This window comes from Streptomyces sp. NPDC005492 (assembly GCF_040605995.1).
Lineage (GTDB): Bacteria > Actinomycetota > Actinomycetes > Streptomycetales > Streptomycetaceae > Streptomyces.
Genome location: NZ_JBEXDX010000030.1, coordinates 1 through 57671 on the forward strand (window position 1 = coordinate 1; position 57671 = coordinate 57671).

The 57671-nt window shown below is 69.4% G+C and carries 49 protein-coding genes and 1 pseudogene; 26 read left to right on the forward strand and 24 right to left on the reverse strand.

Going from position 1 to position 57671, the window contains the following annotated elements; all coding sequences use genetic code 11:
• From treS to glgB, 3 genes are all read left to right on the forward strand, one after another.
• The coding region (gene treS, locus ABZT04_RS31365; RefSeq protein WP_356060352.1) for a maltose alpha-D-glucosyltransferase at positions 1 to 1272 on the forward strand (1272 nt) is incomplete at its 5' end.
• Between the two features lie 103 nt (positions 1273 to 1375).
• Positions 1376 to 2752 (forward strand): maltokinase, encoded by a 1377-nt coding sequence (locus ABZT04_RS31370; RefSeq protein ID WP_356060353.1) that lies wholly within the window; start codon positions 1376 to 1378, stop codon positions 2750 to 2752.
• Positions 2753 to 2778: 26 nt separating this feature from the next.
• Entirely contained in the window at positions 2779 to 5337 is a 2559-nt protein-coding gene (gene glgB, locus ABZT04_RS31375; protein WP_356060354.1) for a 1,4-alpha-glucan branching enzyme, read from the forward strand.
• Between the two features lie 441 nt (positions 5338 to 5778).
• On the opposite strand, the gene ABZT04_RS31380 is transcribed toward glgB, so the two are convergent.
• Positions 5779 to 6540 (reverse strand): class I SAM-dependent methyltransferase, encoded by a 762-nt coding sequence (locus tag ABZT04_RS31380; RefSeq protein WP_356060355.1) that lies wholly within the window; start codon positions 6538 to 6540, stop codon positions 5779 to 5781.
• Positions 6541 to 6826: 286 nt separating this feature from the next.
• Here ABZT04_RS31380 and ABZT04_RS31385 point away from each other — a divergent pair, with 286 nt between their 5' ends.
• The 4 genes from ABZT04_RS31385 to ABZT04_RS31400 all read left to right on the forward strand — a co-directional run bounded on the left by ABZT04_RS31385 (position 6827) and on the right by ABZT04_RS31400 (position 9852).
• Positions 6827 to 7861 (forward strand): hypothetical protein, encoded by a 1035-nt coding sequence (locus ABZT04_RS31385; protein WP_356060356.1) that lies wholly within the window; start codon positions 6827 to 6829, stop codon positions 7859 to 7861.
• A 66-nt stretch (positions 7862 to 7927) separates the two neighbouring features.
• On the forward strand, positions 7928 to 8467 hold the full coding sequence (locus ABZT04_RS31390; protein WP_356060357.1) for a winged helix-turn-helix domain-containing protein: 540 nt from the start codon (positions 7928 to 7930) through the stop codon (positions 8465 to 8467).
• Positions 8464 to 8991 carry a transposase gene (locus ABZT04_RS31395; RefSeq protein ID WP_356060430.1) on the forward strand — a complete coding sequence of 176 codons (528 nt, stop codon included), beginning with the start codon at positions 8464 to 8466 and terminating at the stop codon, positions 8989 to 8991. Before ABZT04_RS31390 ends, ABZT04_RS31395 begins: the two co-directional genes overlap by 4 nt.
• A gap of 120 nt (positions 8992 to 9111) precedes the next feature.
• Positions 9112 to 9852 carry an alpha/beta hydrolase gene (locus tag ABZT04_RS31400; RefSeq protein WP_356060358.1) on the forward strand — a complete coding sequence of 247 codons (741 nt, stop codon included), beginning with the start codon at positions 9112 to 9114 and terminating at the stop codon, positions 9850 to 9852.
• Positions 9853 to 10019: 167 nt separating this feature from the next.
• Here the strand turns inward: ABZT04_RS31400 and ABZT04_RS31405 are convergent, their stop codons facing one another.
• The 6 genes from ABZT04_RS31405 to ABZT04_RS31430 form a co-directional block, all read right to left on the reverse strand.
• The gene (locus tag ABZT04_RS31405; RefSeq protein ID WP_356060431.1) at positions 10020 to 12245 is read right to left on the reverse strand and encodes a UvrD-helicase domain-containing protein; all 2226 of its coding nucleotides are present in this window, start codon (positions 12243 to 12245) and stop codon (positions 10020 to 10022) included.
• Between the two features lie 167 nt (positions 12246 to 12412).
• Positions 12413 to 12727: a thioredoxin gene (trxA, locus tag ABZT04_RS31410; protein WP_356060359.1), complete on the reverse strand. Its 315-nt coding sequence runs from the start codon at positions 12725 to 12727 to the stop codon at positions 12413 to 12415.
• Entirely contained in the window at positions 12724 to 13110 is a 387-nt protein-coding gene (locus ABZT04_RS31415) for a MerR family transcriptional regulator (protein WP_356060360.1), read from the reverse strand. Before ABZT04_RS31415 ends, trxA begins: the two co-directional genes overlap by 4 nt.
• Before the next feature lie 64 nt (positions 13111 to 13174).
• Positions 13175 to 14647, reverse strand: coding sequence for an ATP-binding protein (locus ABZT04_RS31420; RefSeq protein WP_356060361.1), 1473 nt, complete (start codon positions 14645 to 14647; stop codon positions 13175 to 13177).
• 37 nt (positions 14648 to 14684) lie between these two features.
• Positions 14685 to 15449, reverse strand: a complete 765-nt coding sequence (locus ABZT04_RS31425; RefSeq protein WP_356060432.1) for a DUF2127 domain-containing protein — start codon at positions 15447 to 15449, stop codon at positions 14685 to 14687.
• A 208-nt stretch (positions 15450 to 15657) separates the two neighbouring features.
• Entirely contained in the window at positions 15658 to 17067 is a 1410-nt protein-coding gene (locus ABZT04_RS31430) for a cation:dicarboxylase symporter family transporter (RefSeq protein WP_356060362.1), read from the reverse strand.
• A 177-nt stretch (positions 17068 to 17244) separates the two neighbouring features.
• Here ABZT04_RS31430 and ABZT04_RS31435 point away from each other — a divergent pair, with 177 nt between their 5' ends.
• Complete coding sequence (locus ABZT04_RS31435) at positions 17245 to 18900, forward strand: sensor histidine kinase (RefSeq protein ID WP_356060363.1); 1656 nt, start codon at positions 17245 to 17247, stop codon at positions 18898 to 18900.
• The gene (locus tag ABZT04_RS31440; RefSeq protein WP_356060364.1) at positions 18897 to 19607 is read left to right on the forward strand and encodes a response regulator; all 711 of its coding nucleotides are present in this window, start codon (positions 18897 to 18899) and stop codon (positions 19605 to 19607) included. Before ABZT04_RS31435 ends, ABZT04_RS31440 begins: the two co-directional genes overlap by 4 nt.
• Here the strand turns inward: ABZT04_RS31440 and ABZT04_RS31445 are convergent.
• On the reverse strand, positions 19579 to 20139 hold the full coding sequence (locus ABZT04_RS31445) for a hypothetical protein (protein WP_356060365.1): 561 nt from the start codon (positions 20137 to 20139) through the stop codon (positions 19579 to 19581). The two genes, ABZT04_RS31440 and ABZT04_RS31445, sit on opposite strands and share 29 nt — an antisense overlap.
• Before the next feature lie 75 nt (positions 20140 to 20214).
• Between ABZT04_RS31445 and ABZT04_RS31450 the strand changes: the two genes are divergently transcribed.
• From ABZT04_RS31450 to ABZT04_RS31465, 4 genes are all read left to right on the forward strand, one after another.
• The gene (locus ABZT04_RS31450; protein ID WP_356060366.1) at positions 20215 to 21084 is read left to right on the forward strand and encodes a 5'-methylthioadenosine/S-adenosylhomocysteine nucleosidase; all 870 of its coding nucleotides are present in this window, start codon (positions 20215 to 20217) and stop codon (positions 21082 to 21084) included.
• 141 nt (positions 21085 to 21225) lie between these two features.
• Complete coding sequence (locus ABZT04_RS31455) at positions 21226 to 22596, forward strand: extracellular solute-binding protein (protein ID WP_356060367.1); 1371 nt, start codon at positions 21226 to 21228, stop codon at positions 22594 to 22596.
• A 32-nt stretch (positions 22597 to 22628) separates the two neighbouring features.
• On the forward strand, positions 22629 to 23552 hold the full coding sequence (locus ABZT04_RS31460) for a sugar ABC transporter permease (RefSeq protein ID WP_356060433.1): 924 nt from the start codon (positions 22629 to 22631) through the stop codon (positions 23550 to 23552).
• A 3-nt stretch (positions 23553 to 23555) separates the two neighbouring features.
• Positions 23556 to 24413 carry a carbohydrate ABC transporter permease gene (locus ABZT04_RS31465; RefSeq protein ID WP_356060368.1) on the forward strand — a complete coding sequence of 286 codons (858 nt, stop codon included), beginning with the start codon at positions 23556 to 23558 and terminating at the stop codon, positions 24411 to 24413.
• Here the strand turns inward: ABZT04_RS31465 and ABZT04_RS31470 are convergent.
• The gene (locus ABZT04_RS31470) at positions 24403 to 26514 is read right to left on the reverse strand and encodes a tetratricopeptide repeat protein (RefSeq protein WP_356060369.1); all 2112 of its coding nucleotides are present in this window, start codon (positions 26512 to 26514) and stop codon (positions 24403 to 24405) included. The genes ABZT04_RS31465 and ABZT04_RS31470 overlap by 11 nt on opposite strands.
• A 687-nt stretch (positions 26515 to 27201) precedes the next feature.
• On the opposite strand from ABZT04_RS31470, the gene ABZT04_RS31475 reads away from it, so the two are divergent.
• A complete protein-coding gene (locus ABZT04_RS31475; RefSeq protein ID WP_356060434.1) occupies positions 27202 to 27831 on the forward strand; it encodes an XRE family transcriptional regulator in 630 nt (209 codons plus the stop codon).
• An 18-nt stretch (positions 27832 to 27849) separates the two neighbouring features.
• On the opposite strand, the gene ABZT04_RS31480 is transcribed toward ABZT04_RS31475, so the two are convergent.
• Entirely contained in the window at positions 27850 to 28875 is a 1026-nt protein-coding gene (locus ABZT04_RS31480; RefSeq protein WP_355912212.1) for an ATP-dependent 6-phosphofructokinase, read from the reverse strand.
• A gap of 222 nt (positions 28876 to 29097) precedes the next feature.
• Here ABZT04_RS31480 and pta point away from each other — a divergent pair, with 222 nt between their 5' ends.
• From pta to pyk, 3 genes are all read left to right on the forward strand, one after another.
• Positions 29098 to 31188, forward strand: coding sequence for a phosphate acetyltransferase (pta, locus tag ABZT04_RS31485; protein WP_356060370.1), 2091 nt, complete (start codon positions 29098 to 29100; stop codon positions 31186 to 31188).
• Positions 31185 to 32396, forward strand: a complete 1212-nt coding sequence (locus tag ABZT04_RS31490) for an acetate kinase (protein ID WP_356060371.1) — start codon at positions 31185 to 31187, stop codon at positions 32394 to 32396. Before pta ends, ABZT04_RS31490 begins: the two co-directional genes overlap by 4 nt.
• A gap of 73 nt (positions 32397 to 32469) precedes the next feature.
• Positions 32470 to 33900, forward strand: coding sequence for a pyruvate kinase (gene pyk, locus ABZT04_RS31495; protein ID WP_356060372.1), 1431 nt, complete (start codon positions 32470 to 32472; stop codon positions 33898 to 33900).
• Positions 33901 to 33998: 98 nt separating this feature from the next.
• Here pyk and ABZT04_RS31500 read toward each other — a convergent pair whose 3' ends face one another.
• The 4 genes from ABZT04_RS31500 to ABZT04_RS31515 form a co-directional block, all read right to left on the reverse strand.
• The gene (locus ABZT04_RS31500; RefSeq protein WP_356060373.1) at positions 33999 to 35339 is read right to left on the reverse strand and encodes a hypothetical protein; all 1341 of its coding nucleotides are present in this window, start codon (positions 35337 to 35339) and stop codon (positions 33999 to 34001) included.
• Positions 35329 to 35955: a DUF6114 domain-containing protein gene (locus tag ABZT04_RS31505; protein WP_356060374.1), complete on the reverse strand. Its 627-nt coding sequence runs from the start codon at positions 35953 to 35955 to the stop codon at positions 35329 to 35331. The genes ABZT04_RS31500 and ABZT04_RS31505 overlap by 11 nt, the downstream gene beginning before the upstream one ends.
• A gap of 117 nt (positions 35956 to 36072) precedes the next feature.
• Positions 36073 to 36708, reverse strand: a complete 636-nt coding sequence (locus ABZT04_RS31510) for a DUF6230 family protein (RefSeq protein ID WP_356060375.1) — start codon at positions 36706 to 36708, stop codon at positions 36073 to 36075.
• Between the two features lie 646 nt (positions 36709 to 37354).
• Positions 37355 to 38332 carry a tetratricopeptide repeat protein gene (locus ABZT04_RS31515; RefSeq protein WP_356060376.1) on the reverse strand — a complete coding sequence of 326 codons (978 nt, stop codon included), beginning with the start codon at positions 38330 to 38332 and terminating at the stop codon, positions 37355 to 37357.
• A 201-nt stretch (positions 38333 to 38533) separates the two neighbouring features.
• Here ABZT04_RS31515 and ABZT04_RS31520 point away from each other — a divergent pair, with 201 nt between their 5' ends.
• Positions 38534 to 39160: a TetR/AcrR family transcriptional regulator gene (locus ABZT04_RS31520; RefSeq protein WP_356060377.1), complete on the forward strand. Its 627-nt coding sequence runs from the start codon at positions 38534 to 38536 to the stop codon at positions 39158 to 39160.
• Here ABZT04_RS31520 and ABZT04_RS31525 read toward each other — a convergent pair whose 3' ends face one another.
• The 4 genes from ABZT04_RS31525 to ABZT04_RS31540 all read right to left on the reverse strand — a co-directional run bounded on the left by ABZT04_RS31525 (position 39161) and on the right by ABZT04_RS31540 (position 42834).
• Positions 39161 to 40861 (reverse strand): methylmalonyl-CoA mutase family protein, encoded by a 1701-nt coding sequence (locus ABZT04_RS31525; protein WP_356060378.1) that lies wholly within the window; start codon positions 40859 to 40861, stop codon positions 39161 to 39163.
• Positions 40862 to 40936: 75 nt separating this feature from the next.
• The gene (locus tag ABZT04_RS31530) at positions 40937 to 41275 is read right to left on the reverse strand and encodes a DUF3817 domain-containing protein (RefSeq protein WP_355912179.1); all 339 of its coding nucleotides are present in this window, start codon (positions 41273 to 41275) and stop codon (positions 40937 to 40939) included.
• Positions 41276 to 41318: 43 nt separating this feature from the next.
• The gene (locus ABZT04_RS31535) at positions 41319 to 41828 is read right to left on the reverse strand and encodes a MarR family transcriptional regulator (RefSeq protein ID WP_356060379.1); all 510 of its coding nucleotides are present in this window, start codon (positions 41826 to 41828) and stop codon (positions 41319 to 41321) included.
• 388 nt (positions 41829 to 42216) lie between these two features.
• Positions 42217 to 42834: a TetR/AcrR family transcriptional regulator gene (locus tag ABZT04_RS31540; protein ID WP_356060380.1), complete on the reverse strand. Its 618-nt coding sequence runs from the start codon at positions 42832 to 42834 to the stop codon at positions 42217 to 42219.
• Positions 42835 to 42897: 63 nt separating this feature from the next.
• Here ABZT04_RS31540 and ABZT04_RS31545 point away from each other — a divergent pair, with 63 nt between their 5' ends.
• Complete coding sequence (locus ABZT04_RS31545; protein WP_356060381.1) at positions 42898 to 44142, forward strand: NADH:flavin oxidoreductase/NADH oxidase family protein; 1245 nt, start codon at positions 42898 to 42900, stop codon at positions 44140 to 44142.
• Positions 44143 to 44450: 308 nt separating this feature from the next.
• Positions 44451 to 45434 (forward strand): phosphotransferase, encoded by a 984-nt coding sequence (locus ABZT04_RS31550; protein WP_356060382.1) that lies wholly within the window; start codon positions 44451 to 44453, stop codon positions 45432 to 45434.
• Between the two features lie 60 nt (positions 45435 to 45494).
• Here ABZT04_RS31550 and ABZT04_RS31555 read toward each other — a convergent pair whose 3' ends face one another.
• Both ABZT04_RS31555 and ABZT04_RS31560 read right to left on the reverse strand, forming a co-directional pair.
• Entirely contained in the window at positions 45495 to 45791 is a 297-nt protein-coding gene (locus ABZT04_RS31555; RefSeq protein WP_356060383.1) for an MTH1187 family thiamine-binding protein, read from the reverse strand.
• Positions 45788 to 46132 carry a DUF3817 domain-containing protein gene (locus ABZT04_RS31560; protein ID WP_355912155.1) on the reverse strand — a complete coding sequence of 115 codons (345 nt, stop codon included), beginning with the start codon at positions 46130 to 46132 and terminating at the stop codon, positions 45788 to 45790. The genes ABZT04_RS31555 and ABZT04_RS31560 overlap by 4 nt, the downstream gene beginning before the upstream one ends.
• Positions 46133 to 46318: 186 nt before the next feature.
• On the opposite strand from ABZT04_RS31560, the gene ABZT04_RS31565 reads away from it, so the two are divergent.
• From ABZT04_RS31565 to ABZT04_RS31580, 4 genes are all read left to right on the forward strand, one after another.
• Entirely contained in the window at positions 46319 to 46951 is a 633-nt protein-coding gene (locus ABZT04_RS31565) for an AIM24 family protein (protein ID WP_200679870.1), read from the forward strand.
• Between the two features lies 1 nt (position 46952).
• Positions 46953 to 47603, forward strand: a complete 651-nt coding sequence (locus ABZT04_RS31570; RefSeq protein WP_356060384.1) for an AIM24 family protein — start codon at positions 46953 to 46955, stop codon at positions 47601 to 47603.
• A complete protein-coding gene (locus ABZT04_RS31575; RefSeq protein WP_356060385.1) occupies positions 47600 to 48397 on the forward strand; it encodes an AIM24 family protein in 798 nt (265 codons plus the stop codon). Before ABZT04_RS31570 ends, ABZT04_RS31575 begins: the two co-directional genes overlap by 4 nt.
• Positions 48398 to 48489: 92 nt before the next feature.
• Entirely contained in the window at positions 48490 to 48966 is a 477-nt protein-coding gene (locus ABZT04_RS31580; protein ID WP_356060386.1) for a MarR family transcriptional regulator, read from the forward strand.
• Positions 48967 to 49025: 59 nt separating this feature from the next.
• Here ABZT04_RS31580 and ABZT04_RS31585 read toward each other — a convergent pair whose 3' ends face one another.
• From ABZT04_RS31585 to ABZT04_RS31600, 4 genes and pseudogenes are all read right to left on the reverse strand, one after another.
• Positions 49026 to 50225 carry an MFS transporter gene (locus ABZT04_RS31585; protein ID WP_356060387.1) on the reverse strand — a complete coding sequence of 400 codons (1200 nt, stop codon included), beginning with the start codon at positions 50223 to 50225 and terminating at the stop codon, positions 49026 to 49028.
• A 121-nt stretch (positions 50226 to 50346) separates the two neighbouring features.
• A pseudogene (locus ABZT04_RS31590) lies at positions 50347 to 50529 on the reverse strand (methylmalonyl Co-A mutase-associated GTPase MeaB); the annotation flags it as partial.
• Between the two features lie 153 nt (positions 50530 to 50682).
• Complete coding sequence (meaB, locus tag ABZT04_RS31595) at positions 50683 to 51639, reverse strand: methylmalonyl Co-A mutase-associated GTPase MeaB (protein WP_356060388.1); 957 nt, start codon at positions 51637 to 51639, stop codon at positions 50683 to 50685.
• 49 nt (positions 51640 to 51688) lie between these two features.
• Positions 51689 to 52891: an acetyl-CoA C-acetyltransferase gene (locus ABZT04_RS31600; protein ID WP_356060389.1), complete on the reverse strand. Its 1203-nt coding sequence runs from the start codon at positions 52889 to 52891 to the stop codon at positions 51689 to 51691.
• Between the two features lie 147 nt (positions 52892 to 53038).
• Here ABZT04_RS31600 and mce point away from each other — a divergent pair, with 147 nt between their 5' ends.
• Together mce and scy are read left to right on the forward strand one after the other, a co-directional pair.
• Positions 53039 to 53479, forward strand: coding sequence for a methylmalonyl-CoA epimerase (gene mce / locus ABZT04_RS31605; RefSeq protein ID WP_355912134.1), 441 nt, complete (start codon positions 53039 to 53041; stop codon positions 53477 to 53479).
• A gap of 209 nt (positions 53480 to 53688) precedes the next feature.
• Positions 53689 to 57537, forward strand: coding sequence for a polarized growth protein Scy (gene scy, locus ABZT04_RS31610; protein ID WP_356060390.1), 3849 nt, complete (start codon positions 53689 to 53691; stop codon positions 57535 to 57537).
• Positions 57538 to 57671: the final 134 nt, after the last annotated feature.

The window sequence follows — 57671 nt, forward strand, 5'->3', positions numbered from 1 at the left end:
TACATGTGGGCGGACGACGACAAGCAGTACCCCGACGCCCGCATCATCTTCGTCGACACCGAAGCCTCCAACTGGACCTTCGACCCCGTCCGCAAGCAGTACTTCTGGCACCGCTTCTTCTCCCACCAACCGGACCTCAACTACGAGAACCCGGCCGTCCAGGAGGAGATCCTCTCGGCGCTGAAGTTCTGGCTGGACCTGGGCATCGACGGCTTCCGCCTGGATGCGGTCCCGTACCTCTTCGCGGCCGAGGGCACCAACTGCGAAAACCTTCCGGCAACGCATGAGTTCCTCCGCCGGGTGCGCAAGGAGATCGACGCCCAGTATCCGGACACGGTGGTGCTGGCGGAGGCGAACCAGTGGCCCGAGGACGTCGTCGACTACTTCGGCGACTTCCAGAGCGGCGGCGACGAATGCCATATGGCATTCCACTTCCCGGTCATGCCCCGGATCTTCATGGCCGTCCGCCGTGAATCCCGCTATCCGGTGTCGGAAATCCTGGCCAAGACCCCGGCGATTCCGTCCGGCTGCCAGTGGGGCATCTTCCTGCGCAACCACGACGAGCTGACCCTGGAAATGGTCACCGACGAGGAACGCGACTACATGTGGGCCGAATACGCGAAGGACCCGCGTATGCGCGCCAACATCGGCATCCGGCGCAGGCTGGCCCCCCTCCTGGACAACGACCGCAACCAGATCGAGCTGTTCACCGCCCTGCTGCTGTCGCTGCCCGGCTCGCCGATCCTGTACTACGGCGACGAGATCGGCATGGGCGACAACATCTGGCTCGGCGACCGCGACGCCGTGCGCACGCCGATGCAGTGGACACCTGATCGCAACGCAGGTTTTTCGTCCTGTGACCCCGGCCGGCTGTCACTGCCGACCATCATGGACCCCGTCTACGGCTACCAGGTCACCAACGTCGAGGCGTCGATGTCGTCGCCCTCCTCGCTGCTGCACTGGACCCGCCGCATGATCGAGATCCGTAAGCAGAACCTGGCGTTCGGCCTCGGCTCGTACCGGGAGTTGCCGTCGTCGAACCCGGCGGTGATCGCGTTCCTGCGCGAGTACGAGGACGACCTCGTCCTGTGCGTGAACAACTTCTCGCGGTTCGCGCAGCCGACGGAACTCGACCTGTCGGCGTTCAATGGGAGGCATCCGGTCGAGCTGTTCGGCGGGGTGCGCTTTCCGGCCGTAGGAGAGCTGCCGTACTTGCTGACGCTGGCGGGGCACGGCTTCTACTGGTTCCGGCTCCGGAAGGACGCCGCCTAGAGGTCCGGCCCTGCGGGGCGGGGCGGTTTCGGTTTCCCCCGCCCCGCCCGGGGCACGCAACAGTGACACCCCGACCACTCCCCGGGGAAAGGAACGTGACGTTATGGCCGAAACTGTCACACTTTCCGGCCGGACCAGTCCCGGTCCCGGCCTCCTCGCCTCGCTCGACCCGCTCCTGCGGGACTGGCTGCCGAGACAGCGGTGGTTCGCGGGCAAGGGCCGTCCCGTCACCGGTTTCTCACTGGTGGCGGCCACCGAACTCCTTCCGGCGGACGGCCCGCTGGGCCTCTACCACCTCCTGGTCCGCGCCCACCAGTCACCCGCGCCGGGCGACTGCTACCAACTGCTCATAGGCGTGCGCGAGGCGTTGCCACCCCGGCTCGCGCCCGCGCTGATCGGACATGTGGAGGAGGGCCCGCTCGCCGGTCGCACGGTGTACGAGGCCCTGTACGACACCCGGCCCGCCGAGGTGCTCCTGGAGGCGCTGCGCACCCAGGCCCGCATCGGCGGGCTGCGCTTCGAACGGGCCCCGGGCGGCCCGGAGATCCGGCCCGGTCTGGTGCCGCGCCTGATGACCGCCGAGCAGTCCAACTCGTCCGTCGTCTACGGCGATACGTTCATCCTGAAGCTGCTGCGCCGGATCGTCCCCGGCACCAACCCCGACCTGGAACTCCCGCTGGCCCTCGCCCTGGAAGGCTGCCCCCGGGTGCCCGCGCCGACGGCGTGGCTGCGGGCGGAGTCCGCCGAGGAGCCGTATGTCCTCGGGGTGCTCCAGCCCTTCGTGCAGGGCGCGGCCGACGGCTGGGAACTGGCGCTGCGCGAGCTGGCCAAGGGCGAGGACTTCGGCGCGGAGGCGCGGGCGCTGGGCCGCGCGACGGCCGAGGTGCATGTGGCGCTGGCTCGGGCGCTGCCCACGGTGACCCTGGGCCATGCCCAACTCCAGCTCCTGGTCACCGGCATGAGCGAACGCCTCGACGCGGCGGCGCAGGCCGTCCCCGCGCTACGGCCGTACGCCCCCGGCCTGCACTCGGCGTTCTCGGCGCTGGCCGACCTGGCGGCCGAAGGGCACACCTGGACCGCGCAGCGCATCCACGGCGATCTGCATCTGGGCCAGTGCCTGTACTCGCCCTCCGGGGAATGGTCGCTGATCGACTTCGAGGGCGAGCCGTCCCGGCCCCTGGCGGAGCGCCGTATGCCCCAGCCTCCGGTGCGGGACATCGCGGGGATGCTCCGTTCCTTCGACTACGCGGCCCACTCGGAGACCCCGCCTGCACGGGACTGGGCGGGGACGTGCAGGGCGGCGTACTGCTCCGGGTACGCGGAGATCACCGGCGTGGACCCCCGCACCGATCCCGTCCTGCTCCGGGCCTACGAGACCGACAAGGCGATCTACGAGGTCCTCTACGAAGCCCGGCACCGCCCCGACTGGCTCCCGGTCCCCCTGTCGGCAGTGCGCCGCCTCGCCGGCCCCACCACCTGACCCACCTCGTCCAGGAGGCTCCCCCCGTGACCCCGCGCCCCCCGTCCAACGGTCCGGATCCCAAGAAGCCGGCCGAGGAGCAGAGCACCACCGAGCAGTCGCCGACGCCCCTCAAGAAGAAGCACGGCGGCAGCGCGAAGAAGAAGGCCGCGGCGGAGCGGGCCAGGACCACCGGAGCGACGACGAAGAAGGCCTTGGCGAAGAAGGCCGGGGCGAAGAAGAGCGCGGGGAAGCAGGGCGTGGGGAAGAAGAGCGGCGCGGAGAAGAAGGCCTCGGCCAAGAGCATGGCGAAGAACGCGGCCAAGAACGCGGCCGGGAAGACGACGACGTCCGTGACCGAGAAGAAGGGCACGCGGAAGACGATGACCGCCGACACCCCCACCCCTCCCCCCGTCCCCGTCTCCCCGGAGATCGCCGTGTCACCCGCGCTCGACGCCATCGACCGCGAGCGTCTGCTCCACGGAACCCACCACGCCCCGCACTCCGTGCTGGGCGGCCACCCGGTCCCCGGCGGGGTCGCGTTCCGGGTGTTCCGGCCGTTCGCGCTGGGCGTGAGTGTCGTGACCGGGGAGTCGACGGCCGAGTTGCACGACGACGGGAACGGGTTCTTCTCGGGGCTGCTCCCCCTGCTGGGCGTGCCGGAGTACCGGCTTCTCGTGACGTACGAGGGGAGTGCGCAGGAGGTCGAGGACGCCTACCGTTTCCTGCCCGCGCTCGGTGATCTGGACCTGCATCTGATCGGCGAGGGCCGACACGAGGAGCTGTGGCAGGCGCTCGGGGCGCGGCCGATGACACACCAGGGCGTCACCGGCACCCGCTTCACCGTGTGGGCGCCGGACGCCCGGGGCGTACGGCTGGCCGGCACCTTCAACTTCTGGGACGGGACCGGCGCCCCGATGCGCTCGCTCGGCGGCACCGGTGTCTGGGAGCTGTTCGTGCCGGGCATCGGCGAGGGCGAGCTGTACAAGTTCGAGATCACCCGGCCCGACGGTTCCAAGACCCTGCGCGCCGACCCGATGGCCCGCCGCACCGAGGTCCCGCCGAACACGTCCTCGATCGTGGACGCCTCGCACTACGAGTGGGGCGACGAGGAGTGGCTCGCCGCACGCGCCGAACTCCCCACCCACCAGGCGCCCCTTTCCGTCTACGAGATCCATCTCGCCTCCTGGCGCCCCGGTCTGACGTATCGCCAGATAGCCGAGCAACTCCCCGCCTACGTAAGGGACTTGGGCTTCACCCACGTCGAGCTGATGCCGGTCGCCGAGCACCCCTTCGGCGGTTCCTGGGGCTACCAGGTCACCGGTTTCTACGCGCCGACCGCACGCCTGGGCACCCCGGACGACTTCAAGTTCCTGGTCGACGCGCTGCATCAGGCCGGCATCGGCGTCATCATGGACTGGGTGCCCGCCCATTTCCCGCGCGACGACTGGGCGTTGGCCGAGTTCGACGGACGCCCGCTGTACGAGCACGAGGACCCGCTCCGGGCCGCGCACCCCGACTGGGGCACCCTGGAGTTCGACTTCGGCCGCCGTGAGGTGCGCAACTTCCTGGTGGCGAACGCCGTCTACTGGTGCGAGGAGTTCCACATCGACGGCCTGCGCGTGGACGCGGTCGCCTCGATGCTCTACCTCGACTACTCCCGCGAGCCGGGCCAGTGGACCCCGAACGAGCACGGCGGCCGGGAGAACCTCGACGCGGTCGCCTTCCTCCAGGAGATGAACGCGACGGTGTACCGCAGGGTGCCCGGCGTGGTCACGATCGCCGAGGAATCCACCGCGTGGGACGGCGTGACCCGGCCCACCGACACCGGAGGTCTCGGCTTCGGCCTGAAGTGGAACATGGGCTGGATGCACGACTCGCTCGACTACATGTCGCACGAGCCGTTCCACCGCAAGCACCACCACGGCGAGATGACGTTCTCGATGGTGTACGCGTACAGCGAGAACTACGTCCTGCCGATCTCGCACGACGAAGTGGTCCACGGCAAACGCTCGTTGGTCTCGAAGATGCCCGGCGACTGGTGGCAACAACGCGCCAACCTCAGGGCCTACCTCGCCTTCATGTGGGCCCACCCGGGCAAGCAACTCCTCTTCATGGGCCAGGAGTTCGCCCAGGGCGCCGAGTGGTCCGAGACCCACGGCCCCGACTGGTGGCTCCTCGACCCGGCCTACGGCGCCGAAGCCGACCACCGGGGCGTACGCGACCTGGTCCGCGACCTCAACACGGTGTACCGCCACACCCCGGCCCTGTGGCAGCTCGACACAGACCCCGCAGGCTTCCAATGGATCACCGGCGACGCGGCCGAGGACAACGTCTTCGCATTCCTTCGGTACGACGCCGACGGCTCCCCCCTCCTCGCCGTCAGCAACCTCTCCCCCGTCGTCCGCCACGACTACCGCCTCGGCATCCCCGACGACATCCCGGCCTGGCACGAAGCCCTCAACACCGACACCGCCGCCTACGGCGGCAGCGACGTCACCAACCCGGCCCCCGTCAAGCCAGAACCAACGGCATGGCACGGCCGCCCGGCCAGCATCCGACTGACCTTGCCGCCGCTGGCTACGGTCTGGCTGCGGCCGGCCTGACAGGACAGCGCGGCCAAGTGGCGCTGAGACTTGCCTTTCGGATCAGCCTGGCTCGGCAGAGTCGCCCCTCACCGAGGTAGAGATCGTCGAGGCGGAACAGAAACTCGGCGGGTCTTTTGCCGAGGAGTACCGGTCCTGTCTCTGCGAGGTGAGCGCGGGAGAGGCGCCCTCCCGTCTTGAGCGGAGCGGGCGCGGCTGGTGGTGGGACGGGAACGATGAGGAGCGGCGTGCGCTGCTGCCCATTTCCTAGTTCCTGCGACCGGATCGCCCCGCTCCTCTTGGACCACTTCGGCGGCGCCCCACCCATCCGATTCAGGGAATGGCTGGACCGCTGTTCATGGGCCCTGTTGCCGCCGGACTGGAGGCCACCCCTTCCACGGTCTCCTGTCGTTCACCGCTAGGCGGAGTGAGTTCGTAGCACCGCCCTCGCCGCCACTCCTTTCAGTGTCGGATGCTGTTTAGCCCGGATCGGGAACTCTCGGAGCGTCGAGCGAGGAAGACGAACTCTCTGCCTGTTCGGTCAGGCGCATCGCGCACGTCCTGCACGACATAGCCGTGCGTGAGCAGGTCCGCCTCGGTCTCCTCACGTTCCCGGAAACGCAGCGTCGAATCTGAGGTCAGCACCTGTCCGTCCGCTGCGAAGACGTACGTCCCTCGGAAGGTCACCAGGGGCAGGTCCACCTCGATCAACTGGACCCAGCTCTCGACTGGGCCGACGCCCGGGATCTCCGTCACGCGGTAGGAGTTCTCTTGCGTCCACTCTTCCCAGGCACGACTGGCCGGATCACGGGTCTCGAAGACCAGCAGGCCGCCGGGCCGGAGCGCCTCGTAGGCTCCACGCAGCGTCTTCTGCCAGGTGTCCTGGTCAACGATGGCCTGGGCGACATTCGCCGTCATCGCCACGAGGTCGACCCGTAGTGGCGGGAGAACTGTCGCGTCGCCGCTGATCCAGCGCACCCGCTCAGCGCCCGGTTTAGCCCGGGCGATGTCGATGGACGCCTGAGCGGGATCGACGCCGACCACATCGACACCACGGTCGGCCAGCAGGAGCGCGAACACCCCTGTGCCGCAGCCGATGTCCAGAACCCGGCACACCCCGAACTCGTCCACTATGCGGAGATAGGGGTCGAGATCGTTGCGGTCGGTGTCGAGTGGATCGTAGATCGCAGCGAGTCGCGGATGCCCGAAGCAGTCATCAACCATGCAGCCGAACGTACCCAGGGCCGCCCCCGATGGGGAATCCGGACATCCTGGTTGTCGAGGACGTAGTGCCGAGTCTCCGGGGGCCATGTGAGCCTTTCTGGTGATCACCCTTCTGTGGCACAGAACACTCACCACCGCAGCCCCAAGGGGGTTAATAGAACAAGTTCAGATACTGCACATTTTCCACACTGTCAGTATCGAGCAATTATCGACTAACTCCGAAATAACGGAGATCCACCACTCAGCTCAACCCCATGCTCTGCTTACCCATCCCGAGGGATCAAGTATGGGAGCACTGATCGTGGCTGACGCTTTCGATTACGTCATGCAATATGTTTCACGCGCCTGCGGTGAAGAACCGATTTGCGTTCACGCGGGCGACTCAAAGCGCTGCGAAATCACACGCCACCCCAAGTATGGCGCTTTTCGCGCCAGCGCTACCATGATAAAAGGACAGCCCAAACCGTCTCGCCTATGGGAATCGATGGTAGCGATGGGACGACTCCATGACATGCGCGGCAATGACAAGTGGCGCATGATTGTTTTGGATTGCGTCATGGCCTCACTCCATGGACGCTCCGTCCGAATCTCTCGGGATCTTTACGTAGACCTGTCGGACGTACGCTCCGACATGTTCGAGGCAGGCCTCACCATCTGGACAGAAACAGTTCAAGGTGTACCTCCTCGTGACGTACCCGTACTCATGCGAAAGGCAGCGATCCGAGCCGCCTACCAGCGGGCCACGGATCAGACCCGCGAGACCGTCATCGAACGTCCGGAGGACTTCCTCGAAACCGCTGACACTCCGGAACTGCCGGGTCTCAAACCGTCTTCGATCATTCATAACACCGACCCGCGAGATCCGGCTGTTGCCGAACAGATTCGAGGTGAGCGGAACGGTGCACTATTTCACAAGCACAACTGTATGGACGCCGCCACCCGCTTTCACGACGACCTGCGCGCCGGCCGTCGGCCGGACGTGATATCACGGGCCTCGAACGCACCCATGCTGGCCCGCAGCAGCCTGCTCGGATCAAGCCACTACTACTACATCTCCGACTTCTTTCCATCGTTCATCGGGATCTCCGCCGCAGCAGAAGCATTGGGAATCACTGAATCTGCTGCCTACCAGATGGTCAGGAAGGGTACTTTTCCCTGTCCGCACACTCGTATGGGCCGAAGTCTCAAGGTTCACGTGCCTCCCTTGATGCACTACATGAACATTCCGGATGCAATAGTTCATCCTGACGACGTGGAGAACGGTGCAGCCCACGCCAGCGGACTGACGAAGCAGTGGCGCGTTCCTCGACCGCTGTACTGAACTTGATTGGGTGATGTCGGAGCCGTTCGCCTGACGGCGGCCGGTCCGCTCCGGTAGCCGTGGACCGTGAGATACGCACAGGGCGGCGGGTTGACCGACGCCGGGAGAGCCGCGCGGGAGTGCGTCCGGCTTCAGGCCGTGGAACGATTCGAAGACGGGCGGAAGAACAGGGAGATCGCTGCCGCGTTGCGGGTCAGCGAGCGGTCCGTGGAGCGGTGGCGCCGCCAGTGGCGCGAGCGCGGCGAAGCGGGGGTCCTGTCGAAGGGATCGCCTGGGCGACCGAGGCTCAACGAGAAACAGATCGTCAGGCTGGAACGGGAGTTGGGACGCGGGCCGTTGGTCCACGGCTGGGCCGACCAGCGGTGGACACTGGTGCGGATCAAGACGCTGATCGGCCGGCTGTTCCACGTGAGCTTCACGGTGGAGGGCACCTGGCTGCTGCTGAAGCGGCACGGCTGGTCCTGGCAGCAGCCGGCCCGCCGGGCGATCGAGCGCGACGACCAGGCGGTCGAGGTGTGGAAGAAGGAGATCTGGCCGCTGGTAAGAGCACCGCGGCGGCGTGCAACGGCTGGATCGTCTTCGAGGACGAAGCCGGGCAGTCGATGACGCCGCCGCGTGCGAAGAGCTGGGGGCGCAGAGGCTGCACGCCGGTGGTCCGGGTCCGCGGCCGGGGTTCGGGACGGGTGTCCATGGCCGGGCTGACCTGCTACAAGCCGGGGAAGCGCTCCCGGATGTTCTACTCGGTCCGGGAGTACCGAGGCCGCAAGGGCGAGCCGAAGGGCATCGGCTGGCGTGACCTGCGCGACCTGCTGGTCAGGGCCCACATTCAGCTCGGCGGCCCGATCGTGCTCGTGTGGGACAACTTGCGTATGCACCTGGTCGAACCGATGCGCGAGTTCATCGTCGATCACGCGGACTGGCTCACTGTCTTCCAGCTGCCGAGTTACTCGCCGGACCTCAACCCGCAAGAGGGCATCTGGTCGCTGGTCAAGCGCGACATCGGCAACCTCGCCGCAGCCAACCTCGGCCAGATCACCCGCGCCGTCAAGCACAAGCTCAAGCAGATCCAGTACCGCCCGGACCTGGTCGGCGGCTGCCTGGCCGGCACCGGCCTGATCATGGACGGCTGACCGGCATCACGCATACGCCGTTGGGACGAAGTCTCAAGCCGGCGGGATTCCGGCCCGGCCCGGAGAGGGAGACCCAACGTTGTGACAGGTCATGCAGCTGGACACGTAATTCCGTACGAGGTGCAGGGCAGCGGTCCGGAGCGGGTCCTCGCACTCCACCACTGGCTCAGCGACAGATCGAGTTTCGCCGATCTGCGGCGGTACCTGGACGGGAGCGCGTTCAGTTATGCGTTCGTGGACTGCCGTGGGTACGGCGAAGCGATGGACACCACCGGCACGTACACGATGGAGGAGATCGCGGCGGACGCCCTCGCCGTGGCCGACGACCTCGGCTGGAACACCTTCTCGGTCATCGGTCACTCCATGGGCGGCAAGGCGGCCCAGCTGATGTTGCTGGACGCCCCCTCGCGGGTCCGCTCGATCGTCGGCATCTCGCCGGTACCAGCGTCCGGGTTCCCACTTGAAGGGGAGATGTGGGACCTGTTCGTCGGGGCCGTGGAGGATTCCGGCAACCGCAGGACGATCTTCGACGTCACCACCGGCAGCCAGCACGACGATGCATGGCTGGATGCCAGAGTGAGCGGCTCTGAACGCTCCTCGTCGGCGGCCCTGCGCTCGTACCTCGAATCCTGGACTCGTGGCTCCGACATCCACGAGCGGGTCGAGGGAAATCCAACCCCGGTGCTTGTCGTAGCCGGTGCGAACGACCCGGCGATGGGCCCCGAGACCATGCGGTCCACCTGGCTGCAGTGGTATCCGAACGCCGAGCTCGAGGTCTTCGACGACGTCGGCCACTTCGCCCCGGATGAGAGCCCGGAGGCCCTGGCGACAGTGGTCGAAGGATTCCTCGGCCGCTACTGAGTGAATGCGTGATGTCGGCCTGATCATGGACAGCTGATCCCGAACAGGCCGACATCACGCATTCAACTTCAGTAGCGTCCGGCTTGGATCGTCAGTTCCGTCTTCGTTGCCCGCGATGCCGCGGCCGGGACAGCGAAGACGGCCGGCCCACGCAGCCCGACGCCTGCTCAGAGTTCCGTCAGCGCCTTTGGTAGCGCCCCGGTGTGAAGTACCCCAAGCCGCTGGGTCGCCCGAGTCAGCGCCACATACAGGTCGCTCGTGCCGTACCGCCCCGGCTCGACCACGAGTACGGAGTCGAACTCCAACCCCTTGGCCTGTCGTGGGTCGAGCAGGACGACGGTCTGGGTCAGGTCCGGTTCGGTGCCTGCGGTGACGCCGTCCAGGTGCGCGGCCAGCCTGCGGTGCAGGTCGCGTGGGGCGATGACGGCGAGGCGGCCCTCGGTGGGGGTGAGTTCGGCGACCGCCTTGGCGACGGCGCCGGGGAGGTCGTCGGTGGCGCGGACCCAGGGTCGTACACCTGTGGACCGTACCGAACTCGGCGGTTCGAAGGCCGGGTTCTCGGCGCGGACGACGGCCGCCGCGAGGTCCATGATCTCGGCGGGGGTGCGGTAGTTGACGCCGAGGCGGGTGTGGCTGAAGCGGTCCTCGACGTAGGGGGCGAGGATCTCCGACCAGGAGCCGACACCGGCCGGCTCGGCGGTCTGGGCCGGGTCGCCGACCAGGGTCATCGAGCGGGTGGGGCTGCGGCGCATCAGCAACCGCCAGGCCATCGGGGAGAGTTCCTGTGCCTCGTCGACGATGATGTGGCCGAAGGCCCAGGTACGGTCGGCCGCCGCGCGCTCGGCGGCGCTGCGGTGGTCCTCCTCCTCGTGCCGCTCGGCGAAGCGCTCGGCGTCGATGATGTCGTGCGCGGAGAGCACCTCGGAGCCCTCCGGGTCGTCCTCCTCCTTGTCCTCGAACTCGTAGGTCCGGGAGGCGAAGGACACGTCCAACACACCCTGTGCGAAGGACACTTGGTTCTCGCGTTCGCGTTCGGCGCGGGCCCGGGCCACCCGGTCGTCGCGGCCGAGGAGTTCGGCGGCCTCGTCGAGCAGCGGTACGTCCGCCACGGTCCACTCGCGGGTCACCGGGCGGCGGATGGCGTCCGCGTCGTCGTCGGAGACATAACCGACGGGGTCGGCGAGGAAGTCCGCGACGAGGTACTGCGGGGTCAGGCGCGGCCACAACTGGTCGATGGCGGCCCAGACTTCGGGGTTCTCGGCGAGTTCGTCGCGGATCTGCGTGATGTCGCTCGGGTCGAGCAGGTTGCCCCCGTCGAAGGGGTCGGTGCCGATGCGTTCGGCGACCATCTCGGTGAGGGTGTTGAGGATGTGGCCCTCGAAGTGCTCGCGGGCCGCGTTGTGCGGGAGCCGGGCCTCGCGGGTGCGGTCGCGGGCCATCCGGACCAGGCCGTCGTCGAGCATGAGGATCTCGCGGTCGTGCTCGATCGCGATCACCGGGTCGGGCAGCGACTGCCAGTCGCGTACGACGGCGGCGAGCACGTCCGCCATGTCGGCACGGCCCTTCACCGCGGCGGCCGCCCGGCTGTCGGTGGCCGTGGCCTTCACGCCGGGGAAGAGTTCGCCGACCGTCGCGAGGAGGACGCCGGTCTCGCCGAGGGAGGGCAGCACCTCGCCGATGTAGCCGAGGAAGGCGGGGTTCGGGCCGACGATGAGGACGGCCCGTTTCGCCAGCAACTCCCGGTGTTCGTAGAGGAGATACGCGGCCCGGTGCAGCGCGACGGCGGTCTTGCCGGTGCCGGGACCGCCCTCGACGACGAGCACCCCGCGGTGCGGGGCCCGAATGATCTCGTCCTGTTCGGCCTGGATGGTCTGCACGATGTCGCTCATCCGGCCGGTGCGCGCGGAGTTGAGCGCGGCGAGCAGCACGGCGTCGCCGGTCGGGTCCTCGTGGCCGGTGCGGGTGGCGTCGCCGAGGTCGAGGATCTCGTCGTGCAGGGCGGTGACGCGGCGGCCGTCGGTGGTGAGGTGCCGGCGGCGGCGCAGGCCCATCGGGGTGTGGCCGGTGGCGAGGTAGAAGGGGCGGGCGACATCGGCCCGCCAGTCGATCAGGATCGGTGTGAGATCGGAGTTGGCGGCACGGATGCCGATCCGGCCGATGTGGTGCCGGACCCCGGAGGTCAGGTCGATCCGGCCGAAGCAGAGCGAGCCGTCCACGGCGTTCAGCGCGGCGAGCAGCCCCGAGCGCTCGGCGACCAGGATGTCCCGCTCCAGCCGGGCCTGCATGGGCGTGTTGCCCTGCCCGAGCGCGTCCGTGACGGAGTCCTCGGTGGCGCCGCGCAGCGCGTCCACGCGTGCGTACAGACCGTCGATGAATTCCTGCTCACCGTGAATTTCATCGCTGTTTGACAATTCCACTCCCGGACATATATACTGTGCTCACTGAACCTCTTCGCGACTCAATTCCCGCGAAGTCGCGAACCATTGAATATACGCAAAGAAATCCCCCGAGCGCAATTGCTCAGGGGATTTTCTCGTTCCAGGACTCTCGCGTCAGCGGCTCAGATCACGTCGTCCAGTTCCGCCAGCAGTCGGCGCTTGGGCCGCGCTCCCACCATGGACTTCACCGGCTCACCACCCCGGAAGACCATGAACGTGGGCATCGAGAGAACCTTGTAGGCGTTGGTGATCTCCGGATTCTGGTCCACGTTCAACTGCACCACCTTCAGCCGGTCCGCCTCCTCGGCGGCGAGGGCCCGCAGTACCGGCCCCATCTGCCGGCACGGCGGACACCAGTCCGCCGTGAACTCCACCAGCACCGGCAGCTCCGCCCCGATCACCTCGGCCGCGAAATTCTCGTCCGTCACATCGATCACAGGTCCCGCCCTCCCAGTTCGCACAACGGTGATGGCTCCTCGACCGACGCCAGCCGCACCCCGATCTCCGCCCGCACCGCCTGCAACTCCCCGATCAGGGAATCCAGTTCGGCCAGCTTCCGCCGGTAGACCGCGAGCGACGCCGGGCACGAGTCCCCTTCCGGATGCCCGGCCCGCAGACACTCCACGAAGGGCCGCGTCTCCTCCAGGTCGAACCCGAAGTCCTGCAAGGTCCTGATCTGCCGCAGCAGCTTCAGATCCCCCTCGTCGTACGTCCGATACCCGTTCCCCCCGCGCCGCGCGGGCAGCAACCCCCGCGACTCGTAGTACCGCAACGCCCGCGTGGTGGTCCCGGCCCGCGCGGCCAGCTCGCCGATTCGCATGCCTACGACGGTAATCCTTGACGCGGGCGTCAAGGCAACGCCGGGAAACGGGACATGGGGCCGGCTAGGACTCCTCGGAAGGTGGACGTACCCCGAGCAACCGCCGCGTCAACTGGTCCCGGTCGGACAGGAGTTCGTCGAGGGCCGCGCGGACGTCGGCCGGTTCGGTGCGCGGCGACTCGCGTTCCGCCGCGATCAGCACGGACCGGCGTACCAGTTCCTTCGTGAAGGACGCCGTCGTGCCCTCCGTGCGGGAGACGACCTCCTCGGTCACCTCTTCGCCGAGGTCGAGGCCGGTGCCGTAGAGGTCGAGGAGGCGGGCGCGGCCCGGGGCGTCCGGGAGGGGGATCTCGACGGCCAGGTCGACTCGGCCGGGGCGTTGGATCAGAGCCGGTTCGAGGAGGTCGGCGCGGTTGGTGGTGAGGAGGAAGGCCACGTCGGCGTCGTCGCTCAGGCCGTCCATCTCGTTCAACACCTGGAAGAGCAGGGGCTGTTCGCCGCCATGGTCGCGGGCCTCGGCGATCAGGTCGCAGTCCTCCAGGACGACGAGCGCGGGCTGGAGCATCCGGGCCAGCGCACAGGCGGGACCGATGGCATCGATGCTCGTACCGGAGAGGACGACGACCGTGAACTGCGGGAGGTGGGAGAGGAGATAGCGGATCGTGTGGGTCTTGCCGGTGCCGGGCGGGCCGTAGAGGAGGAGACCTCGGCGCAAGTGCTGGCCGGCCGCGCGGAGTTGGGCGCGGCGGCGGGCCACGCCGACGACCTGGCGTTCGACACGCTCCAGGAGTCCCTCGGGGAGGACGATGTCGTCCCGGGTCAGCGCGGGGCGGCGGTGGAAGCGGAACGGGCCGAGGCCCTGGCCGAATTCGGAGCCCTCGAAGGACAGCACCTGGCCGCGGAAGATGTTGTGCTCAAGCACCAGTGCGTCGATCTCGGCGAGCAGTCGGTCCGCGAACTCCTTGTCCCGCGCGAGGACTTCGATCTCGACCTTGTCGCGCCCGTATTCGTCGGCCGGTCCGCGCAGCAGTACCGCGAACCGGTCGTCGCCGTCCGCGCCGAGGTAGAACCCGCAGGAGACACAGGCGAGTTCGGCGTCGGGCGAGACCGGCAGCTGCGCGTAGTCGACGGCGCCGATCGTGAACCGGTCGTGCCGGTCGGCGGCTTCGAGGATGTCGCCGAGCGTGAGATCACCGCGGTTCTGCGCGCCCCGCATGCCGACCAGTTCGTAGGAACGGCCGTCCGCGGCGAACCAGTTCTCCAGCGCGAGATGCACGTTGGGGAGGTCGTAGGGCGGATACGCGGCCTTGACGACGGGCCGGTCGGCGGGCGCGGTGCCGAGGTGGTCGCACAGACGCTTGGTGAGGTTGCGGGCGTGGTCGTCGTCCGTGCGTTTCGGGCGGGCCACGGCGGCGAGGAACTCGTGGAACAGGACGCCGATCTGCTCCATCGACAGCGGTGAGGGCTCGCGTCCGGCCCCGTACCGGCGCTCGTACTCCGCCGCGCTGACGATCTCCACTCCGCCCGGTTCGCCCATGTCCGCCTCCATAGTTCCGATGTGTCGGACCAGGGTGTCAGACCATGACCCCCGCGGACGTCTCCACCTCCAGCAAGGACGCGCTCTCGCGCTCCTCGTCGAAGGCCTTGCGGCCGCCGCGCAGGCCGAACAGCCGCTTGGCGAGGGCGATGTAGAGGACGGCGAGGACGTTGAGGACGAGGGTGGCGATCTTCAACCAGCTGATGTGTTCGGTGAGTTCGTAGATCTCCAGCGGCAGGAACGCGGCGGTGGCGACCACCGTCAGATACTCCGCCCAGCGCTTGGCGTACCAGAGGCCGCCGGCCTCGACGAGTTCGATCAGCGCGTACGCCAGCAGCAGTACGGCGACCAGGACCAGCGTGGAGTGCTTGTAGCCGAAGGTCTTCTGGATGGAGCCGACGACGGGCGAGTGGTCGAGGTCGTAGTGGAAGTGCTTGAAGACCGGGCGGAAGACGTCCAGGTAGTCGTCGAAGAGCTTGCGCACCGAGTCCTGGCTGTTGCTGAACTTCCACACCGCGGCGGCCACCAGCACGATGAACACTCCGCGCACGGCCCGCTCGATCGCCAGGAACCGCAGGATGAACAGATCCCGCAGCACCTTCCCGCGCGGCACCAGCGGGGCGTGCTCGGCGGGCCCCGACCCGTGCGGGTCGCCGAGCACGAAGTCGCCGCAGCGCAGACACCGCCACGCCGTCCCGAGCCCGGTCTCGGCCCGCAGCCGCTCCCGTAGCGCCGTCTCGTCGGGCGCGTACGTCACGTGCCCGTGCCGTGCGCAGTGCCGCCGGTCCCAGTCGATCTTCATGCCCATGGCCCCCGTGACTCCCACCGAAACGCGTCGTGCCGTGCCGCGCCGAAGGTTTCCGGCACGGCACGGCACGCTAGTGCATCCGCTTGAACGAGGGGGAGGTGGACCGGGCGGCTGAGCGACGGGGGGACACCCAGCCGCCCGGAATCCCTGAGGCGTCCGGACCGAGTTCAGGTGGGTCCGGGCGCCCCGCCGGTGGGGCCGGTCAGGCCTTGGCGAGTTCCTTCTCGCCACCGTGCTCGATACCGCCCTGCTCGGGCACCACGTCGAGGTGCTCCTCGCCCTCCTTCTCGTCGAGCAACGTCGTCTCGTCGAAGGGCAGTTCACCCGCGAGGACCCGGTTCACCCGCTCCTTGTCGACCTGGCCGGTCCAGGTGCCGATGAGCAGCGTGGCGACGGCGTTGCCCGCGAAGTTGGTGACGGCGCGGGCCTCGCTCATGAAGCGGTCGATGCCGATGATCAGGCCGACACCGTCGACCAGGGCCGGCTTGTGCGACTGCAGACCACTGGCCAGTACGGCGATACCGGAGCCGGAGACGCCGGCCGCGCCCTTGGAGGCGACCATCATGAAGAGCAGCAGGCCGATCTGCTGGCCGATGTTCATCGGCTGGTCCATGGCGTCGGCGATGAACAGCGAGGCCATGGTCAGGTAGATCATCGTGCCGTCGAGGTTGAAGGAGTAGCCGGTCGGCACGGTGATACCGACGACCGGGCGGCCGACACCCAGGTGCTCCATCTTCGCGATGAGCCGCGGCAGCGCGGACTCGGAGGAGGAGGTGGAGACGATCAGCAGGAACTCGCGGCCGAGGTACTTCAGCAGCTGGAAGAGGTTGACCTTGGCGACCAGCTTGGTCAGCGTGCCGAGCACGATCACGACGAACAGGAAACAGGTGATGTAGAAGCCGGCCATGATCGTGCCCAGTGCCTTGAGCGCGTCCATGCCGGTCTCGCCGATCACCGCGGCCATCGCGCCGAAGGCACCGACGGGCGCGGCCCACATGATCATGCCGAGGATGCGGAAGACCAGCTTCTGGATGTACTCGACCCCACGCAGCACCGGCTCGCCGGTCCGGCCCATGGCCTGCAGCGCGAAGCCCGCGAGGAGCGCGATCAGCAGCGTCTGGAGGACCTCGCCCTCGGTGAACGCCGACACGAAGGTGGTCGGGATGATCCCGAGCAGGAAGTCGACCGGGCCCTCGGCGGCGGCCTGGGCCTGCGTGTGTCCGACACCCTTGACGGCCGCGGTGATGTGCATGCCGCTGCCCGGGTGGATGATGTTGCCGACCACCAGGCCGATGGCCAGCGCCACGAACGACATCGCGATGAAGTAGCCGAGCGCGAGCCCGCCGACCTTGCCGACCTGCGCGGCCTTCCGTACGGAGCCGACGCCGAGCACGATCGTGCAGAAGATGATCGGAGCGATCATCATCTTGATCAGCGCGACGAAGCCGGTACCGAGCGGCTTCAGCTCCTTGGCGAAGTCCGGCGCGGCGAACCCGACGATGATGCCGAGAGCGACGGCGACGAGCACCGCGAGGTAGAGGTAGTGGGTACGGTCCCGCTTCGCGCGGGGTGCTGCGGGTGCGGCAGGTGCGGGTGCGGGGGTGCTGGCCACGGCTGCCCTCCTTGACGACGTCGTCGGCATCATCCGGCGTGCGGCTCACGACCGGCGGAACCCGGGGTGCGAGTGCGGCTCACGTCCGGGGGTTGCGGTGACTATCTCCCGGCTTGTGAGGGCGGTCACCCTTGCGTTCATTTAGTTCATCCTTAACCGGAGGGGCACACTGACGACATGCGCATCCCGCACGTCCCCCGTCCCCGCAGCCTCGCCGGCCAGCTCTTCGGCATGCAGGCCGTGCTGATAGCGGTCGTCGTCGCCGGGTACGCGCTGTTCACCTACGTCAGCGACCGCAGCCAGGCCGAGGACGCGGCCGGCCGGCAGGCCATCGCGGTGGCGCGCTCGGTCGCCGACACACCGACGGTGGCGGCGGCCATCGGTACGTCCGACCCGACCGCCCACCTGGAGACGTACTCCGTGAAGGTCCAGCGGGACACCGGGGTCGACTTCATCACGATCATGAACCCGCGGGGCATCCGCTGGACGCACCCGGACAAGAAGCAGATCGGGAAGAAGTTCCTCGGTCACATCGGGCCCGCCGTCAACGGCCGCACCTTCACCGAGACCTACACCGGTACGCTCGGCGCGTCCGTCCGCGCGGTGACCCCGGTCTGGAACGGCGCCCACACCCAAGTCATCGGTCTGGTCAGCGCCGGCATCCGCGTCGAGGCGATCACCCAGCGCGTGCAGGACCAGGTCACGGCCCTGATCGGGGTCGCGGCCGGCGCCCTGGCACTGGGTGCCGTAGGAACGTACGTCGTGAACGCGCGCCTGCGCCGCCACACCCACGGCATGAACGCGGCCGAGCTGAGCCATATGCACGACTACCACCAGGCCGCGCTGCACGCGGTGCGGGAAGGGCTGCTGATGCTCGACGGGCAGTACCGGGTGGCGCTCATGAACGACGGCGGACGGGAGCTGCTGGGCGTGGGCCCGGACGCGGAGGTGGTGGGCCGCTCGGTGGCGAGCCTGGGTCTGCCCGCGCCGCTGACGGGGGCGCTGCTGTCCTCGGAGCCCCGGGTGGACGAGGTGCATCTGACGGCGTCACGGGTACTGGTCGTCAACACCTCGCCGGTGTCGGGCGGGGAGCGGCGGGGAACAGTGGTGACTCTCCGCGATGTCACCGAACTCCAGTCCCTCATGGGCGAGTTGGACTCCGAGCGCGGCTTCACGCAGGCGCTGCGCTCCCAGGCGCACGAGGCGGCGAACCGGCTGCACACGGTCGTCTCGCTGATCGAGCTGGGGCGCGCGGAGGAAGCGGTCGACTTCGCCACGGCTGAACTGGAACTCGCCCAGACCCTCACCGATCAGGTGGTCGCGGCGGTCAACGAGCCTGTGCTGGCTGCCCTGTTGCTGGGCAAGACGGCTCAAGCCAACGAGCGGGGCGTCGAGTTGGTCGTATCGGAGGACAGTTGTCTCGACGACGGCATGCTCCCCGGGTCCCTCTCCGCCCGGGACCTGGTGACGATCCTCGGGAACCTCATCGACAACGCGGTGGACGCGGCCCAGGGCAGTCTGCGGGCGCGGGTCACGGTGACGGCGTACACGGTGGACACCCTCGCGCTGGTACTGCGGGTCGCGGACACGGGTTCGGGGGTGGATCCGGCCCACGCGGAGGCGGTCTTCCAGCGCGGCTTCTCGACGAAGCCGGCGGGGCCAGGGGGTCGCGGGCTGGGGCTGGCGTTGGTACGGCAGGCGGTGAACCGGCACGAGGGGACGCTGACGGTGGCGGAGGCGGAGGGCGGCGGGGCGGTGTTCGAGGTGCGGTTGCCGTTGCGGGACGGGGCCAGGGCCTCCGAGGGCGCGCTTTCCGGAGGTGGCGAGGCATGACGAACGGCGAGCCTGTGGAGCCCATCCGCGTCCTGGTCGTGGAGGACGATCCCGTCGCGGCCGACGCGCATGTGATGTACGTCGGCCGGGTGCCCGGTTTCGTCGCGGTCGGGAAGGCGCACACGGGTGCGGAGGCGCGCCGCGTCCTGGAGCGGACGAAGGTCGACCTGCTCCTCCTGGACCTGCACCTCCCGGACGTGCACGGCCTGCAACTGGCCCGCTCCCTGCGGGCGGCCGGCTATCACGCGGACGTGATAGCGGTGACGTCGGCGCGGGACCTGGCGGTGGTGCGGGAGGGCGTGTCGCTGGGGGTGGTGCAGTACGTGCTCAAGCCGTTCACGTTCGCGACGCTGCGGGACCGGCTCGTCCGCTACGCAGAGTTCCACGCGGCGGCGGGCGAGGCGAGCGGCCAGGACGAGGTCGACCGCGCGCTGGCCGCGTTGCGGGCCCCATCACCCGCGGCCCTGCCCAAAGGGCTGAGCGCGCCGACGCTGGAGCGGGTAACGGTCGCTCTGCGGGACTGCGGGGAGGGCCTCACCGCTGCCGGGGTGGCTGAGGCGGTGGGGATCTCGCGGATCACTGCCCGCCGCTACCTGGAGCATCTGGTGGAGGCGGGGCGGGCCGCGCGGAGTCCGCAGTACGGGACTGTGGGGCGGCCGGAGTTGCAGTATCGGTGGGTCAAGGGGCAGCAGGGCGGGGCGAGTTGAAGGGCCGCGCGTAGCTCAGCACCTGATGCCCCAGTCCTACGACGATGAGCGCCTCGACGGCGGACAGGGCGAGCAGCCCGGAGGACGTTTCGCCCGCCCCCGCGGCCCAGTAGACGACGAGCCCGGCGAACGGCACCACGCAGAACGCCAGCAGGTCGACGGCACACTGGATGACCTTGCGGGAGCGGCGGCGGCGGTCGGAGCGGTGGGCGGTCTCCCAGGCGAAGACCGTGTCGGCGTGGGCGAGTTCGGCGAGACGGGGGCCCAGGTCGTCGCGGATGTACGTCCCGATCGCGGAGATCTTCTCGTCGTTGACGAGGTAGGTCCAGCCGAGGACGACACACACCGGCGGCAGCGCGAGCAGCATCTCGGACTGCCTCGCCTGCGCGGCGGCGGCGATGACGGCGGCGACGACCGTGAGGGTGACATAGAGGAGGTTGTCGCGGAAGCCGATACGGGACTTCTGCTCGTCCTTGATGCTTGTGTACTCGGCGAGGAGCAACTGGCCCGCGGTGACATCTCGTTCAGGCACCGACGTCCTCTCTTCTCGTCTCTTCCTGGTCCCGACACGCCCTCTGCGCAGGTGAGTTGAAAGTACCTTAGGGGGGTGACTCAACCCATTGTGGCGGTGCTGACCGCATTGCCGTTGGAGTACAGCGCCGTGCGGGGTCATCTGACGGACGTACGGAAGCGGGAGCATCCGCGCGGGACGAGGGCCGTGGTGGGCCAACTGCCCGGTACCGACTGGTCCGTTGCCCTGGTGGAGATGGGCGAGGGCAATCTGACGGCGGCGGCGCTCACCGAGCGGGTGATGTCGTGGCTGGAGCCGGAGGCGGTGTTCTTCGTCGGGGTCGCCGGCAGCCTCAAGGCCGACATCGGACTCGGCGACGTCGTGGTGGCCACGAAGGTGTACGGCATCCATGGTGGCAAGGAGACGGACGAGGAGTTCCTGGTCCGTCCGGAGGCGTGGCGGGCTTCGCACCGGCTGGAGCAGGCGGCACGGGACGCGTTGCGGGATGACCCGCACGCACACCTGAAACCGATCGCCGCGGGGGACGTGGTGCTGGCGTCGTCCACCTCGGCACTGGCCGAGCATCTGCGGACGCGCTACGGCGACGCGGCGGCCATCGAGATGGAGGGCGCTGGGGTCGCCGGCGCGGTACACCTGGCCGGTGGGGACGCACTGGTGGTACGCGGGATCAGCGATCGGGCGGACAGCGACAAGTCGCTTGCGGATGCCGGGGGTTCACAGCCGAGGGCGGCGGAGCGCGCGGCCGCCGCGGTGATGGCGGTACTGCGTGAACTGACGCCGTTCCCGGGGCGATCGGGGCGTTCGGCCAACGCCGACAACTCCGCGGAAGGACCTCGTCGCGGGTCCACCTACGGCGGTGACCACCTCGACTTCCGAGGCAGCACCTTCAACGGTCCCTTCGTCGCCAAACGGGTGGGCCGGGAGGCTGGAGAGGGGGAGCGGTAGCGGAAGCGTCCACGAACTGACGCAACCCTCCACAACCTGGCCCGCGCACACTCATTGACCTGACTAGACCAATCCACTTACCGTCACCGGGCAGCCATCCGGCCAGGCCACAACGATGTGAGCCCATAGGAGGTCGTGCCCGTGCGCCCCACCGCCGTCGCCCTCGCAGCCATCTCAGCCCTCGCGCTCGCCGCAACAACCCTCACCGCCTGCGGCAGCGGATCCGGAAGTGACCCGGACACCGTCAAGATCTCCTTCAAGCAGTCCACGGACAACTCCATCAAGGTGATGGACACATATCTCGCGGACATCAAGAAGCAGTTCGAGGCGAAGTACCCCGGCAAGAAGGTCGAACTCGTCCCCATCAAAGCCCCGGACTCGGAGTACTACACCAAGCTCCAGCAGATGCTCCGCTCCCCGAAGACCGCCCCCGACCTGGTCTACGAGGACACGTTCCTCATCAACTCCGACATCACCAGCGGGTACTTGAAGCCGCTCGACTCCTACCTCGCCAAGTGGCCGGACTGGAACCAGTTCATCGACACGGCCAAGACGGCGGCCAAGGCCGAGGACGGGAAGACGTACGGCGTGCCGGACGGCACGGACACCCGGGGCCTGTGGTTCAACAAGGCCATCTTCAAGAAGGCGGGGCTGCCGAGCAATTGGCAGCCGAAGACCTGGGACGACGTCCTCAGCGCGGCCCGCACCATCAAGGCGAAGGTCCCCGGAGTCACCCCGCTCAACGTCTACACGGGCAAGCCCGCCGGTGAGGCCGCCACCATGCAGGGCTTCGAGATGCTGCTCTACGGCACGGGCGACGGGACGGCCGACCCCCTCTACGACAAGAGCACCAAGAAGTGGATCGAGGCCGGCCAGAGCTTCAAGGACGCCCTCTCCTTCGTACACACCGTGTACAAGGACAAGTTGGGCCCGGATGTGTCCGACGCCCTGGACCCCAACATCCAGACGACCGTCGCCGGGGAGCTGCTGCCCCAGGGCAAGTTGGCCATCAACCTGGACGGATCCTGGCTGCCGCAGGCGTGGTTGGCGGGCAGTGGGCACGAATGGCCCACGTGGTCCAAGGAGTTGGGGCTCGCCTACATGCCGACCCAGCACGGTCAGGCGCCCGGCAAGGTGAGCATGTCCGGCGGCTGGACCTGGGCGATCCCCTCCAAGGCCGGCAACCCCGACCTGGCCTTCGACTTCGTCAAGACGATGCAGACGAAGGCGAACGCGGAGAAGTGGTACATCGCCAACTCCGGTATCTCGGTGCGGAAGGACGTCGCCGCCGACCCGGCCTACGCGACCGCCCAGCCCGGCATCAAGTTCTTCACGGACCTGGTGGCGAGCACGCACTACCGGCCCGCCTACCCGGCGTACCCGAAGGTCTCCACCGCCATCCAGGAGGCGATGGAGGGTGTGACGACGGGTGACATGTCGGTGGACAAGGCGGCGAGTTCGTACGACGACGAGCTCAAGTCGGCCACCGACAACCAGGTGATCAAGAAGTGACCACCGCACCCCAGCACGCGCCGGGCCCGGACCTGACGGATGTCCCGCCGGGCCCGGCGGCACCGCACAAGCCCACGCACCCTACGCGCCCGCACCCCGTCGCCCGTTCCCTGGCCCGGCTCCTCCCCCTCTCCCCCGCCCTGATCATCCTGCTCCTCTTCCTGGCCGGTCCGATCGGGTACTGCGTCTACCTCGCCTTCACCGACCTCCAACTCACCGGCCAGGCCCACTCGTCGTTCGTCGGCTTCGCAAATTTCCGGGCGGCCTTCAAGGACACGGAGTTCCTCAACGCGGTCTGGCTGACGCTGGTGTTCACGGTGCTGTCGTCCCTGGTCGGCCAGAACACGCTGGGTCTGGCCCTGGCCTCCCTCATGCAGCGCGCGTCGAAGCCGGTCCGCACGCTGACGGGCGCGATCGTGATCACGGCGTGGGTACTGCCGGAGGTCGTGGCCGGCTTCCTGCTCTACGCCTTCTTCCGCCGCGAGGGAACGCTCGACGCCATCCTGGAATGGCTCCATCTCCCGTCCCAGAACTGGCTGTACACCCTGCCGATCCTCGCGGTGTCGTTCGCGAACGTGTGGCGGGGCACCGCCTTCTCGATGCTGGTCTACTCGGCGGCCCTGAACGAGATCCCCAAGGAGATCACCGAGGCGGCGGAGGTCGACGGCGCGGGCGGCTGGCGCCGTATGTGGCACATCACGCTCCCGATGATCCGCCGCTCGATCGGCACGAACCTCATGCTCAACACCCTCCAGACCCTGTCCGTGTTCGGCCTGATCTGGGTGATGACACGAGGCGGCCCGGGCAACAGAAGCCAGACCCTCCCCCTCTTCATGTACGAACAGGCCTTCCAGAACAGCATGATCGGCTACGGCACGGCGGTAGCCCTGCTGCTGCTCCTGGTCGGCGCGCTCTTCTCCCTCGTGTACGTACGGCTGTTGCGGACGGAGGTCTGACCCATGGCACTCGCACCCACCTCCCGTTCCCCGCTCGTCTCCCGCCGAACGAGCCGACGCCTGGCCGCGGATGCCGGACTCCTCGTGGTCGCCGCCGCGTTCGCGCTGCCGCTGGCCTGGGTCGTCCTGTCCTCCCTCGACCCGCACGCGGGCCTGCGGGTGAAGGCCCCCGACGGCCTCACCCTCGACAACTTCGACGCGATCCTGAAGCCGGACATCACCTTCACGCCTCTGCTCAACAGCCTGATCCTGTGCGGCGGCGGCACGCTCCTGACGGTCGTCTGCGCGGCCCTCGCCGCCTACCCCCTGTCCCGCTTCCGCTCACGCCTGAACCGCCCCTTTCTCCTGACGATCCTCTTCACCACGAGCCTCCCGATCACGGCGATCATGGTGCCGGTGTACGCCCTGTTCGTGCAGGTGAACCTCATCGACACCATGCAGGGCACCATCCTGTTCTTCGCCGCCTCCCAACTCCCCTTCGCCATCTGGCTGATGAAGAACTTCATGGACGGCGTACCGAAGGAACTGGAGGAGGCGGCCTGGACGGACGGGGCGTCGTCGTTCCAGTCCCTGCTCCGGATCGTGCTCCCGCTCATGGGTCCGGGCGTCGCCGTCGTGACGATCTTCTCGTTCGTGATGATGTGGGGGAACTTCTTCGTCCCGTTCATGCTGCTGCTCACCCCGGACCAGATGCCGGCGAGCGTGAGCATCAACGAGTTCTTCGGGAACCGGGGGATGGTGGCGTACGGGCAGTTGGCGGCGTTTTCGGTTGTTTATTCGACGCCGGTGATTCTTTTGTATGTGCTGGTGGCGAGGCGGTTGGGTGGGGGGTTTGCTTTGGGCGGGGCGGTCAAGGGGTGATCTTTTCGGCCAAGGCCCGGCATCGAGCGGCAGCAGCGGGGGCGTTGCCCCGGGCGTAAGCGTCGGCGGCCCGGAGCCAACAGGTACGGGCCTCGGCGGAGTGATCAGCGGCCCCGTGGGCACGGCCCAGGCTGCCGAGGATCTGGCCTGCCCGGTACCAGTCCTCGAACTCCTGGTAGATCTCCAGGGCCTTGCCGCATACTTCGATCGCCTCCGCCACCCGCCCCGTCTCCCGCAGGGCGATGCCGAGGCTGTGCCACGCCATGGCCTCGCCGTGCCGGTCCCCCGTGGCGTGGTGCATGTCGCGGGCCTGGGTCAGGGCGTCGATCGCCTCCTCCGCCCGATCTGCTGTCTGCAGGGCGTTGCCGAGGTTGTGCCACGCCGTGGCCTCGCGGTAGCGGTCCCCGGCAGCCTGAAACAGGTCGCGAGCACGGGTGTGCGCACCGACCGCCTCCTCCGCCCGGCCCGTCTCCCGCAGGGCGACACCGAGGTCGTTCCACGCCGTGGCCTCGCGGACGCGGTTCCCCGCGGCCTGAAACAGGTCGCGGGCACAGGTGTGGGCACCGACCGCCTCCTCCGCCCGACCCGTCTCCCGCAGGGCGACACCGAGGTTGTTCCACGCCATGGCCTCTCCGGGCTTGTCCCCGGCCCGGCGTGCGGCCTCCAGTGCGGTACGGCTGACCGTGATGAGGTCGTCGAGGTAGCGCCGCCACTCCAGATACATCCCCAGGCACAGGGACATCAGTACCGCGGTACGCGCGAACCGCTCCTCCCTGGCCCACCCCACCGCGGCCACCAGTCCAGCCCGCTCCCCGTCGAACCACGCCAACGCCTGTCCCCGGTCCCCGAACCGCTCCGACTCCGGCAACCCCGGAATCCACCGCAATCGGTCATCCGCCTCGTCCGACCACCGGTGGTAGAACTCCAACACCCGCTCCCGCGCCGCCTCCCCCTCTTGCCGCAACCCCGCATCCCCGGCCACCACACTCACCCCGAACGCCCGCACCAAGTCATGCAACCGCCACCGCCCACGCCCACTCCCCCGCTCGACGAGATGGGCCCGTGACAGCGCGTTGAGGACACCGACCGGCGCAGCCTCCGCCCCGGTCAGAGCGGCAACGACTTCAGCGGACACCTCGGGCCCGGGGGCGAGAGCCAGCAGACGTAGCAGACGTGCCTGATCGGCCGGGAGCCGACAGTAGGACAGGTCAAAGGCGGCACGGACACTGCGCTCACCGTCATCAAGGTGCACGAGACGATCGCTGGACTCGCCCAGTTCCGCCGCGAGTTCAGCCACGGACTTGTCCCGGTCGAGCACCAGCAGCGCCGCCGCGATCTGAAGAGCCAGCGGCAAGTACCCACAGCAGGAGGCCAGTTCCGCCGACGCCTCGACCTCGTCCGTGACACGGGCGTCGGATGGATCGGCGATCCTCAGGGCGCGATCAAGGAGTTCGTACGCCTCCTCCTCACTCAACTCGTCCAACGACATGAGCCGCGCCCCCAGTTGAGGCAGCTTGCTGCGAGAAGTGACGAGCAACCGGTGCCGCGTCCCCCCGGGAAGCAGCGGCCGCACCTGCTCCGCCGAGGACCCGTTGTCCGCCAGCACCAGCACCGCACCCCGCTCCCGCCCACGTTCCGCGAGCGCCGACCGATACAGCGCGGCTCGCGCGTCCACCCCGGTCGGAATGTGTTCCGGCTCGACGCCCAGGGCCCTCAGCAGAGCCTCCACCGCCTGCTCGGCCGTCACGAGATCGTCGTCGTAGCCATGGAGGTTGACGAAGAGCACCCCGCCCGGAAACCACCCCTTCTCGCAGGCAGTGTGCGCCGCCTCCACCGCGAGCGCGGTCTTACCGATGCCGCCGAGCCCGGACACGGCCGCGACCACCACGGCTTCCGGCGCATCTGCCACGGCGGGGTCGAACGCGTCGAGCAGTTGGGCCAGTTCACGTCCCCGGCCGGTGAATCCCGCCGCCCTCGCCGGCAGCGCATCCAGCGCGGTAGGCGCCGCACCGCGCTGGTGATACTCCGCCTTCGCGGTGAAGGGCCCGTTGAACTCCGCCCGACCGAAGTCGAGATGGTCCCCGCCGTACCCGGTCGTCATCGCACCGTCTCCCGCGCCCCGTCGAACCCCACCGACATCACGGTACGCCGCCCCGACCCGTCCAGCCCTCCCTCCACCCCCACACCCCGGCCCCACCCGGCGGGTTCCACAGCCGAGTGGCAGATCTGTCCCGCCTGCTACCCCACCTCAGCCCCACCCCGGAGGCCGCGAAGCCCTCCGCACCCTCATCCCCTCCGCGGCATCAAGGCAGGCAAGGCCGACGACCTTCTGTAGCCCCCCGGCCCACGGCCCGAGGCACCCCACCGTCGAAATCCCGCCACCCCCCACTTCCCCGCACACCCGACGACCGCTCCCACCCCAACCGCACTCCCCTTCGACCCCCGCCCACACACCCGACGCCGCCCGAACAACCCCCGCACTCCACCACCCCGGCGAATGGCAAGGTAGAGCGGCATATTCACCGCCCCGCAGCCCCCGCCCGGCACCCGCGACCGCCACGCACCGTCACCACACACCCCCACCCCACCCCCAACCGATCTCCACCGCCCGACCGGATCCGTACGTTCCCACAATCCGTAATCCTGGCCGAACAGACCGTAGTCACCGCACTCAGGCGCCCCTAGCTTGTGGCGCGTGCGCCGACTCCCTGCTCAGTCCAGCCCGTCCACGCCGCCCACCCCGCCGTTCAACGCCCCTGCCGCCCGCCGCCTCCGTGCCGCTCTCAACATGGGGCCCGAGCATGTCGCGTACGGCATGCGCGCCTCCTACGGGCTGCCGTATGTCACGCCTGACCTGGTCATCGCCTGGGAGCGGGGGCTCACCGCGCCCTCCGGTCCCGAACTCAGCGCGCTCGCGGGCGTGTTGTGGTGTTCCGCGGGTGAACTCATCGGCAAGCCACGCACGCTGCGTGAGCACCGCCTCTCGCACGGCCTCGCGCCGGAGGACGTCGCGCGGACCGTCGGGCTCGAACTCCTCGCGTATCTGCGGATGGAGGAGCACGACCAGTGGCGCGGCACCGAGCGGCAGTCCGCCGCGCTCGCCGAGCTTCTCGACCTCTCACTGCCCGACTTCGTCAGTGTCACCGGACGCGACGCCAAGCTCGCGGAGTTGCTGCGCAGCGCCATGACCACGCGCTGGCAGGGGTACGTACGCCCGATCGCCAAGATGGTGCCGCTGGACCGGCGTCTCCTGGAGGACGCCCTCCAGGAGTTGCACGAGGACTACCAGGCGCAGATGGTCGCCACGCTCACTTGGGGCGGCGGCAACGCGGCCGTCGACGCGGGCGAGGCCGGCCGGGACTTCCTCGACCAGATCATCAGCCGGTTCTGGTCCATGGTGGAGAGGAGCACGTACTGACCAGGGGCCGAGGACCGGCTAGAAGACCGACTCCGCCTCGTCCATCCGGTCCTTCGGTACCGTCTTCAACTCGGTGACCGCCTCCGCCAGCGGGACCATCACCACGTCCGTCCCGCGCAGCGCGGTCATCCGCCCGAACTCGCCCCGGTGCGCCGCCTCCACCGCGTGCCAGCCGAACCGGGTCGCCAGCACCCTGTCGTACGCGGTCGGTACGCCACCGCGCTGGATGTGGCCGAGGATGACCGGCTTGGCCTCCTTGCCGAGGCGGCGTTCGAGTTCGTAGGCGAGTGCCGTGCCGATGCCCTGGAAGCGCTCGTGGCCGAACTGGTCGATCTCGCCCTTGCCGTAGTCCATGGAGCCCTCGGCGGGGTGCGCGCCCTCGGCGACGCAGACGACGGCGAACTTCTTGCCGCGGGCGAAGCGCTCCTCGACCATCTTGACCAGGTCGGCGGGGTCGAAGGGGCGCTCCGGGAGGCAGATGCCGTGGGCGCCCGCCGCCATGCCGGACTCCAGCGCGATCCAGCCCGCGTGGCGGCCCATGACCTCGACGACCATCACCCGCTGGTGCGACTCGGCGGTCGTCTTGAGGCGGTCCATCGCCTCCGTCGCGACCCCGACCGCCGTGTCGAAGCCGAACGTACGGTCCGTGGACGAGATGTCGTTGTCGATCGTCTTCGGGACGCCGACGACCGGGAGGCCCGCGTCCGACAGCATCCGCGCCGCCGTCAGCGTGCCCTCGCCGCCGATCGGGATCAGCGCGTCGATGCCGAAGTCGCGCGCGATGTCCAGCGCGTTCTCGCAGGCCTCGCGCAGGCGGTCGCGCTCCAGTCGGGAGGAGCCGAGGATCGTGCCACCGCGGGCGAGGATGCCGCTGACCGCGTCGAGGTCGAGGGTGCGGTAGCGGCCGTCGAGCAGTCCGGCGTAGCCGTCCTCGAAGCCGATGACCTCGTCGCCGTAATTGTCGACCGCTCGGTGCACGACCGATCGGATCACTGCGTTCAGGCCGGGGCAGTCGCCGCCTGCGGTGAGAACTCCGATGCGCATCGTGCTGTGTCTCCTGCTCGCTGTTGATACCGGTGAGCCGGATCCAATTGTTTCACGTCCCTCAGGGCGGTGCCGCTTCCACCGGACCGGCAGGCGCCTTATCCACCCCCGGAGGTATTGTCAAGATGGTCCTGCTCACCTCGGTGGGCGATTTTTATGACCGTCGAGGACCGACAGGGGAAGAGCGCCGAAGGCCACCGCAGAAGTAAGGGGAGAACACGCGTGACGCGCAGCGTGTACGTGACCGGGATCGACCGCGGTGACGGCCGTCAGGTCGTCGAGCTGGGGGTCATGGAACTCCTGACCCGGCAGGTCGACCGGGTGGGAGTGTTCCGGCCCCTCGTCCACGACGGCCCCGACCGCCTGTTCGAGCTGCTGCGTGCGCGCTACCGGCTGTCCCAGGACCCGGCGACCGTCTACGGCATGGACTACCACGAGGCGTCCGCCCTCCAGGCCGAGCAGGGGACGGACGAGCTGGTGTCGACGCTCGTCGACCGGTTCCATCTCGTGGCCCGCGACTACGACGTCGTCCTCGTCCTCGGGACCGACTACGCGGACACCCAGTTCCCGGACGAGCTGTCCCTCAACGCCCGCCTCGCGAACGAGTTCGGCGCGTCGGTGATCCCCGTCGTGGGGGGACGGGGGCAGACCGCCGAGTCCGTGCTCGCGGAGACCCGGAACGCGTACCGGGCCTACGACGGGCTCGGGTGCGACGTGCTCGCCATGGTCGCCAACCGGGTCGCCCGCGAGGACCGGGACGCGATCGCCGGCCGGCTCGACGCCCGGCTGCCGGTGCCCTGCTATGTCGTACCGGACGAGCCCGCGCTCTCCGCGCCGACCGTCGCGCAGATCACCCACGCGCTCGGCGGCAGGGTGGTCCTCGGGGACGACTCGGGGCTCGCCCGCGACGCGCTGGACTTCGTCTTCGGCGGGGCGATGCTGCCCAACTTCCTCAAGGCGCTGACGCCCGGCTGCCTCGTCGTCACGCCCGGCGACCGCGCCGACCTCGTCATCGGCGCGCTCGCCGCGCACAGCGCCGGCACCCCGCCGATAGCCGGCGTCCTGCTCACCCTGAACGAGGTGCCTAGCGACGGCATCCTCACCCTCGCCGCCCGCCTCGCCCCGGGCACCCCGGTGGTCTCGGTGCCCGGCACCTCCTTCCCCACCGCCGCCGAACTCTTCTCCCTGGAGGGGAAGTTGAACGCGGCCACCCCACGCAAGGCGGAGACCGCGCTCGGCCTCTTCGAGCGGCACGTCGACACGAGCGACCTGCTCAAGCGGGTCTCCGCGCCCAGCAGCAACCGCCTCACGCCCATGATGTTCGAGCACACGCTGCTGGAGCGGGCCCGCTCCGACAAGCGGCGGATCGTGCTCCCCGAGGGCACCGAGCCCCGCGTCCTGCACGCCGCCGAGGTGCTGCTGCGCCGGGGCGTCTGCGAGCTGACCCTGCTCGGGCCCGAGGACCAGATCCGCAAGCGGGCCGCCGACCTCGGCATCGACCTCAGCGCCGCGCAGCTCATCGACCCGAACACCTCCGAGCTGCGCGACCGGTTCGCCGAGAAGTACGCCGAGTTGCGCGCCCACAAGGGCGTGACCGTCGAGCTGGCCTACGACGTCGTCGCCGACGTGAACTACTTCGGCACGCTGATGGTGCAGGAGGGGCTCGCCGACGGCATGGTCTCCGGGGCCGTGCACTCCACGGCCGCGACCATCCGGCCCGCCTTCGAGATCATCAAGACCAGGGCGGACGCGGGCATCGTCTCGTCCGTCTTCTTCATGTGCCTCGCCGACAAGGTGCTGGTCTACGGCGACTGCGCGGTCAACCCCGACCCGAACGCCGAGCAGTTGGCCGACATCGCCATCCAGTCGGCCGCCACCGCCGAGCAGTTCGGCGTCGCGGCGCGGATCGCGATGCTGTCGTACTCGACCGGTACGTCCGGCTCGGGCATCGACGTCGACAAGGTGCGCGAGGCGACCGAACTGGTCCGGCTGCGGCGGGCCGACCTGCGGATCGAGGGGCCCATCCAGTACGACGCCGCCGTGGAGCCGACGGTCGCCGCGACCAAGCTGCCCGAGTCCGAAGTCGCGGGCCAGGCAAGCGTGTTGATCTTCCCCGACCTGAACACCGGCAACAACACCTACAAGGCGGTGCAGCGTTCGGCCGGCGCGATCGCCGTCGGGCCCGTGCTCCAGGGACTGCGCAAGCCGGTCAACGACCTGTCCCGGGGCGCCCTCGTCTCGGACATCGTCAACACCGTCGCCATCACGGCGATCCAGGCCCAGCACCCGAACGAGAAGGCTGCCCAGCGGTGACCGCGACCCGTGTCCTCGTCCTCAACTCCGGCTCCTCGTCGGTGAAGTACCAGCTTCTCGACATGCGGGACGGCGAGCGGCTCGCCATGGGACTCGTCGAGCGCATCGGCGAGGAGACCTCCCGGCTCAAGCACACCTGCCGTACGACCGGTGCCGTACGGGAGCGGACCGGGCCGATCGCCGACCACGAGGCCGCTCTGAAGGCCGTAGCCGATGAACTGGCCCTGGACGGGTCGGGGTTGGACTCCCCCGAGCTGGCCGCCATCGGGCATCGGGTGGTGCACGGCGGGCTGAGGTTCACCGAGCCGACCCTGATCGACGCCGCGGTGCTCGCCGAGATCGAGCGGCTGATCCCGGTCGCTCCGCTGCACAATCCGGCGAACCTCGTCGGGATCCGTACCGCGATGGCGCTGCGGCCCGATCTTCCGCAGGTCGCCGTGTTCGACACCGCGTTCCACACGACGATGCCGGAGTCGGCCGCCCGCTACGCGATCGACGTGGCGACCGCCGACGCGTACCGGATCCGGCGCTACGGGTTCCACGGGACCTCGCACGCGTTCGTGTCGCGGGCCACGGCGAAGCTGCTGGGGAAGGCGCCCGAGGACGTCAACGTGATCGTGCTGCACCTCGGGAACGGGGCGTCCGCCTCGGCCGTGCGGGGTGGGCGGTGTGTGGACACCTCGATGGGGCTGACCCCGCTGGAGGGGCTGGTGATGGGGACCCGGTCCGGAGACCTGGATCCGGCCGTCATCTTCCATTTGATGCGTGTTGGCGAAATGTCCACCGACGAGATCGACACTCTTCTCAACAAGAAGAGCGGTCTGATCGGGTTGTGCGGGGACAACGACATGCGGGAGATCCGGCGCCGGATCGACGAGGGTGACGAACGGGCGGAACTCGCCTTCGACATCTACATTCACCGTTTGAAGAAGTACATCGGCGCCTACTGCGCGGTCCTCGGCCGGGTGGACGCGGTCGCCTTCACGGCGGGCGTCGGGGAGAACGCGAGCGACGTGCGGGCAGCCGCCGTCGCGGGCCTGGAGCTGCTGGGGCTCGAGGTCGACGGCGCGCTGAACTCCGTACGGAGCGAGGAGCCGCGGCTGATATCGCCCGCCTCCGCGCGGGTCGCGGTCGCCGTGGTGCCGACGGACGAGGAATTGGAGATCGCCACACAGACGTATGCACTGGTCGGAAATTCCAACGCCTGAGCGCCTGCCCGCCCATTTGTATCTTCCGCCAGACGGAATATTCCGTAGCGAAACAAACCGATAGGATCGTCCCATGCGCCGTTCGAAAATCGTTTGTACTCTCGGCCCCGCGGTCGACTCCCACGAGCAGTTGGTCTCGCTGATCGAGGCCGGCATGAATGTGGCCCGCTTCAACTTCAGCCACGGCACCCACGCCGAGCACCAGGGGCGGTACGACCGCGTCCGTGCCGCGGCCAAGGAGACCGGCCGTGCCATCGGTGTCCTCGCCGACCTGCAGGGCCCGAAGATCCGCCTGGAGACCTTCGCCGAGGGTCCCGTCGAGCTGGTGCGCGGTGACGAGTTCACCATCACCACCGAGGACGTCCCGGGCGACAAGACCATCTGCGGGACGACGTACAAGGGCCTGCCCGGTGACGTCTCCCGCGGCGACCAGATCCTGATCAACGACGGCAACGTCGAGCTGAAGGTGCTGAGCGTCGAGGGCCCCCGGGTGAAGACGATCGTCATCGAGGGCGGCGTCATCTCCGACCACAAGGGCATCAACCTGCCCGGCACGGCCGTCAACGTGCCCGCGCTGTCCGAGAAGGACGTCGAGGACCTGCGCTTCGCCCTGCGGATGGGCTGCGACATGGTCGCCCTGTCCTTCGTCCGCGACGCGGGCGACGTGTACGACGTCCACAAGGTGATGGACGAGGAGGGCCGCCGGGTCCCCGTCATCGCCAAGGTGGAGAAGCCGCAGGCGGTCGCCAACATGGAGGCCGTGGTCGCGGCCTTCGACGCGGTGATGGTGGCCCGTGGCGACCTCGCCGTGGAGTACCCGCTGGAGAAGGTCCCGATGGTGCAGAAGCGCCTGGTGGAGCTCTGCCGGCGCAATGCCAAGCCGGTGATCGTGGCGACCCAGATGATGGAGTCGATGATCACCAACTCCCGCCCCACGCGCGCCGAGGCCTCCGACGTGGCCAACGCGATCCTGGACGGCGCGGACGCGGTCATGCTCTCCGCCGAGTCCTCTGTGGGCGCCTATCCGATCGAGACCGTGCAGACGATGTCGAAGATCGTCGTCGCGGCCGAGGAGGAGCTGCTCAGCAAGGGCCTGCAGCCGCTCGTGCCGGGCAAGAAGCCGCGGACGCAGGGCGGTTCGGTCGCGCGTGCCGCGTGCGAGATCGCCGACTTCCTGGGCGGCACCGGTCTGGTCGCCTTCACGCAGTCCGGTGACACCGCCCGCCGGCTCTCCCGCTACCGCGCGGCCCAGCCGATCGTCGCCTTCACCACCGACGAGGGCACCCGCAACCAGCTCGCGCTGAGCTGGGGCGTCGAGTCGCACATCGTGCCGTTCGTGAACAGCACCGACGAGATGGTCGACATGGTCGACGCCGAGATGGCCAAGATCAACCGCTTCAACCCGGGCGAGATCGTCATCATCACGGCCGGCTCGCCCCCCGGCGTGGCCGGCACCACCAACATGCTGCGCGTCCACCACCTGGGCGGCACCCAGGGCAACTGACGCCCGCGTGAAGGGCCTTGTACGGCGCTGAGGGCGCCCCCTGGAGAAGGGGGCGCCCTCAGTTCTTGCGCGGCTCCCGAACGGGCTTGTGGACGGGCTCAGTTCTGGTAGCTGTGCAGCCCGGGGACGGTCAGCGTGCCGCCGAACTGGCCGGCCTGGACCACCTTCACGTTGGTGAAGTAGATCAGCGGGATGTTCAGCGGCGGCGGGTTGTCCGGGTCGAACGTGATCGGGATCAGTCCGAACAGGTTGCCCGAGATGGACTCCGTGTACATCACCGTGTCGCCGTCGCGGATCGTGGACGTCGAGCCGGCGGCCGCCTGCACGTTGTACGTCTTGCCGGACTGCTTGTCGTTGACCGTCTGGTGCAGGTCGCCGATGTCGGTGCCGCCGGAGATGACGTACTTCAGGACCTTCTTGACCGTGCCGTTGGCGGTCTTCACCTCGACGACGCCCTGGTAGTCGGCGCCCTTGAGCAGCAGCGAGCTGGCGTTCAGGTACCACGGGTCGTCGGGCAGCAACGTCTTGTTGTCGACGCCGCTGGTGTCGTCCGTGGCGACCGGGCAGTCCGAGGTGTCGGTGCTCGCGCTCGCGGACGGGCTCGGGGAGGCCGTCGACGTGGCCGCGTCCTCCACCGCCTTGGTGGTGTCCTCGGCCGCCTTGGACGCGGCGTCGGTCGTGTCCTTCACGGTGTCGTTCACCGTGTCGGTGACCTTCTTGGTCGTGTCCTTGACGGTGTCGGACACGCTGGAGGAACCGCTTGAGGACGAGTCCCCGCTCGCGCTCGCCGAGGCGGACGCGGTCGGCGTCGGGGTGGCGCTCGCCGTCGAGCCGGAACTCGACGAACCGCCGGTGAAAATGCCGGTGATGGCGTCGCCGATGCTGTCCAGCAGGTTCCCGCTGGACGCGGACGCCGAGGGCGTCGCGGTCGCGGTGGAACCGGACGACGTACTGCCGGACTCGCTCGACTTGCTCGCGGAGGCCGAGGCGGACGGCGTGGGGGTGGACGTGGACGTGTCGTCGGAACCTGAATCCGAGGACGCCGCCTTGTCCGAGCTCTTCGTGCCGGAGTCCGTCGCCGTGGCCGACGGCGTCGCGGCGTCCTTGGACGAGTCGGAGGACTCGCTCGCGGACGCGGACGGCGTGGCCGAGGCGCTCGCCGTCGAGTCGGCCAGCGCGGCGACACAGTCCTTGTACTCGTCGGCCGTCAGGCTCTTCGAGGACGGCGAGGTCGTCGAGCCGTTGTCGGCGAGGGCGAGGGAGGACGTGAAGCCCATCCCCATGATGACCGCGGTCGGCATCGCCACCGTGGCTATCGCCTTGCCGGCGGGCATGTGGAACCTGGTGAACAGCGGCTTCTTGGGTGCCGCATGGCGCGGCCCGGTTCTCACACGGGACTCGTCCACATCAGTCCCGTGGGTCACCTCGTCAGCCGGCACTGTGCCTCCCGTTCGCCCCGTAGCTCACCGGGCTCGTTCCTGACAGATCGTTCGGCTCGCCCGTCCCGTCGCCCCGGTGGTACGGCGCGGCCTCGGGGGCCCCCGCGTACGGCCCGGCTTCCGGGGCGGTCTCGTACGGAGCGGTCCCGTACGGCGACTGCGCGGCCTCGGGTGCGCCGCCCTCTCCCTGTGCGTCGTCCTGCACCGCCTGCGGCTCGGGCGGTGCGCCCGGCGCCCACGAGACGGCCAGCGCCCCGCCGACCATGGCGAGGAGGAAGCCGATCAGGAAGCCGCCGAGGTTGGACACGGGGATGGACACCAGGGCCAGCAGGATGGCCGCGGTACCCGCGAAGGTGCGTACATGCTTCTGGAACCAGAGGCTGAAGCCCAGGACGACGAGCAGCACGCCGATGATCAGGGACCCGGCGCCCGCGGTGGTGGACATCGCCAGCGTCAGATGGCCCACCTGGAGATGTGCGTACGGGAAGTAGGCGATCGGGAGTCCGCCGAGCATGACGAACAGACCGGCCCAGAACGGCCTCGTGCCACGCCAGCCGCGGAACTGCAGCCTCCGGCGGGTGAACTGGCCGGGTGCGGCAGGAGTCTCGGCGCTCATGGAAAACAGCTCCCTGGTACGGCGTTGCTGTGGTGGAGAGTTGCACCTCGTGTGAAGGCGCTGGTGGAAGATGGACGGGCGGGGGCGCCACCGGCTCCCCCGCCCGCCGTCAAGTGCCTAGTAGCACTCGTGGGTGCCGGTCTTGACCGACATCTTCAGCCCGCTGAGCTTGAAGGTTCCGGCAGTGGTGGCCCACGCCGTCTGCTGCACGTGGGTCAGCGTGGCCGAGTCGGCCTCCTGGGCGAACCCGTACGGGTTAGCAGCTTCGCTGCCGCCCTTCATACCGGGACCCTTGGTGGAATTCCCGGCCGCGACGCCGATGTTGATGTTGTTGAACGTCGCGTCGGCACCGAGGTCGGAAACGTCGATGTAGAGGTTGTCGGCCTCGACCGGCGTACCGCTGCCGCCCGCCGTCAGCGTCAGGCTGACGGAGCCGAGCAGCGGGATGTTCGGGGTGACCACGGACTGGCACATGTTCGTGATCTCGGCGGACTTGAACCCCGAGACGGCGACGGGGTGAGCCGTCTTGCTGCCGTCGAGGTTGTAGCCCGAGTCGATCGCCCCGTACTGCACGAAGCCCGTGCCCTGAAGCTTGTCCGCCGTCACCTTGAACGACTGACCCGAAACGCTGAATGACGCGGCGAGAGCACCCTGCGCGAGGGCCACACCTATACACGCCGTAGCGGCGACGCTGGGCACCATGACCACAGCGAAGCGCTTCCATCTGGTCCCGCCACGCACCTGGGACTCCATATTTCCTCCTTCTCGGACGTACATCTCCTGGCCCTGACTGCCCCCAGTTGGCGGCTCAGCCGGGCAGGGATGGGAGAAGTGCTACGTCCTCGGGAAGGGGAGCGCCCGTCTTCGGAGGCGCGAACCGCGCACCGATCACCGGCGATCACCCCCGAGCGACAACCACTGGTCGCGCCTGACGCACATCACGCACAACCTTGCTGGACAGGCTCCGCCGCACGGCGAAGACCCCCCTGCCCAAGAGCCGGCTCCACTGTCTCCGGCTCTACTCGGTGGGGACCCAGGAAACTCCGTCGACCCGACCGGCTGTCGGGGTGCGGAAATGGACCGAGCGTCGCCGATCGTGGTGCATTCTCGCCGCCCGCACAAGGGGCTTCGTTACTGGGTAGTAACGGCCGGATAACCGAACAACGACCCGCCGGTATCGGTCGGCGACGCTGGGTGCCATCGTGGGCCAGGACAAAACTGTTGATCCTCGGACGGAATCCGACAGAACAACGCCGTTGTCTTACTCCAAGTAACAGCGGCCGCGATTACCAAGATTTGGTAAAGCGCGGCCGCAGTGACACTCCGTCGGCAAATCTTTCACATCGGCACCACAGGTCCCGAGGTTTACCGACTGGTCAGAACCGGGCCCGCGACCCGCTCAGAACAGCGCCCTCGCCAGTGCCCGACGGGCCGCCGTCACTCTGGGGTCATCGGCGCCTACGACATCGAACAGCTCCAGCAGCCGCACCCGTACGGCATCCCGGTCATCACCCACCGTGCGCCGCACGGTGTCGATCAGCCGGCTGAAGGCGTCCTCGACATGACCGCCCACCAGATCCAGGTCCGCGGCGGCAATCTGCGCCGGCACGTCACCCGGCTTCTCGGCCGCCTCCGTGCGCACCCGCTGCGGGTCGAGCGTCGACACCCGCTGGAGCAACTCGGCCTGGGCGAGCCCCAGTTTGGCCTCCGTGTTGGCCGGGTCGTCGCTCAGCACGTTCTTGTACGCCTGCACGGCCCCGCCGAAGTCCCCGGCATCGAGGGCCCGTACGGCGGCTTCGAGCAGTCCGTCGTAGGGTCCCGCCGGCATCTCGGCCGGGGCCTCGGGCCGCTCCCCAGGCGCCGCGTCCGGGTCGACCTCCAGCCCGGTGAGACCGAAGCGCTGCTCGGCGACCTGGATCAACTGGTCGAGGGTCTGCCGGATCTGCTGCTCGCCCGCGGCCCCCTGGAAGAGCGGCAGCGCCTGGCCGGCGACCACCGCGAAGACCGCCGGGATGCCCTGCACCCCGAACTGCTGCATCAACATCTGGTTGGCGTCGACGTCGATCTTGGCAAGGACGAAGCGTCCGTTGTAGTCAAGGGCGAGCCGCTCCAGGAGCGGGCTGAGCTGCTTGCACGGCTCGCACCACTCGGCCCAGAAGTCGATGACGACCGGGACCTCGGTGGACCGCTGCAGGACCTCGCTCTCGAAGCCCGCCTCATCTACGTCGATCACCAGATCGGCCGGCGAGACGGCCCCGCCGCCGCCCTGCCTGGCGGTTTCGGCGCGCGCCTGCTCCGCCTTCGCCTTGGCCTCCTGGGCCGCCTTCACCGCGGCGAGGTCGACGACTCCGCTCATGGACATGTTCCGTGGCTGCATGCGTCTATCCTCCCCCGTCCGCCCGTGTGAAAGAAAAGCGTTGTGAAAGCCGGTCCGCTTCCCGCTGTCCGACGCCGGGTCCCCACCCGCGCCCGTGGTTTCGCTACGAGTCGTAGCGTAATGGTGCCGGGTGCCTCTCGGATACCGATACCCGGTGATCTCCCTCACTGCACCACAGGAATCGACGGTTATGGTCGGGGGATGCAGAGCCGCACCCCCGTCCCACGCGCCGCAGGACGCCCCCGCAGCACCGCCGCGGACACCGCGATCCTCGCCGCCACCCGGGAGGCCCTGGTCGAACTCGGCTGGTCCAGGCTCACGTTGGGAGACGTCGCCACGCGCGCGGGGGTTGCAAAAACCACCCTCTACCGCCGCTGGGCAGGCAAGAACGAACTCGTCGTCGACGCGGTGGCGGAGCTCTTCGACGAGCTCCACCTCCCCGACCGGGGCACCCTGGCCGCCGACATCGAGGGCGTGGTCCTCCAGTTCGCGGCGATCCTGGCCCGCCCCGAGGCCAAGAGCGGACTGATGGCGGTGGTCGCCGAGTCCATCCACGACGACGCCCTGCGCGACCGCATCCGCGAGTCGATCGTCGACCGGCAGAAGTGCCTGGTCGTCGAGGGCAGGGCGCGGGCCCAGGCGCGCGGCGAACTGCCCCCGGAGACCGACCCGGAGGAAGCCGCCCGCACCGCCGACCTGATCTTCGACGTGGTGGCGGGCGCGGTCGTCCACCGCACCCTGGTGAGCGCGGAACCGGCCGACGAGGACTGGGTCCGCAGCTTCACCCAGGTCCTGCTGCTCGGCCTGACCTCCCTCGGCGGTACCTAGCTAGAACCCCGCGGGCTCCGTGTACACCCCCCACTCGTCCCGCAGCACCCCGCAGATCTCCCCCAGCGTCGCCTCCGCCCGCACCGCGTCCAGCATCGGCGCGATCATGTTCGCCCCGTCCCGCGCGGCCCCGAGCATCCCGTCCAGAGCCGCCCCTACGGCCGCCTCGTCCCGTACGCCCTTGCGCGCCCCCAACTCCCGTACCTGCTCCCGCTCCACCTCGTGACTGACCCGCAGGATCTCCAGGTCCCCGGTGACCGAACCGTGGTGCACATTGACACCCACGACCCGCTTGTCGCCCTTCTCCACGGACCGCTGGTACTGGAACGCGGCCTCGGCGATCTCGCCGGTGAACCAGCCGTCCTCGATACCGCGCAGGATCCCCGAGGTGATCGGCCCGATCGGGTGCTGACCGTCCGGGTGGGCCCGCAGCCCCCGCTCCTTGATCTGCTCGAAGATCTTCTCGGCGTCCGCCTCGATCCGGTCCGTGAGTTGCTCGACGTACCACGAACCACCCAGCGGATCCGCCACGTTGGCGACCCCGGTCTCCTCCATCAGCACCTGCTGCGTGCGCAGCGCGATCTCCGCGGCCTGCTCACTGGGCAGTGCGAGCGTCTCGTCCAGGGCGTTGGTGTGCAGCGAGTTGGTCCCACCGAGCACCGCCGCGAGCGCCTCCACGGCCGTACGGACCACGTTGTTGTACGGCTGCTGAGCGGTCAGCGAGACACCGGCGGTCTGGGTGTGGAAACGCAGCCACTGCGCCTTCTCGGACGTCGCACCGTAGACGTCCCGCATCCAGCGGGCCCAAATGCGGCGCGCGGCGCGGAACTTGGCGATCTCCTCGAAGAAGTCGACATGCGCGTCGAAGAAGAAGGAGAGGCCGGGCGCGAAGACGTCCACGTCGAGACCGCGGCTGAGCCCCAGCTCGACGTACCCGAAGCCGTCCGCCAGCGTGTACGCCAGCTCCTGAGCGGCCGTGGAGCCGGCCTCGCGGATGTGGTAGCCGGAGACGGACAGCGGCTTGTAGGCGGGGATGCCGGACGCGCAGTACTCCATGAGGTCGCCGATGAGGCGGAGATGCGGCTCGGGCTGGAAGAGCCACTCCTTCTGGGCGATGTACTCCTTGAAGATGTCCGTCTGGAGCGTGCCGTTGAGGACGGCGGGGTCGACGCCCTGCCGCTCGGCCGCCACCAGGTACATGCAGAAGACGGGGACGGCAGGCCCGCTGATGGTCATGGACGTCGTGACATCGCCGAGCGGGATGTCCTTGAAGAGGACCTCCATGTCGGCGGCGGAGTCGATGGCCACCCCGCAGTGCCCGACCTCGCCGAGCGAGCGCGGGTCGTCGGAGTCGCGCCCCATGAGCGTCGGCATGTCGAAGGCGACCGACAGCCCGCCGCCGCCGTTGGCGAGGATCTTCTTGTACCGCTCGTTGGTCTGCTCGGCGTTGCCGAACCCGGCGAACTGCCGGATCGTCCAGGTCCGCCCCCGGTAGCCGGTCGCGTACAGCCCGCGCGTGTACGGATACTCGCCGGGCCAGCCGATCCGCTCGAAGCCGTCGTACGTGTCCCCGGGGCGTGGCCCGTACACCGGCTCGACCGGGTCCCCGGAGAGCGTGGTGAAGTCGGCCTCACGCGTGCGTGAAGCGTCGAACCGGGCCTGCCAGCGTCGGCGGCCCTCTGCGATGGCGTCAGCGTCCATGCCTTCGAATTTACTAGGACGTCCAAGTAAATGTCGATGGGTGACCGCCGTACGCGACCCGTACGGCGGTAGGACCTACACCTTGGCGGCGACCGGAGCGGGGTCCACGATCTTGGACTCCAGCTCGTGGCTGATCTTCCGCTCCACGAAGAAGGCGGCCGTCGGGATCGTCCCCGCGAGCAGCACCCACAGCTGCTTGCCGACCGGCCACTTCGCCTTGGAGCCCAGGTCGAACGCGAAGAGCAGGTAGACGACGTACAGCCAGCCGTGCGCGATGGCGACGACCTCGGTGAAGCTTCCGGCGCCGTCGATCTTGAGGAGGTACTTGGCGATCATGCTGAGGCACAGCAGGACCAGCAGGACACCCGTGACGTACGCCATGACGCGGTAGCGGGTCAGCACGCTCTTTTTCATGAGGACGAGCGTAACGACCGGTTCCGGGCGATCTTTCCCCGGGTCATTCCTCGTCGAAGTCGGCGGCGGCGACCCGCAGAGGCCGCAGCATCGCGAAGATCTCCGCGCACTCCTCGGCGTCGTAGGCGCCGAGGCCGAAGTCCATCGCCATCAGGTCGCGGGTGGCCGCGTCGCAGACCTCGCGGCCCTTGTCGGTGATGGAGGCGAGGGTGCCGCGGCCGTCGTTGGGGTTGGGGCGCTTGGCGACGAGTCCGGATCTGGCCAGCCGGTCCACGGTGTTCGTCACGGACGTGGGATGCACCATGAGCCGCTCACCGATCTTGGACATCGGCAGCTCACCCGCCTTGGAGAAGGTGAGCAGCACCAGCGCCTCGTACCGGGCGAAGGTCAGTCCGTACGGCTTCACGACCGCGTCGACCTCGGCGAGCAGGATCTGCTGCGCCCGCATGATCGAGGTGATGGCGGCCATGGACGGCACGTTCCCCCAGCGCTGTTTCCAGTGTTCGTCGGCGCGGGCGATGGGGTCGAAAGGAAGACTGAGCGGCTTCGGCACGGCACCAGACCTTACCCGCCGGTCACATGCCGGTCACCGGCGTCTCGGCACTCGGTCCCATTGACGGTGTTCACATCGCGTCCGTAGGCCCGCCCTCGCGATCCGCACCCCTCTCCCCCCGCGGGCCGCACAGAGGCGGCGGTGCGGCACGGACCCCTTGATCATGGTGACCACACCCAGGCAGCGCCGGCACCCGACGGGCACGCACGTCTCCTCGCTCACCGCGTTCACCAGGATCGGCCGGGCTCAGCGCTCGCCCCTCAGCGAGACCAACGTCCTGTCGGCGGACGGGCGTTGTTCCCCCGCGGCCTGGACCTCCGCTCGCTCAGGCCGACGCGCACGCTCGGCTCGAAATGACGACGGGGCCCAGCTCGCCCCCACATGCCCGTCACACCGATACAGGTGCCCCGTCGTGGCGGTCGCCCCCGTGGCCGCCGACCGTGAGGATCGCCTCGACGGACGAGCGGACGCGCGTCGACACCTCCTCGTCGGAGCCGGCCGGGAGCTTTCCATCCAGGTGCAGGAAAGCGAGGCCGTGGACCAGTGACCAGCCCGCGGTCGCGAGGGCAGGGGCGTCCGCCTCGGGGAAGACGTTCGCCACGGCGGACGACACCAGGTCCTGGACCTCGCCGGCGGCCAGGACCCGCTGGTCGGCGGGGTCGCCGCAGGCGTTGCCGAACATGAGCCGGAAGACGGCGGGCCGCCGTAGCGCGAACAGCACGTACGCCACGCCCAGTTCGGCCAGGTCGGACACCGACGCGGGGGCGCCGGCCGTGCGCGTCAGGTCGTCCTTGAGGTCATGGAAACCCGCGGTCGCGACCGCCGACTCCAGGGCGTCCTTGTCGGCGTAGTGGCGGTAGGGCGCGGCCGCCGACACACCCGCCCGGCGCGCCACGGCGCGCAGCGAGAACGTCTCACCGCCCTCCTCCAGGAGTTCGATGGCCGCCTTCAGCAGGGCGGACCGAAGGTCGCCGTGGTGGTAGCCCTCGCCCGACGATGTTGACACTGTTCACTTCCCTTGTAATGTGGACACCGTTAACTTACCGCGTCACCTTCCGGCGAGGCCCCCATGCCGCATGATCTCTTCACCCCTCTACGACTCCCCAACGGTGCCACCCTGCCCAACCGGCTGGCGAAGGCCGCGATGGAGGAGAACATGGCCGCCCCCGGCCAGCTTCCCGGGGACCGCATCCTCCGTCTGTACGAGCGGTGGGGCCGGGGCGGGGCCGGGCTCCTCATCACCGGCAACGTGATGGTCCACGCCGACGCCCTGACCGGTCCCGGCGGGATCGTCCTGGACGAGGACGCGCCCATCGAGCCGTTCGAGCGCTGGGCCGCCGCCGCCCGGCACGGCGGGTGCCAGGTCTGGATGCAGATCAACCACCCCGGCCGCCAGGTCTTCGCCGACATGCCCGGGGTGGCCTGGGCGCCGTCCGCCATCCGCGTCGACATCGGCCGACAGAGCAAGCGGCTCGCGCTCCCCACGGAGATGACCTCCGACCAGATCCGGGCCACCGTCGCCCGCTTCGTGGAGACCGCCCGCCGCGCGGAGCGGGCCGGCTTCGACGGCGTGGAGGTGCACGCCGCCCACGGCTATCTGATCTCCCAGTTCCTCTCCCCGCTGACCAACCGGCGCACGGACGAGTGGGGCGGCGACCTCCCGCACCGGGCGCGCCTGCTGACCGATGTCGTGCGCGGCATCAGAGAGACGGTCGACCCCTCCTTCGCGGTGGCCGTGAAGCTGAACTCGGCCGACTTCCAGCGCGGCGGGTTCGACGCGTCCGACGCCCGCGCGGTGATCGACATGCTGGCCCCGCTCGGCGTCGACCTGGTGGAACTGTCCGGCGGGAGCTACGAGAGCCCGGCCATGTCGGGGCGGCCCGCGGATACCCGCACCCGGGCCCGCGAGGCGTACTTCCTCACCCTCGCCGAGGAGTTGGCCGCGACGAGTCCCCTTCCCCTCATGCTGACGGGCGGGGTCGTCAGACGGCCGGTCGCGGAAGAGGTGCTGGCCGGCGGGGTCGCCGTGGTCGGTATGGGCAGCGCCCTGAGTGTCGACCCCGACCTCCCCCACCGGTGGCGCGAGGGACCCGACGCCAAGGTCGAACTGCGCCCGGTCAGGATCAGGGACAAGGCCCTCGCGTCCGCCGCCGGCATGTCCCGGGTCAGGTACCAGTTGCGCCGCATCGCGAGCGATCGCCCCACGAAACCCCGGGTGAACCCGATGCTCGCGTTCCTGCGGGACGACTTCGCCCGCAAGCGCGCGCTGCGGCGGTACCGGACCTGGCTGGCGGGCCGTGGCGACCACGCGTGAGCCCGGGACGAATGGCGCGTCCATGCCGGACGACCGGCGCAGTACGGGCCTGTTGTGCCGTTCTTGTGCGGCGCGGGTGGGGCGAAGATCTCCATGCGCTGCTCGAAGTGGCCGAGTTGGGAACTGCGCCTTGAAGACCGGGCTGTCCTGGTTGAGGTCGACGACTGCGGTGATCGGGGTCGACTTCTTGGACTCGCCGACGCCTCCGCCGCCGAGGATCGTCGCCTCGGTCGCCCCCGGTGGCGGAACAGGCCGAGCAGCGGCTGGGGGAGAATCCCTTCGCTGATCAGCACTCCGAAGGGACTCGTATGCGCGACATGGCCGATCTCGTCGCGGAGACCTACGCGCTCGGCGCAGGCACGTGGACGATGACACCAGTCACCCGGGGCGCACTGGGCCAGATCTGGAAGTTGTCGGGCGGCGGTTCCGCGTGGGCGGTCAAGGAGTTGCTCTTCGGCTGCGACGAGGAACAGGTCCACCGCGAGGCCGCGTTACGGCAGGCGGCCGAGGATCTGGGCATCGCGTCCCCACGGCTTCTGCCCGACCGCCGGGGCGCTTACGTCACCCACCTCGCATGGTCCTCCGGCGAGTCCCACCTCAAGGTGTACGACTGGATCGACGGCATGCGTGCGGACGCCTCCGACCCCGACCTCCTGGACTGGTTCGGGCGGACCATGGCGTTGCTGCACCGGGCGGGAGAGGGCGAGAGCGAGCTGCCGAGTTCCTGGTACGAGCGGTGCCCGAGCGACGCCGACTGGCAGGAGCTGCACACGAAGGTGGCGCGGGCGGGCCTGCCGTGGACGGACGCGTTGGGCCACTTCATCACCACGTCCGCGGTGGAGTTGGCCCAATGGATCACCCCGTCCGACCCCGCCGACCTGGTGACCTCCCACCTCGATCTCCAGCCCCAGAACGTCCTGGTGACTCCGGCCGGCCCCGTCCTCCTGGACTGGGACAACGCGGGATCCGCTGCCGCGGAACGGGAGTTGGCCCGCGCCCTGTACGTCTGGTCGGGCGGCAACAAGGGGAACGTCGAGGCTGGTACACGGGTGGCGCGGGCCTACCGCAACGCCGGAGGACGCGCCGCGGTCCGTGGCCCCCACTCCTTCTCGATGCTCTTCGCGACCGACCTGAACTACGTGTACGTACAGGCCGAGTGCGCCATCGACCCTACGGTGACGCCGGCACAGCGGGAGTTCGCGAGCGGCCAGGTGGTCGCCGCGCTGGGGCGGGTGCCGGAGCTGGCGGTTGTCTCGCGGTTGAGCGGGGCGGTGGAGGGGAGTTGGCGGTGACGGATGTGGGGAGCGGCTCCCGGCGTGGGCAAGTGCTCCCTCTGCCCCGCAACAGTCGCGCTACGGCGCCAAGTGGCGCTCCACCGTCTCGACCTTCGACGTGAGGCCGTCCGTCACCCCGGGGCGGATGTCTGCCTTGAGGACCACGGAGACGCGTGGGGCGCGGGCCTCGACCGCGGCGACCGCGCGTTTGACGACGTCCATGACCTCGTCCCAGCTCTCGCCCTCGATGGAGGTGAACATCGCGTCGGTGCGGTTGGGCAGGCCCGACTCCCGGACCACGCGGACGGCGTCGGCGACGTACTCCCCGACGTCCTCGCCGACACCCAGCGGTGTCACGGAGAAGGCGACGATCATGCGTTCACGATTCCTTCCTGGCGGGCGCGGGAGGCGATGACCGCGTCCTCGGCCTCGCGCTTGAGCTTGCGCTCGGCGAAGAAGCCGCCGGTGGGCAGCACGGAGAGGACGAAGTAGAAGGCCGCCTTCTTCGGGCCCCACTTGGTGCGGTTCCAGGCGTCGGCCCAGAAGAGGACGTAGAGGATGAAGAGGACACCGTGGACCATACCCATCACGGGCACCGCGTTGAAGTCCGTGGTCCGCTTCAGCACCGAGCAGACGAGCAGGAGGAGGAAGGACACGGCTTCGGGGGCCGACACCAGGCGGAGGCGGCGGATGGCGGTGGCGGTCTTGATGTCCACAGGTCACCTTCGGTGAGAGAGACGTCCACAGTTTGTGAACGCGAGCACAAACGTTCCCCCATTGTGGCAAACGGCTGAGCGGGTCAGGACCCGGGGTCCTGGGGCCCTAGGGGGCAGGTCAGGGTCGTTCTCCACCCGTGGGCCCTGTCGGCGGACGCACCCGGCGGCTACCTTCGCACCGTGGCGATGTTTCGACTCCAGGGCAGCAAGGTGCTCGCCGTCGACATGACCGGGGACGCCGTGAAGGCGAAGAACGGCTCGATGGTCGCGTACGACGGGCAGATGGCGTTCAAGAAGATGAGCGGCGGCGGTGAGGGCATCCGGGGCATGGTGACCCGGCGGCTCACCGGTGAGCAGATGACCGTGATGGAGGTGAGGGGGCAGGGGACCTGCTGGTTCGCGGACCGGGCCTCCGAGATCAACCTCGTGAGTCTCCAGGGGGACAAGCTGTACGTGGAGTCGAGCAACCTGCTCGCGACGGACGCGGGGCTGCGCACGGGGACCACGTTCACCGGACTGCGCGGCGCCTCGCAGGGCAACGGGCTGTTCACGACGACCGTCGAGGGACACGGCCAGGCGGCGATCATGTCGGACGGTCCGGCGGTGGTGCTGCGGGTGAGCCGGCAGTATCCGCTGACCGTCGACCCCGGCGCGTACATCGCGCACCAGGGGAACCTGAACCAGTCCTTCCAGTCCGGTGTGACCTTCCGCACCCTCTTCGGGGAGGGCGGCGGCGAGGCCTTCCAGATCCGCTTCGAGGGGGACGGTCTCGTCTACGTCCAGCCCAGCGAGCGGAACACGATCGCGGGGGACGTGTGACATGGCCTTCACCGAGATCAACTCGAAGATGATCCAGGCCACGGTCGTGCCGGGACAGCGGGTGTTCAGCCAGCGCGGCGCGATGCTCGCCTACAAGGGAGACGTCTCCTTCACCCCCAACATCCAGGGCGGCCAGGGCGGCGTGATGTCGATGATCGGGCGCCGGGTGGCGAACGAGGCGACTCCGCTGATGACCGTCGAGGGCAGCGGCACCGTGATGTTCGGTCACGGCGGCCACCACATCCAGATCATCGAGCTGACCGGCGACACCCTCTACGTGGAGGCCGACCGCCTGCTCGCCTTCGAGGGCACCCTCCAGCAGGGCACGATGTTCATGGGCTCGCAGGGCGGCGTCATGGGCATGGTCCGCGGCCAGGTCACCGGCCAAGGGCTGTTCACGACCACGCTCCAGGGGCGGGGCGCGGTCGCCGTGATGGCCCACGGCGGGGTCTTCGAGGTGCCGATCACCCCCGGCCGTCCCGTCCATGTCGACCCGCAGGCCTACGTCGCCCACCACGGCGACGTACGCAACAAGCTGTCCACGGCGCTCGGTTGGCGCGACATGGTGGGCCGGGGCTCCGGCGAGGCGTTCCAGTTGGAGCTGAGCGGCAGCGGCGCGGTCTACGTCCAGGCCTCGGAGGAGAAGCTGTGAGCCAGTACGCGGGATCCGGCCCCACGGTCTTCGACCCCATGACCCTGCCGGTCGACGACAACGTCAACAAGTACACCTTCTGTGTGGAGCTCAAGGGGAGCCAGTGGTTCCTGCAGAAGGGCAAGATGATCGCCTACTACGGCTCGATGGAGTTCAACGGCATCGGGCACGGGCGACTCGACCGACTTGTCCGCACCTCGTTCCATTCGCCTCTGCACGCGAGCGACTGGGTCGTGGCGGAGGGCTCGGGCAAGATGCTCCTCGCCGACCGGGCCTTCGACGTCAATTCGTACGACCTCGAAGACGGCAACCTGACCATTCGCTCGGGCAACCTGCTCGCTTTTCAGCCAAGTCTCGCTCTCAAGCAGTCGATCGTTCCCGGTTTTCTGACACTGATCGGCACCGGCAAGTTCGTGGCCGCGTCGAACGGCCCGGTGGTGTTCATGGAACCCCCGATCAGAGTCGATCCGCAGGCGCTCGTGGGCTGGGCCGACTGCCCCTCCCCCTGCCATCACTACGACCACGGCTACATGACCGGCCTGATGGGCGGCCTGCGTGCGATGACAGGCATCGGGGGAGCCTCCGGGGAGGAGCACCAGTTCGAGTTCGTCGGGGCGGGTACGGTACTGCTCCAGTCGTCGGAGACCCTCATGGCCGAGCAGGCCACAGGGGTTGTGCCGCACGAACCCGGGATACCGGGTGGTGGCGGGGTTCCCACAGGCCCCTCACAGCAAGCCGGCGCACCGCGCCTTCCCGGACAGCTCGGAGATCTCCAGCGTCGCTTCGGGCTGTGAGCGGTAGTCTGCGGAGTGTGACGTCGAACGTGTGCGCGCCGTCACGCCACCCTCACTAGTTCGCCTTTCAACATTTTAGGTAGACTTCATTCATGGAGACCGACACGGCCACGCGCTGGCTGACCGATGAGGAGCAGTGCGCCTGGCGCACCCATCTGGAGGTCAACAGGCTGCTGACGTACCAGCTCGAAAAGGACCTGCAGCCGTTCGGCCTGACGATGAACGACTACGAGATCCTGGTGAATCTCTCCGAGGCGGAGGACGTACGGCTGCGGATGAGCGACCTCGCGGCCGCCACCCTCCAGTCCAAGAGCCGCCTCTCGCACCAGATCACCCGCATGGAGAACGCGGATCTGGTACGCCGGGAGAACTGCGAGTCGGACCGCCGGGGACTGTACGCGGTGCTCACCGAACACGGCCTGGAGACGATGAAGAAGGTCGCGCCCCACCATGTGGCGTCCGTACGACGGCACTTCATCGACCTCGTGACCCCCGAGGGACTGTTGGAACTCGACAAAACCCTGAAGCCGATCGCGGAACATCTGCGAGGGCACCGAGGGCGTCCGTAGCGGCAACCGCCCGACCGGCGGCCGGAGTTCGAGCGGAACTCCGGCCGCCGTCGCCGTTCTCAGCGCCTCACCGCCGACACCGCCCCCGCTACGACCGCCACCACCCCCGCCAGCGCGAAGCAGACCCCCAGCGGCAGCCGCCCAATGAGCAGCCCAGCCGCCACCGAACCACCCGAACTCCCGGCGTTCACCGCCATGTTGACCCACGCCCCGGCCTGCGTTCGCGCCCCCGGCGCCGCCACCTCGTCGGCGAGCAGATACGCGGTCGTCAGCGCCGGTGCGACGAAGAACCCGGCGCACCCCACCGCCACGGTGAGTGACCACAGCCCCGACGCGAGCCCGGCCGCCGCCAGCGCCGGCCCCAGGCACAGCGCCGATCCCGACAGCCGGGTCCGCGCGGCCGTACGCCAGTTCACCGCGCCGCTCAGCAGTCCGCCGGCCGCGCTGCCCACCGACACGGCCGCCAGCACCCAGGGCACGACGTCGTCGCCGTATCCCCGCTGCTCGACGAAGGCCATCACCAGCAGGTAGTTGGCACTCAGCGCCACCCCCATCCCGGCGGCCACGACGACCGGGCCGAGCAGCCCGCGCACCCGGGTGAGCCTCAACACCCGTCCGGGACGCGCCTGGACCCGTACCCCGGCAAGCGCGGGTGACGTGACGAAGGCGAGGGTGCCCACGCCGATCAGGGCCGCGCTGAGCAGGACCCCGGTGGCCGGTGGGGCGAAGGTCAGGACCGCTCCGACCAGCAACGGGCCGATGACGTAGAGGAGTTCCTCGGCGACCCCGTCGAGGCTGTACGCGCGCTGCAACAGCCCGCGATCACCGACGAGTTGGGCCCACACAGAGCGCATGGTGGGACCGAGCGGGGGCGCGCACATGCCGGTCAGCGCGGCCACCGTGCCGAGCACCACCTCCGGTGTCCCGGGGCGCCAGGTCACCGCCGCGAGGACGCACAGGAGACCGCCGTAGAGCAGGGCCATGGGGAGCAGGGCGCGGCGTGGGCCGTGGCGGTCGACCAGGGCGGCTCGCACCGGCAGCAGCAGGACGGTCGCGGCGCCGAAGACGGCCATGGCGGTGCCGGCCGCGGCGTACGAGCCGGTGGAACGGATGACCGCGAGCAGCACGGCCGGGGAGACCATGCCGTAGGAGAGCCGCCCGGCGAGGGCGGCGGCGAAGGCACGGCGCGCATACGGGACGCGCAGCACGGCGGCATACGAAGGGCACGCCGAAGTCGGCGTGGAAGAGGGCGCGGACATGCGAGAGGTTCCTCAACTGGAGGCATGAGTAAGGGACGCCGGTGGTGTTCGGCGTGCCCTATGCCATGAGGAGGAACATGCGGGTCAACGTAGCAGCGCCTTGCGGGCGTTGACCAGCGACTTATCCCTCGGTGATGCCCGCCACCAGTTCGTCCGCCGCGCGGTGGGGGTCGAGTTCGCCGGCGACGATCCGTTCGGCGAGGGCTCCTGGACGGCGGTGATACAGGTCGCCGACACGCGCCCGCAGCGCGGTGACCGCGATGGTCTCCGCCTCACGGGTAGCGCGGCGATCGGCCGGGACGCCGAACACCCGACTTGTCCCTCCGTGATGCCCGCTGCCAGTTACTCCGCCGCCCGATACGGGTCCAGGTCGCCGATGCTCACGCGCAGCGCCGTGACCGCGACAGACTCGACCACGCGGGCAGCCCGACGAGCGGCGCGGACATCGACCGCCGCCTCACCCCTCGGTGATCCCCGCGACCAACTCATCCGCCGCCCGATACGGATCCAGCTCACCGGCCACGATCCGCTCCGCGAGCGCGCCCAGGCGGCGGTCTCCGTGCAGGTCGGCGATGCGGGCGCGTAGGGCGGTGACCGCGATGGTCTCCACCTCGCGGGCTGCGCGGGCCGCGCGGCGTTCGCTGAGGACGCCGTGTTCCTCCATCCACGCGCGGTGTTTCTCCAGGGCTTCCACGACCTCGTCGATGCCCTCGGCGCGGGCGGCGACCGTCTTGACGATCGGGGGGCGCCAGTCGCCGGGGGCGCGGGACTCGCCCAGGCCGAGCATGTGGTTCAGCTCGCGGGCGGTGGCGTCGGCGCCGTCGCGGTCGGCCTTGTTGACGACGTAGACGTCGCCGATCTCCAGGATTCCGGCCTTCGCCGCCTGGATGCCGTCGCCCATGCCGGGGGCCAGCAACACCACGCTCGTGTCTGCCTGGGAGGCGATCTCCACCTCCGACTGGCCTACGCCGACCGTCTCCACCAGGATCACCTCGCAGCCCGCCGCGTCCAGGACGCGGATCGCCTGGGGGGCCGACCAGGCGAGGCCGCCGAGGTGGCCGCGGGTGGCCATCGAGCGGATGTAGACGCCGGGGTCGGAGGAGTGGTCCGACATCCGGACGCGGTCGCCGAGCAGGGCGCCGCCGGAGAACGGCGAGGACGGGTCGACGGCCAGGACGCCGACCCGCCTGCCCTGCTTGCGGTAGGCCGTGACCAGCGCGGAGGTGGACGTGGACTTGCCCACGCCCGGCGATCCCGTCAGGCCTACGACGTACGCCCCGCCGGTCAGCGGCGCGAGCGCCGCCATGACCTCCCTGAGCTGCGGGGACGCCCCCTCCACCAGGGAGATCAGCCGGGCCACGGCCCGCGGCCGGCCTTCCCTGGCCTGGGCCACCAGCGAGGCGACGTCCTGCATCACGGCTCCATTCCGAGTAGCAATGTACAAACGTACATACGACGACGGGTCAGGCCTTGGGTACCCGCACGATCAGCGCGTCACCCTGACCACCGCCACCGCACAGCGCCGCCGCGCCGACCCCGCCGCCGCGCCGCTTCAGCTCCAGCGCCAGGTGCAGCACCAGACGGGCGCCGGACATGCCGATGGGGTGGCCCAGGGCGATGGCCCCGCCGTTGACGTTCACCTTTTCCGTGGACACCCCGAGGTCCTTCATTGACTGGACCGCGACGGCGGCGAAGGCCTCGTTGATCTCGATCAGGTCGAGGCTCTCGACCTCCAGGCCCTCCTTCTTCAGGGCGTGCAGGATCGCGTTGGACGGCTGCGACTGGAGGGAGTTGTCGGGTCCCGCCACATTGCCGTGGGCGCCGATCTCGGCGATCCACTGGAGGCCCAGCTCCTGCGCCTTGGTCTTGCTCATCACGACCACGGCCGCCGCACCGTCCGAGATCTGCGAGGAGGTACCGGCGGTGATCGTGCCGTCCCGGGTGAACGCGGGGCGCAGCTTGCCCAGCGACTCGGCGGTCGTCTCCGCGCGGATGCCCTCGTCCTTGCTGAAGACGACCGGCTCGCCCTTGCGCTGCGGGATCTCGACCGGGGTGATCTCGGCCTCGAAGATCCCGTTCTGCTGAGCCGCCGCCGCGCGCTGGTGGGACAGCGCGGCGATCTCGTCCTGCTCGGGGCGGGCGATGCCGAGCCGCGTGTTGTGCTTCTCCGTCGACTCACCCATGGCGATGTTCTCGAAGGCGTCGGTCAGGCCGTCGTAGGCCATCGCGTCGAGCATCTCGATCGCACCGTACTTGTAGCCCTCGCGGGACTTGGGGAGCAGATGCGGGGCGTTGGTCATGGACTCCTGGCCGCCCGCCACGACGACGTCGAACTCACCTGCACGGATGAGCTGGTCGGCGAGTGCGATGGCGTCGAGGCCGGACAGGCACACCTTGTTGATGGTGAGCGCCGGGACGCTCATGGGGATGCCCGCCTTGACGGCGGCCTGGCGTGCCGGGATCTGCCCTGCCCCGGCCTGGAGCACCTGGCCCATGATCACGTACTGCACCTGGTCGCCACCGATACCCGCACGGTCGAGGGCGGCCTTGATCGCGAAGCCGCCGAGATCGGCTCCGGAGAAGGACTTCAGGGAGCCCAGCAAGCGTCCCATGGGCGTCCGCGCCCCCGAGACGATCACCGAGGTCGTGCTGTTCGTTCCAGACATGAGGTGCGATCCCCTTCCAGCTTTTCGGCTGAGGAGTGAACGAGGGTTTACTTGAAATGTACTGAGCGGTAGTACACCCCGTCATCGGGCCGTCGGTGTGATCGCGCGCACGTTGCGTAACCACCCGGCGAGCGCTGCACTACATACATGCTGACGCGAATCGACCACATCGGGATCGCCTGCTTCGACCTCGACACGACTGTCGAGTTCTACCGGGCCACGTACGGCTTCGAGGTGTTCCACTCCGAGGTCAACGAGGAACAGGGTGTACGCGAGGCCATGTTGAAGATCAACAACACGGACGACGGCGGCGCCTCCTACCTCCAGCTCCTCGAACCCACCCGCGAGGACTCCGCCGTGGGCAAGTGGCTGGCCAAGAACGGGGAGGGGGTCCACCACATCGCCTTCGGTACGGCGGACGTCGACGCGGACTCCGCGGACATCCGGGGGAAGGGCGTACGCGTTCTGTACGACGAGCCCCGGATCGGTTCCATGGGGTCGCGGATCACGTTCCTGCATCCAAAGGATTGCCATGGCGTACTGACAGAACTGGTCACTTCGGCGCCTGTTGAGTCACCTGAGCACTGACCCTCGTACATATGGGCCGGTAGGGTTGGGGTCGGTCGTCGCTCGCAACCAGGGCGACCGCATGCCGGGGTCCGGTTTCGGGGGGCGAGCGTCGGGGCAGCAGCCCGTGCTCCGCCGTTGATCTGACACCATTCCCCGGGAGCACCGTCCGGCGGATGGACGGCGCTCGTTGGAGTAAACCGCGACCAGGGGACGGATGGGACCGCGCAGTGCGGGGCTACGAACGCCAGGAGCGAGAGCCGGCGGCTGACGTCGACCACCTCTCTCGGTTCGAGGCCGAGATGGAGCGGCTGAAGACCGAGCGGGAAAAGGCGATCCAGCATGCCGAGGACCTCGGCTACCAGGTCGAGGTGCTGCGCGCCAAGCTGCACGAGGCGCGCCGCACCCTCATGTCCCGGCCGGCTTACGACGGCGGTGACATCGGCTATCAGGCCGAGCAGATGCTTCGTAATGCCCAGGTCCAGGCCGACCAGCTGCGGCAGGACGCCGAGCGGGAGCTGAGCCAGGCCCGCGCTCAGACCCAGCGCATCCTCCAGGAGCACGCCGAGCAGGCCGCGCGCCTCCAGGCGGAGCTGCACCAGGAGGCGGTGACCCGGCGCCAGCAGCTCGACCAGGAGCTGGCGGAGCGCCGGCAGAACGTCGAGTCGCACGTCAACGAGAACGTGGCGTGGGCGGAGAATCTGCGCGCCCGCTCCGAGTCCCAGGCCCGCCGTCTGGTGGAGGAGTCCCGGGCCGAGGCCGAGCAGGCCCTGGCCGCCGCCCGCGCCGAGGCCGAGCGGGTCGCCGCCGAGGCCCGGCAGCGGCTGGAGATGGACGCCGAAGCGGCCCGCGCGGAGGCCGAGCAACTCCTGCGCCGCGCCCGCACGGACGCCGAGCGACTGCTCAACGCGGCCTCCACGCAGGCCCAGGAGGCCACCGACCACGCCGAGCAGCTCCGCAGCTCCACGGTCAACGAGTCGGATTCCGCCCGCCGTCAGGCCACCGAGCTGAGCCGGGCCGCCGAAGCGCGCATGGCGGAGGCCGAAACCTCACTGCGCGAGGCGCGCATCGAGGCCGAGAAGGTCCTCACCGAGGCCAAGGAGGCCGCGGCCAAGGCCCTCGCCAGTGCCGAGTCGGCCAACGAGCAGCGCACCCGTACGGCGAAGGAGCAGGTCGCGCGGCTGGTCACGGAGGCCACCAAAGAGGCCGAGACCACCAAGTCGGACGCCGAGCAGATCGTCGCGGACGCCCAGGCCAAGGCCGACAAGATCATCGCGGAGGCCGAGGAGAACGCCCGGAGCCTCACCGCCGAGGAGACCGCCTCCCAACTCGCCAAGGCCGCCCGTACCGCCGAGGAAGTCCTCGACAAGGCGTCCGAGGAGGCCAAGAACACCACCAAGGCCGCCACCGAGGAGGCCGAGCGGATCCGCTCCGAGGCGGAGGCCGAGGCCGACCGGCTGCGCGCCCAGGCGCACGACATCGCCGAGGGGCTCAAGGGCGCGGCGAAGGACGACACCAAGGAGTACCGGGCCAAGACGGTCGAGCTCCAGGAGGAGGCCCGGCGGCTGCGCGGCGAGGCCGAGCAACTGCGCGCCGACGCGGTCGGCGAGGGCGAGCGCATCCGCGCCGAGGCCCGCCGCGAGGCCGTCCAGCAGATCGAGGAGGCGGCCAGGACCGCCGAGGAGCTGCTGTCCAAGGCCCGGGCGGACGCCGACGAGCTGCGCCAGACCGCCACCGCGGACAGCGAGAAGGTCCGCACCGAGGCCATCGAGCGGGCCACCACGCTGCGCCGGCAGGCCGAGGAGACCCTCGACCGCACCCGCAAGGAGGCCGAGCGGCACCGCGCGGAGGTCGTCGAGCAGTCCGAGGGCATCAAGGCCGACGCCGAACAGGCCGCGCGCGAGCTGCGCGAGGAGACCGAGCGGGCCATAGAGGCCCGCCGCGCGGAGGCCGCCCAGGGCCTGGCGCGGCTGCACTCGGAGGCCGAGGAGCGGCTCGCCGCGGCCGAGCAGGCGCTCACCGACGCCCGCGAGGAGGCCGAGCGGATCCGCCGCGAGGCCGCCGAGGAGACCGAACGCCTGCGCGGCGAGGCCGCCGAGCGCATCCGCTCCCTCCAGACGCAGGCCGAGACGGAGGCCGACCGGCTGCGCAACGAGGCAGCCGCCGACGCGTCCGCCTCCCGCGCCGAGGGCGAGGCCATCGCCGTACGGCTGCGGTCCGAGGCGTCCGCCGAGGCCGAGCGGCTCAAGACCGAGGCACAGGACACCGCCGACCGGGTCCGCGCGGAGGCGCAGGCTGCCGCCGAGCGGCTGGCGACGGAGGCGTCGGAGACGCTGGCCGCCGCCCAGGAGGAGGCCGTACGGCGTCGCCGGGAGGCCGAGGAGCTGCTCGGGTCGGCCCGTGAGGAGGCCGGGCAGGAGCGCGAGCGGGCTCGCGAGCAGAGCGAGGAGCTGCTGGCCTCGGCGCGCACCCGCGTGGAGGAGGCCCAGGCCGAGGCGGTTCGGCTGGTCGAGGAGGCCGACCGGCGCGCCACCGAGATGGTGTCGGGCGCCGAGCTCCACGCCCAGCAGGTGCGGGACTCCGTCGCCGGGCTGCACGAGCAGGCCCAGGAGGACATCCAGGGCCTCAGGTCGGCCGCCGAGCACGCGGCGGACCGTACCCGGCGCGAGGCACAGGAGGAGGCGGACCGGGTCCGCGCCGACGCCTACAGCGAGCGGGAGCGGGCCACCGAGGACGCGGGCCGCCTCAGGCGCCGGGCGAGCGAGGAGACGGAGGCCGCCAAGGCCCTTGCGGAGCGCACCGTTTCGGACGCCATCGCGGAGGCCGAGCGGCTGCGCTCGGAGGCCGCCGAGCACGCCCAGCAGGTGCGCACGGAGGCGTCGGACGCGATCGCGAAGGCCGACCAGGACGCGGCGCGGGCCCGGGCGGACGCCCGCGAGGACGCCAACCGCATCCGTTCGGACGCGGCGACGCAGGCCGACACCCTCATCACCGAGGTGACGGCGGAGGCCGAGCGGCTCCAGACGGAGACGGCCAACGAGGCCGAGCGGGTGCGCGCGGAGTCCGTGGCCAAGGCCGAGAAGCTCATCTCGGACGCGACCGGGGACGCGGAGCGGCTGCGTGCCGAGGCAGCCGAGACGGTGGGGTCCGCGCAGCAGCACGCCGAGCGGATCCGCGCCGAGTCCGCGCGCCTCAAGGCGGAGGCGGAGGCGGAGGCCGAGCGGGTCACCGCGGCGGCCCGCGAGGAGTCCGAGCGGACGCTGGACGAGGCCCGCAAGGAGGCCAACAAACGCCGCTCGGACGTCGCCGAGCAGGTCGACACCCTCATCACGGAGACCGCGGCGGAGGCCGACAAGCTGCTCAGCGAGGCGCAGCAGCAGGCGCAGAAGACGACGGCGGACGCCGAGGCGCAGGCCGACTCCATGGTCGGCGCGGCCCGAAACGAGGCCGAGCGGCTGGTGTCCGAGGGGACGGTCGAGGGCAACTCGCTGGTGGAGCGGGCCCGGGCGGACGCGGACGAGCTGCTGGTCGGCGCCCGCCGGGACGCGACCGCCATAAGGGAGCGCTCGGAGGAGCTGCGCGAGCGCATCACGGCCGAGATCGAGAATCTGCACGAGCGGGCCCGCCGTGAGTCCGCGGAGACGATGAGGGCGGCCGGCGACCGCTGCGACGCGCTCATCAAGGCCGCGGAGGAGCAGCTCGGCAAGGCGCAGATGAAGGCCAAGGAGCTGGTCTCGGAGGCCAACTCCGAGGCGGGCAAGGTCCGTATCGCCGCCGTGAAGAAGGCCGAGGGTCTCCTCAAGGAGGCCGAGCAGAAGAAGTCCACGCTCATCCGTGAGGCCGAGGAGCTGAAGGCGGAGGCGATCCGCGAGGCCCGGCGCACGGTCGAGGAGGGCAAGCGCGAACTCGACGTGCTGGTCCGCCGGCGCGAGGACATCAATGCCGAGATCTCCCGTGTCCAGGACGTCCTTGAGGCGTTGGAGTCTTTCGAGGCCCCCACGGCGGCCAAGGACGGCGGGGTCAAGGCCGGAGCGGCGGCGGGCGCAACCCGTTCGGGTGGCAAGTCGGTTGAAGGCTAGTCAGACCCTGGGGAGACCCTGTGAGGTTCGGGGCGTTCTGGGGCCTTTGGCCAAGATTTTGGCAAGCGGTCCGACGGTTAGCCACTCAAAAGGGGTGTCATTCTCCAGATCAAACACGCATCCGCTCGATGACA

What these genes read in the sequence shown, in the direction of transcription:
- ABZT04_RS31370 (WP_356060353.1), top strand. Translation starts at nt 1,376, where the DNA reads ATGGCCGAAACTGTCACACTTTCCGGCCGGACCAGTCCCGGTCCCGGC.
- ABZT04_RS31380 (WP_356060355.1), bottom strand. Translation starts at nt 6,540, where the DNA reads ATGGTTGATGACTGCTTCGGGCATCCGCGACTCGCTGCGATCTACGAT.
- ABZT04_RS31385 (WP_356060356.1), top strand. Translation starts at nt 6,827, where the DNA reads ATGGGAGCACTGATCGTGGCTGACGCTTTCGATTACGTCATGCAATAT.
- ABZT04_RS31395 (WP_356060430.1), top strand. Translation starts at nt 8,464, where the DNA reads ATGACGCCGCCGCGTGCGAAGAGCTGGGGGCGCAGAGGCTGCACGCCG.
- ABZT04_RS31415 (WP_356060360.1), bottom strand. Translation starts at nt 13,110, where the DNA reads ATGCGAATCGGCGAGCTGGCCGCGCGGGCCGGGACCACCACGCGGGCG.
- ABZT04_RS31420 (WP_356060361.1), bottom strand. Translation starts at nt 14,647, where the DNA reads ATGGGCGAACCGGGCGGAGTGGAGATCGTCAGCGCGGCGGAGTACGAG.
- ABZT04_RS31425 (WP_356060432.1), bottom strand. Translation starts at nt 15,449, where the DNA reads ATGAAGATCGACTGGGACCGGCGGCACTGCGCACGGCACGGGCACGTG.
- ABZT04_RS31435 (WP_356060363.1), top strand. Translation starts at nt 17,245, where the DNA reads ATGCGCATCCCGCACGTCCCCCGTCCCCGCAGCCTCGCCGGCCAGCTC.
- ABZT04_RS31440 (WP_356060364.1), top strand. Translation starts at nt 18,897, where the DNA reads ATGACGAACGGCGAGCCTGTGGAGCCCATCCGCGTCCTGGTCGTGGAG.
- ABZT04_RS31465 (WP_356060368.1), top strand. Translation starts at nt 23,556, where the DNA reads ATGGCACTCGCACCCACCTCCCGTTCCCCGCTCGTCTCCCGCCGAACG.
- ABZT04_RS31470 (WP_356060369.1), bottom strand. Translation starts at nt 26,514, where the DNA reads ATGACGACCGGGTACGGCGGGGACCATCTCGACTTCGGTCGGGCGGAG.
- ABZT04_RS31475 (WP_356060434.1), top strand. Translation starts at nt 27,202, where the DNA reads ATGGGGCCCGAGCATGTCGCGTACGGCATGCGCGCCTCCTACGGGCTG.
- ABZT04_RS31480 (WP_355912212.1), bottom strand. Translation starts at nt 28,875, where the DNA reads ATGCGCATCGGAGTTCTCACCGCAGGCGGCGACTGCCCCGGCCTGAAC.
- pyk (WP_356060372.1), top strand. Translation starts at nt 32,470, where the DNA reads ATGCGCCGTTCGAAAATCGTTTGTACTCTCGGCCCCGCGGTCGACTCC.
- ABZT04_RS31505 (WP_356060374.1), bottom strand. Translation starts at nt 35,955, where the DNA reads ATGAGCGCCGAGACTCCTGCCGCACCCGGCCAGTTCACCCGCCGGAGG.
- ABZT04_RS31510 (WP_356060375.1), bottom strand. Translation starts at nt 36,708, where the DNA reads ATGGAGTCCCAGGTGCGTGGCGGGACCAGATGGAAGCGCTTCGCTGTG.
- ABZT04_RS31515 (WP_356060376.1), bottom strand. Translation starts at nt 38,332, where the DNA reads ATGCAGCCACGGAACATGTCCATGAGCGGAGTCGTCGACCTCGCCGCG.
- ABZT04_RS31520 (WP_356060377.1), top strand. Translation starts at nt 38,534, where the DNA reads ATGCAGAGCCGCACCCCCGTCCCACGCGCCGCAGGACGCCCCCGCAGC.
- ABZT04_RS31525 (WP_356060378.1), bottom strand. Translation starts at nt 40,861, where the DNA reads ATGGACGCTGACGCCATCGCAGAGGGCCGCCGACGCTGGCAGGCCCGG.
- ABZT04_RS31530 (WP_355912179.1), bottom strand. Translation starts at nt 41,275, where the DNA reads ATGAAAAAGAGCGTGCTGACCCGCTACCGCGTCATGGCGTACGTCACG.
- ABZT04_RS31545 (WP_356060381.1), top strand. Translation starts at nt 42,898, where the DNA reads ATGCCGCATGATCTCTTCACCCCTCTACGACTCCCCAACGGTGCCACC.
- ABZT04_RS31550 (WP_356060382.1), top strand. Translation starts at nt 44,451, where the DNA reads ATGCGCGACATGGCCGATCTCGTCGCGGAGACCTACGCGCTCGGCGCA.
- ABZT04_RS31555 (WP_356060383.1), bottom strand. Translation starts at nt 45,791, where the DNA reads ATGATCGTCGCCTTCTCCGTGACACCGCTGGGTGTCGGCGAGGACGTC.
- ABZT04_RS31565 (WP_200679870.1), top strand. Translation starts at nt 46,319, where the DNA reads ATGTTTCGACTCCAGGGCAGCAAGGTGCTCGCCGTCGACATGACCGGG.
- ABZT04_RS31570 (WP_356060384.1), top strand. Translation starts at nt 46,953, where the DNA reads ATGGCCTTCACCGAGATCAACTCGAAGATGATCCAGGCCACGGTCGTG.
- ABZT04_RS31580 (WP_356060386.1), top strand. Translation starts at nt 48,490, where the DNA reads ATGGAGACCGACACGGCCACGCGCTGGCTGACCGATGAGGAGCAGTGC.
- ABZT04_RS31585 (WP_356060387.1), bottom strand. Translation starts at nt 50,225, where the DNA reads ATGTCCGCGCCCTCTTCCACGCCGACTTCGGCGTGCCCTTCGTATGCC.
- meaB (WP_356060388.1), bottom strand. Translation starts at nt 51,639, where the DNA reads ATGCAGGACGTCGCCTCGCTGGTGGCCCAGGCCAGGGAAGGCCGGCCG.
- ABZT04_RS31600 (WP_356060389.1), bottom strand. Translation starts at nt 52,891, where the DNA reads ATGTCTGGAACGAACAGCACGACCTCGGTGATCGTCTCGGGGGCGCGG.
- mce (WP_355912134.1), top strand. Translation starts at nt 53,039, where the DNA reads ATGCTGACGCGAATCGACCACATCGGGATCGCCTGCTTCGACCTCGAC.